The following is a 57,671-nucleotide window of genomic DNA, read 5'->3' on the forward strand; positions in this document are numbered from 1 at the left end:
TCGGTTATCACATCGCTTAAGCCGCGTTTGCAGCGCTTGGCGCGCAATACATACCACCGCTTGCCGTTGAATTCGCATATTAAAAATGCCTTGGCAGGTTGTATTTATCGCATTGCCGGTTCGATGTTTGAAGGCGTAGTACATTATGAAATGTGGCGTCGCAGCGGCAAGCCGAACTTACCTGCGGTTGCCATTCAGGGTGTTATTGCCCCCGATGACATGCAATCGGTACTAAATAGCTTGGTCTTGCCCGTATCATCGGCGCCCTTGGTGTCAGTGGTTATTCCTAGCTACGGCAACTTACCGGTGACGCTCACCTGTTTGGCATCTATTGCACGTCATAAACCGAAAGCAACAATTGAAGTGATTGTGATGGAGGATCATTCCCCCGATCACGAGATTCATTGTTTGCAGCAGGTGCAGGGGCTGCGTTACGAGGTCAATCCACACAACCTCGGGTTTATCCGTTCGTGCAATCGCTCAGTGTCGCTGGCCAAGGGTGAATATATTTATTTGCTGAATAACGATACTGAAGTGACCGAGGGATGGTTGGATAAATTGTTGGAAGTGTTTGCGAGTCATTCTGATTGCGGCATGGTGGGATCAAAGCTGGTGTATCCCGATGGGCGCTTGCAAGAAGCTGGTGGTATTTTATGGCGCGATGGTTCCGCGTGGAATTACGGCCGTATTCAAGATCCATCCCAACCACAATTTAATTATTTGAAAGAGGTGGACTATTCTTCTGGCGCCTCCCTGCTGATCAAGAAAAAGTTGTTTATCGAGTTGGGATTGTTTGATGAGCGCTATGTGCCCGCATATTGTGAAGATTCGGATTTGGCCTTCAAGGTGCGCGCCGCTGGATTAAAACTTTACTACCAGCCGGCATCAGTAATTGTCCATTACGAGGGAGTATCCAATGGCACCGATGTGCATGGTGGCGGCGTCAAGTCGTATCAATTGGAAAACCAGAAGAAATTTTTTGAAAAATGGCAAAGTGTATTGAGCCAACATCCCGAGAATGCCCAGCGGGTATTTGCTGCGCGCGATAAATCCCTGGCTAAGCCCTGCATTGTTATTGTCGATCACTATGTGCCGCGCCCGGATCGTGATGCAGGCTCGCGCACCATGGTGGCATTTATCCAAACCTTGCTAAACATGAATTGCAATGTGAAATTCTGGCCAGATAATTTGTGGTTTGATCCCGAATACACACCGCAATTGCAGCAGTTGGGTGTGGAGGTTATTTATGGCAGTGATTATGTCGGTAAGTTCGAAGACTGGATTCGTTCAGCAGAAGGGCAGGTGACTCAGGTACTGTTGAGTCGGCCGCATATCGCAATTAATTATTTGGATACGCTTAAAAAATTTCCCGAGATCCATGTTGCTTACTACGGTCATGATCTGCATTTTGCGCGTATGCAAAATGAAGCTCAGGTCACGGGTAATAATCGTTTATTAAAAGAAGCTGACGATTGTTTGCAAATGGAAAGTAAAATTTGGCACGCGGTGGATATGGTGTTGTACCCATCGGATGAGGAGACCGGTTTTATCCATGCCCAGTATCCCACTGTTACAGCGCAGACTATATCGCCTTATATTTATCCGCAGGCTTCCAATTATCTGCAGCGTGATCCTATCAACAACAATCGGATTATTTTTGTCGCCGGTTTCGGTCATCCACCCAATACGGATGCGGCAAAGTGGTTTGTGAAAGAAATTTTGCCCGAAATCAAAAGCCGTATTGAAGATGTCGAAGTATATCTGATTGGCTCCAATCCTTCTGATGAAGTCAAAGCCCTGGCATCGGATAGAGTGATTGTCACTGGCTATGTGACCGACGAACAATTACTGGCGCATTACTTGAGTGCGCGTGTCGCGGTTGTGCCCTTGCGTTATGGTGCCGGTATAAAAAATAAGGTGATTGAGGCTATGGCTTATGGTACCCCTCTAGTGACCACTGATATTGGGGCACAGGGATTGGAGGGATTGGCTGAGGTTACGCCGGTTGCATCAGGCGCTACAGAATTTGCCGCGCATGTGTGTGAAATCTTGAATAACGATATTCAGTGGCGTAGCAGCTCCAATAATGGCGCCCTGTTTGTAGAAAAACATTTTTCTGAGGCCGCGATGAGCAGTATGCTTCGACAATCGCTTAAAATTTCATTTCCCGGCGAAGGCAAACTCTAATGCGTTTAAATTTGGATAAACTTTATGGCAAAGTCAGGGCGCGTGCACCGCTGCGTCTGGGTCTCGCAGGTGGTGGTACCGATGTATCTCCTTATTCCGATGAATTTGGAGGGTATGTGCTCAATGCCACTATCGACAAATATGCTTACGCGACGCTCAGCTACAACGATAGTGGCGTGGAATTTGTTGCTGCAGATATCGAAGCGCGTTGGCAGGGGCCTGCCGTAGCCGCAATTGACGCGGGAAAAAAGCTGGAGCTGCATGCCGGGGTTTATAATCGCATTGTGCGTGAATTTCTCGATGGCAAAGCTATACCAGTGTCATTGGTTACTCACAGTGAAGCGCCACCCGGTTCTGGTCTTGGCTCGTCGTCTACCATGGTGGTAGCGATGGTGCAGGCGTTTGTTGAATACCTTGCCTTGCCACTGGGTGAATACGATATTGCCAAACTTGCTTATGAGATCGAACGTGTTGATTTAAATCTGGCAGGTGGCAAACAAGATCAATATGCCGCCGCATTTGGCGGATTTAATTTTATGGAGTTTTATCACGACCGTGTGATCGTCAATCCACTGCGGATTAAAACCGATCATCGCGCTGAGCTTGAATCATCACTGGTACTTTTTTATACCGGTGTATCGCGCGAGTCAGCCAATATTATTAAAGAGCAAACTAATAATGTAGTCGGCCGCAATGATCAAGCCATGGCAGCATTGCAAGCAGTAAAAGCTGAAGCGCAAAAAATGAAGGAGGCTATTTTGCAGGGGGATTTTGAAAACCTCGCTGCATCTTTGCGCTCCTCCTGGGAGGCCAAAAAGAAAATGGCCTCGACGATTAGCAACACTGATATCGATATTATTTATAACGCCGCCATCGCCTCGGGCGCGGTTGCCGGAAAAGTATCGGGAGCCGGTGGTGGTGGTTTTATGATGTTTTTAGTTGATCCTGCCAAACGTCCAAACGTTATCCGTGCCCTGAATGGTTTTAATGGACAAGTGATGACAGCGGTTTTTGTTGAACAGGGTGCACACTCTTGGAGAGTAATATGATTCATTTTATTGAAAAAGAATTATCAAAACTGGCAACGCTGATAGCTGATATTCAAGCGGATAAAGCGCTACTGAATCAGGTTGTTCAATCAGCCGAAGCTATTGTTGCTACATTGCGCAATGGCGGCAAGGTATTAATTGCGGGTAATGGTGGCTCAGCTGCTGATGCACAACATATCGCGGGCGAATTTGTTAGCCGCTTTCATTACGATCGTCCTGGTCTCGCCGCTATCGCATTAACAACTGATACGTCAATCCTCACTGCGATTGGTAACGATTATGGTTATGAGCGTCTGTTTTCCCGACAGGTGCAAGCACTAGGGCGTGAAGGCGATGTGTTTATTGGCATCTCTACGTCAGGTAATTCGGCAAATGTGATTGCCGCCTTTGAAGAAGCGCGCAAACTGCAGTTAACGACCATCGGATTCACGGGCGTAATGGGCGGAAAGATGGCTGAAATGTGTGATATCACTTTACGTATGCCATCAAAAGAAACGCCGAAAATTCAAGAGGGTCATATTGCTATTGGCCACATCATCTGCGGCTTGGTTGAAGCTGCTATGTTCCCGAGAAACGAATAACGTGTACGAAGCCATTATTCTTGCGGGTGGGTTTGGTACACGTTTACGCGAAGCTGTACCCGATTTGCCAAAGCCCATGGCACCGATTGCCGGTAAACCTTTTTTGGCTTGGCAGTTGGAGTATTTAATTCAAATAGGTGTTAATCGTTTTATTTTATCGGTCGGCTATAAGGCCGAAACAATTCGTGATTATTTTGGCGATGAATATCACGGTGCTGACATTGTTTACGCAGAAGAGACCGAGCCATTGGGTACCGGCGGGGCTATTCAATATGCATTGACCAAAGCAATTCAAGCGCGAGTGTTTGTGTTAAATGGCGATACCCTATGTGCGACTGATCTTGGTGCGCTGCGTGCGCTCACAGTTAACCATCCCGGTTCAGTGGGTATTGCAGTAAAACATGTCGATAATGCCGGTCGCTATGGCGCCATTGCCTTTGATGAAAAAACCCGATTGGTTACACGTTTTGGTGAAAAGTTATCAGCAGATCCCGGTTACATTAATGCAGGTATTTACGATGTCCCTGCCAATCTATTTGATACCATTGCGATAGCAACACCTTTTTCATTTGAGGTGAGTGTTATCCAACACCTGGTTGGTAACAACCTGTACGCGCAAGCATCGGGTGATTTTTTTATTGATATAGGCATTAAAGACGATTTCTTAAGTGCACAAACCTTAATCCCCTCTTTTATAAAGCAGTAACCCTGTTGGCTTGCGGTGCAGCATCATACACCTGCGCTTGCTGCCGATGTGAACAGGCGTAGCACGCCAAATGGATGAGCCGGGCCACCATAAATTCTGAACACTGTCGAGCAGCGCATACATGTTGTTAAACCAGGTACTCAATCCGAGAAATAATAATTTCGATTTGTTTCGTCTGATCGCCGCCTTGTTGGTGATCTATGGTCACGCGTCGGGGCTTGTGCATGTACCTAACGTGGTCAATAGCGATTTCGTAGCGAGTCTGTTGCGCTTTGATTATTCCGGTTCCCTCGCGGTAAAGTTTTTTTTCATGCTCAGTGGTTTACTGGTAACCGCGAGTTTTCTCTCCCGGCCACATGTGGGGGAATTTATTATAAAACGTGCGGCGCGGATTCTGCCGGGGTTGTTTGTTTGTTTGTGTATTTCGGTATTTATTATCGGCCCCTGGTTTACCACCCTGTCTTTGCCTGAATATGTTGCTAACAGTCAGACCTGGAATTATTTAATTAATAATACGCTCTTATACCAATTGGAGTGGCGTTTGCCTGGTGTTTTTGCGGACAGCAAATATGGTCTCAATGGATCGCTCTGGACTCTGCCTTTAGAAGTGGTTTGCTATTTATTTTTGGCCGCGGTCTATGGGTTAGGGATTTGGCGGATTCAGTGGCTGGCGAATTTGGTCTTGTTGGGTGTGGTATTTCTCTCTTTCTTTATGCCAGAGTTTTTGACTCCGGTTTTTGCTGGCAATAAAGAAGCGCATTTATTGCCAGGATGCTTTGCATTGGGGGCATTGTTTGCGACCAATCAAAACCTGATTGTGATTCATAGACAGGGTGCTCTGGCACTTGTTCTATTAACCGCGTTGCTCTGGGCCACTAGCTTGAAGCTGGTACTCTTTTATTTATGCTTTTTCTATTGTTGCCTCTATTTAGGTTCACGCAAAGCGGTAGTTGAAAAATTAAAAATTCCAGCTGATCCGTCCTACGGTGTTTATATATATGGTTTTTTGATCCAGCAATGTCTGGGTCATCTTTTTCCCCAACAAGGGGTGTTATTCAATCAAATAGTTGCCGCCATTATCGCACTTATCGCAGGCATACTTTCCTGGTACTACATTGAAAAGCCTTCGATGCGGTTGGTCAAAAATTTTCTCGCACAGGAAAAAGAGTCCGGCATATTGAAGTTGAAAACCGAAAACTGGTTAGCGCGATGCATCGAATCGATAACAGGTAAGGGCGCGCTCAGGTTGGTCGGCTTAATGGCTATTGCCTGGCTGGTGTATTTTGTTTCCTTGTATTTTATTTTCCCGGGTTATTTTGATCCGCTTTCATTTCATCACTCAGATTTTTATATACCCGCTGCGTTCGCCAATGCCCCTGGTGAGTATTACAGTTTTACCAGTCTTCTAAACTGGCCACGGCCATTACTGATGTGGGCGTTAAAATTTGGCGGATATTTTGGCCATGCGGGCAGCGTCGCTTGGTTGGTGGCTATGGTGTTCCTCAACTGTGCGCTGACTGCGTTACTGTTTAAACGTTTGTTAGCTTTAGTTATAGATTGGCGGTTTTATTTATTCTTTGCCCTCTATTGTTATTTGTTATTCACCCAGCCGTATTTTTATACCTTCTATTCGCAAGATATAGGTTCGCAGCTCTCATATCTCCTTCTGCTTATAGGTTTTATCGCACTGCTAGAGTTTATTGATCGCAGTAAGTTTGCTGCGTTTTCAGTGCTATTTGTGTTGACTACCGGCGCCATGTTGATGAAGGAGACTTATGCCTTATCAATTGGTTTTGTAACATTTTGCTGGTTTATTTATTACGTTAAGCAAAATTGGCTGAAGGCTGTTCTTCCCGGAGTCGCAGTATTTTGTGGCGGTATAGTCTCGGCACTAGTGAATTTTAAAACCAATTCGGTATTTGTTAACCTCAGTGCAGAACAGGGTTCGGCGTATCACATCGATATTAGTATTTTGAGCTTGGCAAAAGAAATGGCGCGCTATGCCCGCGAAGGAGTCACGCCTCTTCTTGTTATTGTTTTTGGTTTAATCCTGTTCCAAATTTATAAAACCTATAAAGATAAATTATGGGTACGAAGCTTTTTACTCTGTCTCGTGTTCGCGCTTCTAGCTTGGCTACCCAATGCGTTATTACCGTTCCACCACTATGAGGGTTACTCGTTTAACGGATTGTATGTGTGTTTTGCTGTGCTATTTTTTGCGGTAAAAATAGCTCAAGAATACGGCCATTCAAAAAAAATCTTCTGGGTCATAGTTATTTTTACATTGTTGAGCCCGCTTACCAGCATAAAAAAATATCAAGGCACACGGAATAGCTGGGTACTTGCGATGGAAAAAGTGCAGATGAATTTGCTCGCTGGTATTACCAAAGCGACCGCGCAGTTAGTTCCGCTGGATAAAAATATGACTGTTCTTGTTACTGGAATCAGCGCTCCTTTCCACCCCTTTGCATTCCCTGAATCTCTGCGCTCCTTTGCCGGTGGCAATAAAGCGGAATATTATTTTGTGGTGCCAAAAGACTTTCCTGATAAGGTTGGGATGAAAATTGATCTGGTAAATTATATTAAAGAATCTGATAAGGCTACTGTTGCCTACGATCAGGAGTGGCAATTTGACGACCAGGGTAATTTGGTAGCTATAAATTCAAAGAAAGAATAGGGCGGTGATTGGAGTGTTAAAGAATTATTGGGAAGTCTTATTTAAGGCTGCGCCCTTTGGGGCATTTTTAGTAGTAGCCGCCTGTTTGGCATTGAGTCCACACGATTTGAGTGGAACCTGGAGCGGTAGTGCATCAAGATATTTGCTAGGATATTTATGTATCAGTTTTGCAGTATTGGGTTTTATTCGCTGGTATTTTCCCCGCAAACAAAATCTTGCTCTGGTTTTCTGCTCGGGCATTTTTTTGTTTGTGGCAGCGGGTTTTATGCAGGTGTTATCCGTAATATTTGTGGTTACATCCTGTGGGTGCCTTGGGTTATTGATAAAACAATTGTTGAATTTTGATATTGAACAGCCGCATTTTATAGCTTCAACTATTATCGGTGCGACTATTTATATATTGTTATTTAATGCCCTGATATCGACCCCAGTACACTATCAGTTACTGTATGTCGTTATTTTTTCTTTACCTATTATTGCTGTGTTGCGTTCGTGTGCGCTTATGCAATTGTTATCCACTAGCGCGCAGTGGCAACTTGGTCGGATTAATAACGAACTGCAGCCTGCGGGACGAAAAAGTTTCTTCACTTTTATACTCGTCTTTACTTGCATTGCTGCATATATTCTATTCCCCACCGTAAATTCTGATGAGAATTCAGTCCATCTTGCTGTTTGGACTCAGTTTAATGCCAAAGCATTTTTTAATATTGCACCTGAAATACAAATATGGTCAGCAGCGCCGATTACGTTGGCGTTAGCTCACGGGATTTTATCCCTGCTATCTGGTGCTGATGCAAAAGGAGCATTAAATCTATTGCTATTATTGTTTCTGCTGGGTGCGATCTCTAAACTCTTAAGATTGCTGGATATTAACCGCACCGAAAAATTAGCCTTAGTCACACTGTTTTTATCAACTCCACTGCTTGCATTTGCCGTCGTTGGATTACAAACGGATCTCTTTCTTGCACTAATGTTATGCACTGGTTGTGCATTGTTGATCGATTTAATTGAAAGCTATCGCATCACGACAGCTATAGCAGTGATTTTTGTTGGTGCTTTAGCATTGTCTTCCAAGTTGCCTGCAGTGACTATCGCGGGGTGCCTGTTTATAGGGGTGATTTATGCAACATTGAAAAATGATGCATATAAAAATTGGAGCCACAGGGTGTGGATAGCGATAGTAGCTTGCTTGCTTGTTGGTGCTGCCGTTGCATTTTTACCTTATATTCGCGCATATATGATTACCGGCAACCCGGTGTTTCCCCTTTATAATGCAATATTCAAATCAGAGTTTGCCGACGCTACTAATTTCAAAGATTTGCGGTGGACCAAAGGCGCAACCTTGGCGTCATTTAAGGGATTATTTTTTGATTCTGAATCATTTGTAGAGGCTGATAATAATTTTGTAGGCGGCTTTCAATATTTTTTACTGGCGCCTATCGCTTTAGCTACTGTTATTTTATTGCGCATTAAACACATGGGTTTGCTCCTGCTATTGTCTTTGTGCTACCTCTTGCCTTTGTTTTTTTCTTTGCAATATTTACGATATTTTTTTGCTGCCATGCCATTGTTGTCGGTATTAATCGGTCTTTTATATTTGGTTGGAAAAAAGGATGGTGCTTATCGTAAGTGGTTAAGTGCCAGCCTCTACGCTACTACGCTCATCAATTTTATATTTCTTCCTGGTATCTGCTGGATCTTTTTTGTTTCCCCGTTTTCATTTTTAAGTGAGAAAAATCGTGAGCAGGCAGTTGAGATATTTATGCCAGAACAGCAGCTAAATAGGGAGATTAATAAGATGAAAGCTAATCCAACAGTACTTTTTGCAATTAATCGCGCTTGGGGTGCTACCTTATCAGGACAGCCTATTTATAACGCTTGGGGTGGAAAAGGGTATCGGCGCACATTACAAGAGTGGGGCTCAGTGGATGAATTACGAGATGCTTTGAAGAAATGGCATGTGGATTTCGTATATTGGGACCAAAAATCAAGTTATAAGATTAATGATTGGCGGAAAAATCTCATCCGCGATTTGCTATCCACTTATGGCAAGCCTGTTATTCAGAATGGCGCTGTTATTGCGTTTACGATTGCAGACTCGCCGATTAGCTATCATGAAATTTTTTCATACAACAATTTTCCTGCCTTGGATGATTTTAGAGTGGTGGGTGCGCCGCAAATAGAGGGGCAGTCCATTAAGATCGGCAAGCAGGATGTGCTCAGCAAATCGATTAATCTCAGTGCATTTAACTCTTTTAAATATTCAGTGGAATTCAGTTGCGAGGCAGTAACCGATTCATTCGTCGCACATATCGATTTTGGAAATGGTGATGTGTATTACAAACTACTTAACTGTCATGAAGGTGTTGTCTCCTATACAGAGACAGGATTAATCCCAGTTGGTACAAGAGAATCTGCTGTTGCTTTGTCGGTAAGCGCTGAGCAGCCAATAAGGGTCCACAAATTATCATTGGCTGGACATTAGTAGCATCCAGCTGCGCAATTGAAATCCACATTGCAAGGTAGCCATGCAAATGGCTACCTTTTTATTTTATTGATGGCTGCAAAAAACTCATTCATCTTGCCTTGGGGAACACAATTAAGATGATTGGCATATAAGTTTATAAAGGTAGGAGGAGTGGCGCACCTGACTGGATTCGAACCAGCGACCAACGGCTTCGGAAACCGCTACTCTATCCAACTGAGCTACAGGTGCGTAATAGGACTTAACACGATGATCAAGGGCGGCGATTCTACTGTCCTTGATCGCGCCCGTCTACGGCAAACTTGCCCTCTTATTTATGATTTAAATCGATTGCTAAATCGTGAATGCTCAGCTCTTTGGTGACCTGCGTTGAACCGATGCTTTGGCTCATGGTGCCAAATTGGAAATCGGCAATCATGCGCTCCAGGCGCGGCAGGCAGCGTTGCAGGTTTGTGTAGTGGCGGAAGTTGCTGAACCAACTGGCATTGGGGATGCGCGGTTGTTCCGGGTCTATTTCCCAAGGGTGGAGATAAAAAATTTGCGGTTTGGTTTGGTTGAGGCTCGCGCGTTCAAATAACCATTTTGATAATACATAGGGATATTGGCGAAAGTAACCGCCGCCTGCTGCGGGAATCGACTGGCCGAGTATTTTGGCGGTGGTCAATGGGAATTCCAGCAGGCTTGCACCGCTGTTGGTAATGATCCGATAAGGTTCTTCGGGGCTGCCGGGGATGCCGTAATTGTCGTGGCGTGTAGGGAAGATGCTTGAGTCCCAGGTGAAGCCCAGCTCAGCCAATATGTCCAACGCCCAGAGCGATTTGCGCGTTATTGAATAGCTGGCTGCGCGATAGCCGGTGATGGGTGTTTGCGCCAAGTCTTCCAGGATTGTTTTGGATTTTGCGGTTTCTGCGCGGAAGATATCCTGATTCTGTCTGTAAATCAGTTGATGGCTGTAACCGTGTGAGGCGATTTCATGGCCTTGCGCGCGGATGGTTTTTACCAATTCCGGATAATGGTCAGCGACCCAGCCCAAAACAAAAAAGGTAATTTTGATATTGGCATCGTCAAACAATTGCAGCAGGCGATGGGTGTTTGCCTCGACGCGCGATGGCCAATTTTTCCACTCGCTCGGTTTGATCACATTGGCGAAGGCAGCAACGTGATAATAATCTTCTACATCCACTGTCATGGCGTGAGTGACTTTGGCCTGCGCAGCAGTAGTGTGGAGGGATTGGATGTGCGACATGTGCTGTTTGCTCAGGATGTGTGGGATCAACGTATTGCGTAGTAAGCGCGATACCATTCGATGAAACGCGCTACACCTTCCTCAATGGAGGTTTGCGGTTTGTAGCCGACAGCGCTAACCAGTGAATCGACATTGGCGTAGGTATCAGGTACATCACCCGGTTGCATAGGGAGCAAATTTTTCACTGCAGTTTTGCCCAAACCCTGTTCCATCAACTCAATAAAGTGCAGCAGTTCTACGGGATTATTGGAGCCGATATTGAAGATGCGATAGGGCGCTGAGGAGCTGGCGGGGTCGGGGTGTTCGCCAGTCCAGTTGCTGTTGGGTTGGGCGGGATTGTCCAAGCTGTGAATAATGCCCGCGACTATGTCATCTATATAGGTGAAGTCGCGGCGATGTTTGCCGTAGTTAAAAACATCGATGGCTTCACCGCGCGCGATTTTATTGGCAAACAGGATCGGCGCCATATCCGGGCGACCCCAGGGGCCGTAGACAGTAAAAAAACGCAGGCCGGTAGTAGGGATCTGGAATAAATGGCTGTAGGTGTGCGCCATCAATTCATTGGATTTTTTGGTTGCCGCATAAAGGCTCACTGGGTGATCCACATTGTCGCACTCGGCAAAGGGCATGCGCGTATTTGCACCATAAACCGAGCTGCTGGAAGCATAGACCAGATGCTCGGTGCCGAAGTGGCGGCAAGCCTCCAAAATATTTAAAAAGCCGGTGATGTTGGAATCGACGTAGGCCTGCGGGTTGCTTAACGAATAGCGCACACCTGCTTGTGCGGCGAGATTGACTACACGTTGTGGTTGATAAGTTTTGAACGCCTGATCGATCGCATTTTTATCTTCCAAGCCGATGCGTAGCTCGGTAAAGTTTGGCTGTGAGGTTAATAAATCCAGCCGCGCCTGCTTGAGTTGCACATCGTAATAATCGTTGAGATTATCGATTCCAATAACCTCATCGCCGCGCGCCAATAGTTGTTGGGCGAGTGCGGCGCCGATAAATCCTGCTGTGCCGGTAACGAGAATTTTCATATCAGAGGCGCGCGTCTACGGCGTTTTTGGGCAGTATGTGTTTTACATCGAAGAGCACATGGTTGGGGGCACCCAGTGCTCGAATACCCTCGGCGCCCATTTCGCGAAACACATCGTGGGCTACGCAAATGATAATTGCCTGATAGCTGCCGGGAATGGGCTTGTCGATCAGATCCAAACCGTATTCGTGTTTGGCTTCGGCGGCATCGGCCCAGGGGTCGTAAATCTGCACATTAGTGTTGTAGTTGCGCATCTCTTCAATAATGTCGATGACACCGGTATTGCGCAGGTCGGGGCAATTTTCCTTAAAGGTCAAACCCATAATCAGAACATTGGAATCGACCACATGGGCCTTGCGTTTGGTCATCATTTTTACCACCGAGTCGGCCACGAAGGCACCCATGCGGTTATTGATGCGGCGCCCGGATAAAATCACTTCCGGGTAGTAGCCCACTTGTTGCGCTTTGTGGGTCAGGTAATAGGGGTCAACACTGATGCAGTGGCCGCCAACCAAGCCCGGGCGGAATGGAAGGAAGTTCCATTTGGTGCCCGCAGCCTCAAGCACTTCCAGCGTATCTATCCCGAGGCGATGGAAAATCAATGCCAGCTCATTTACCAAGGCGATATTGAGATCGCGCTGGGTGTTTTCGATCACCTTGGCCGCTTCAGCAACTTTGATGCTGCCGGCCTTATGGGTGCCAACTACCACAATTTTGCGGTAGAGCTCATCGACATAATCCGCGACTTCAGGCGTGGAGCCTGAGGTGATTTTGATAATATTGTGAACGCGGCGCTGTTTATCGCCGGGGTTAATCCGCTCGGGGCTATAGCCGGCAAAAAAGTCTTCATTGAAGCGCATGCCGGAGATCTGCTCGATAATCGGAATGCACACTTCTTCGGTGCAGCCGGGGTATACGGTCGATTCAAAAATAACAATGGAGTTCTTCTTGATAACGCGGCCGAGCAGCGCCGAGGCTTTTTCCAGAGGTGTCAGATCCGGTTGGTAACTGTTATTGATCGGGGTGGGCACGGTGACTATATAAATGTCGGCGCCTTTGATGTCCGCTTCCTGAGTGGTAAAGCTCAGCAGCTCTGTTGCTTGCAACTCCTCGGCGGTCAATTCCAATGTGTGATCTATGCCAGCGCGCAATGCATCGACGCGCGCCTGGTTGATGTCGAAACCGAGGGTGGTAATTTTTTTACCGAATTCGACAGCGAGTGGTAGGCCAACATAACCTAAACCTATGACACAGAGTGTTGGGTTGCTTGCAAACATGTTTATTCCTTAGCGGGGGGATGATCCACAGGTGGGCGACTAAAATACCATATTCGCCTTAAGATTAAAGACAATGAGGTTGTGAAATAGCGGTTTACCAAAGATGCAAGCGAGAGGTCTGGGTAGCCATGCGCGCAGGCAGGGAATAAATCGAAATATTGTCATAAATCTTGATATAATCCGCCGCTCTTTGTTTTTCTATCTTTACTACAGCAACGTCAAGGAACCGGGTTTGTCTTATATTCGCCTTAACAAGCATTATATCCATCTTCCATACCTCTATCTCGGGGTTGTGGATGCGCTTATCGTTGCGGGTGTTGCCTGGGGCATACAGTATTTGGGTGTGCAGGCCAGCGCTGATGAATTCGATAAAACAATTCGCTGGATGCCGATCATCATATTGTCTCTGGTCTTGAGTTGCTGCACCTTGTCGATGGGGGTTTACACTGCACTGATTCGCGAGGGCTACTCCAGTATGGTGCTGCGCACCATGGTCAGTTTTTTCCTGTTGGGTAGTTTGGCTCTTTATCTGATAAACCTGTTCTTCGACGGCAATTTTATTAATCAGTCGATGATTTTTTGGTGTGTATTGTTGTCCACTTTGCTGGTATGCATATCGCGCTGGATTTTTGTCAAAATTGTCGATGTCGGCCAACTCAAGCGTCGTGTTGTGATTTACGGTGCTGGTTCCCGTGCAGAAAAACTGTTGTCCGATCTTACGCCGGATGTGGATGTCCTAGGGGTCAAGATTGTCGGCTGTATTCCAAGCGGTAGCGAGCCAACCAAAGTCGATTCTGCCCTGTTAATTCCTGAACCTTCAGATTGGTTGGCCTTCACCAAACAATTCCAGATTTCCGAAATTGTTATTTCGCCCGACGAGCGCCGTCGTTCGGGTGGTGATGTTTTCCCGCTCAGCCAATTCCTTGATTGCAAACTTGCAGGCATCCCCTCTTGCGATGCATTGAGTTTTTGCGAGCGCGAACTGGGCAAGATTGATATATCGCTACTGCAACCAGGTTGGATGTTATTTTCAGATGGTTTCAAATATTCCAAACGGCGTATGCTTGCCAAGCGCCTGTTCGACCTGATTCTGGCATCGCTCTTTCTGGTTGTACTCTGGCCCTTCATGCTGCTTACTGCACTGGCGGTGAAACTGGAAAGCCCGGGGGCGGTGTTGTATCACCAGGTGCGGGTTGGCCTCAATGGGCGCAGTTTTCGCATCTACAAATTTCGCAGTATGCGTCAGGATGCTGAAAAAAATGGTGCCGTATGGGCGCAAAAAAATGATGCGCGGGTTACCCGTGTGGGTGCATTTATCCGCAATACCCGACTGGATGAATTGCCACAGCTGTATAATGTTTTTGCTGGTCATATGAGTTTTGTTGGGCCTCGCCCTGAACGCCCTGAGTTTGTAACCGATCTTGCGCAGCAAATTCCTTTTTATGAGATGCGCCATAAAGTAAAGCCTGGGTTGATGGGGTGGGCGCAGTTGAAATATCCCTACGGCGCTTCAGTGGAAGATGCTAAAAACAAATTGCAATACGATTTGTACTACACCAAAAATCACAGCTTTTTTATGGACATGTTGATCATGATCCAAACGGTAGAAATTATTTTATTAGGTAAGGGTGTTCACTAAGACTGGTGCAGTGTTGATTGGCTGGTCTCTTGGTTACTTATAGAGGGAGGCTCTATGAAAAAATGTATGGCAGCTATAGGCGTAATGCTGGCGGTATTTATTCTGTCCGCGTGTAGTAACAACAAAGCCGTGAGCAATCCAGAAGCGGCAGATGCCGCTGTTTTGGCCGAATACCGTATAGGTGTAGGCGACGCGTTATCAGTGAATGTATGGCGCAATCCGGAAATGTCACTCAATGTACCGGTTCGTCCCGATGGCAAAATTTCAATGCCGTTGATCGGCGATATCATGGCGGCTGACCTGACTACTGAACAGCTTTCACAAAATATCACCAAGAGTCTCACTACCTATATCCGCAGTCCGCAGGTAACAGTGATAGTCACCAATCCCAGCAGTTCCGATTTCCAACGCCGTGTGCGCATCACTGGTGCTGTTGCAAGCCCGCAATCTATTCCCTACCGCGAAGGTATGACTGTGCTCGATCTGGTGTTGCTGGCTGGTGGACCTAATCAGTTTGCATCTGCGAATAAAGCCAAGCTGTACCGCAAGGTAAATAACGAATTGAAAGTATATCCAATCAAACTGGATGATCTTATCAATGATGGCGATGTTGCAACTAACTACACCTTGCAGCCATCGGACATAGTTACTGTTCCAGAGCGCAATTTTTAAGTGATGGTTGAAATTGTTGGTTAACGAATTGAGATAGCACATGGATAAAGCATACCTGAAAGATTTATTGGCGGCGTTGCGTGCTGAGCTGATCCGCTTGCGGTTTTGGTGCGTGCTGTTGTTTTTGGTGGTCGCCTACATTTTTCTTGCTGTCGGGCTAGTGTGGCCAAAGAGCTTCACCACCAAGGTAGTCTTGTTTGCGGATGTAACCAACATTATTGAGCCGCTGCTTAAAGGGCGCGCAGAGATCACTAAGATCGACCGCTCCGAGCAGGCGAGTGAGGTGATTTATACGCGGCGGATTTTGTTGGAAACGGCTAAACAAGCCGGGTTGTTGAAAAACTCCTCCTCTGTTGATGAACAGGATGCGTTGGTCAAACGATTGCGCGAAGGGATAGTCATTGCACGTGAACGCAATGAGAACTATGTGCAGATCAGCTATACCGCAGGTAATCCAGATCGCTCCTTTGAAATCCTCAATGCGGTCGTTAACGTATTTATCGAAGATATTGCCAAGCGTAAGCGCGATGAAAGTGTGGGTGCCTATAACTTTATTGATGCGCAGGTGCAAACTTACAAGCGCCAACTGGAAGCTGCTGAAGAAAAGCTGAAGGAATTTAAATCAAAAAATACCGATGGCAGCGAAGAGTCCGTCAGTGCGCGCATAGGAGAGCTGCGTCAGGAACTGGAAAGCTTGAAGATAGCAATCGAAGAGACCCAGTCCCGTATTAACTCGATCGAGCAACAGCTCAACAATGAAGGTCAATATTTAAAAGCAAAAGGCCAAGTTGACGAGATGAATCAGCGTCGTCAAACCTTGAATGCGCAGTTGGAGCAAATGTTGCTGAGTTATCAGGAAAACTACCCCGATGTAGTCTCCCTGCGGGCGCAAATTGCGGAGTTGGATACCGCTATTAGCAAACTTCAATCGTCTGGCGATGTTTTTGGTAATAGCGATAAAGTTCAAAACCCGCTCTACGAAGAATTGCGTAAACAGGCAGCGGATGCCGAAGTTGAGCTGCGCGCACAGAAGCGACGCATGCAGTCCTTATTGGTGCTTCAGGAAGAGGAGTTTGCCCGTCAGCAGCGCATCGCCGCCAGCCAGGCCGAGCTGTCAGAGTTGACACGCGACTATGATGTAACCAAAAAAGTTTACGATGAAATGTTGCAACGTAAAGAGTCGGCAAGGGTTTCCATGACGTTGGATATTGAAGGCCAAGGTGTCTCCTATCGCATTCAAGAGCCCGCCAGTTTTCCGCTAAAGCCGTCTGGTTTGCACTTTATCCATTTTGCATTTGCTGGCCCCATTATTGGGCTCTTGGCCCCAATCGGTTTGCTGCTGCTGTTTGTGATGGTTGATCCTCATCTGCGCTCTGCACGGGTTTTGCAAAAACAGTTGCCGGCTGATATCGAAGTGATTGGTGTTATCCCCCATTACAAATCGCCAATAGGGGAGCGGTTATTGAAAAAAGATGTGCTGTTGATTTTCTCAATTGCGACTGTTGGCATGATTTGTTATCTGGCGATCGCAATTTATTGGCAATTGGTCAAGGGTTAATCTGGTGAATACTCAGGGCATGATGATGGATAAACGCAAAGAAAAAAACCTAAGCCAATTGATGGAAGATGTTGATGCATTGGTGGAGGATAGCGATCAGCTCGTAAAAAATGCAGTGCTGGAGCATCGCAAGCGCGAAAAGATAAAAAATATGGATATGCCTCTGCTCTGGATGCAAGAAGAGTTGTATGAGAAAAAAATCGTCTTTACGGGTATGCGCCAGCGTGAAGTACTGAACGCATTTCGTGAGGTGCGTATTCGGCTTTTGCAGCGTCATCACTCAGACAATATGGTTGTGCTGGTCTCATCAGTTGCAGCTGATGTAGCTTCCAGTTATTTCAGTTTTAATCTGGCCGCCACTTTCGCTCTTGATCAACACAAGACTGCACTCTACGTAGATTGCAACCCCTATAACTCGGACGTAGGGAAATATGTTACCTCTAATATTGAGTCAGGCCTTTCAAATTATTTAACTGACTACACAGTCCCGCTTAAAAATATTATTTATCCAACGGGCGTCGAGCGTTTGCGCGTTATTCCTTCTGGCGGATCAAGCGACTCTGCTGCCGAATTTTTCAACTCCAAACGGATGGAAGTGTTGGTAGCTGAAATAAAATCGCGTTATCCCGACCGTTTTATTGTATTGGATGCGCCCTCCATTCAGCAGTCAACTGAAGCGCGAATCCTGGCGCGTTATTGTGATCATGCATTACTTGTTGTGCCGTTTGGCAAAGTCGTTACTGATGAGGTGCTTTCTGCTGTGGACGCAGTAGGCAAAGAAAAGTTTGCGGGTGTCGTCTTCAATAACTGATTAGTGAGGCGGGTTATGAACATAATAAAATTACTTCCCGCCACCAGGCTTTCGTTAATGCTATTGGTGTTTAACCAAGTACACGCCAACCAGTTGTACGAAACACCTGTAAAAGAAAACCAATTTAGTGCCTCTATTTCGGCTGGCAGTTTGATGACAGACAACGCCGAAAAAACGTTGCTGGAGCCCATAGAGGAACGTCAGGATATTTATGGATTGGGGCTGGTGGCTGATTACAGCAATTGGCTGGTGGATGCTGATGTTGATTATCAGCTTCATGCACAAAAATTCTCCGAGCAATCACAGGCCGATGAAGAGTATGCCGATGGCAGCTCAGTTTTGGTTTTTGGTAAAGAGGCTGATCCTCTGGCATTGGAGCTTGAGCATTCCCGGCGCATGTTGCTCCGGTCACCTGAAGAGGTGACCTTGTTGGAAAACCAGCAAGAGCGTGAAATGATTTCAGCGCGGCCAATCATCCGCAAAAGGCTATCCGGCGCTGATCGAATTTTTCTGCAGGGGCAAGCGTCAAAAGTGCGCTTCATAGAAGCCGATGGCAGTCAGGATTCAAAACGCAATGGCGCTACGTTTGGGTGGGCTCATGTCACCTCCAAAACCAGTGCGATGATGTTAAGTTCACAACAAATGGATGTGAGTTTCGATCAGCAACCTGATGCTGATTATCGTATGGTGAATACAGCACTTTCTTACCAAGTGCAGCTGCGCAAACTGGATTACAGTGTACAAGTAGGTTACAACGAAATTTCTCCCGAGACCGGAGAAAAACAGAGTGCTCCCAGTTATAACTTTAGCTTGGGCTACGCCAGTGGATACCATCTTTTTACCGCGTCCGCGGATCGGCAGATAACAGATTCGTCGTTTGGTAATGGTAATTTGGGTAATGAAAATCCTATACCGGGTAGCGATGGCTTGTCCCAAAATTTGGGGAAAATAGACAGGCGCAATATGGCGCTGGATTTTAGTACAGATGCAATCTGTGATCGCTGTACATTTTCGGTTGGAGCATCTTTAGTTGACGATGAATATCTCGAGCGCGATGAGCAAGCGCGCAATAACTACCTTCGTTCGGCATTTGTCTATTCATTGTCGAGCGCTGCTAAATTAACGCTGCGAGTGGATCAATCAAAATACGATCAAGATGTTAATCAGGTTAATAGAGAATACACAACGGATTATTTATCCCTGGAATATGCCTACCGGTTTAATAATGGATTTGATATCCGATTATTTTCCCGCAAGGAAGAGCGAGATGGGGAAGGGGAAGTGAATAATTACCAAGAGAATATATATGGTGCCATATTGGAATATGAATTTTGATGGGTGCAATACAAAGCGTCGTAATTGGTGGTCAGACTGTGTTACTGGTGAAAACAAAATGGAAATACGGGTGGGGAAAATGAAGAGTTTTTTTAAAATAATATTGATTTCACTTTGCGCCGGTTTGATCGCGTGCAGTGATAAACAAGCAGAAAGCCAGGAGCAGGCGCAGCGGCATATAAATTCGGCCAAAGTATATATGGAGCAAGGTCAATATCGCGCGGCGATTATTGAAGCCAAAAATATTATTCAACTGACACCAGAATCGGCCGATGGTTATATTGCTTTGGCGCATATATATAATGAAATTGGCTCTTATGCCTCTGCGCAAAGTTTACTGGAGCAAGTGGTAAAGAAAAACCCTGCAGTGGCGACTGAATTGGCCTATGCCTATTTTCTTAATAAAAAATCCCTAACGGCAATCAATACCGTAAATACTTATCCGGCTGATGCCAGCAATCCTGAAGCCAAACAGCGTCAGGCGTGGATAAGTGCTATGTCAAACATTAGCTTGGGCAATAAAGATGGATATGAGTTGGCTCTGAAAGAGTTTAAAGCCCTGGGTGGTAGTGATGCAGAAGCAAAATACATCGAGGCGAGTTATTTGCTTTCAAAAGGCGAGCTTGAGAATGCTCAGTCTACCTTGACTGAAGTGTTGGCGGCCACTCCGGATAATATCGATGCCTTGACCATGATGGCTGGTGTAAATATTTTTCTGCGCAATTTGGATGGGGCTGAAAAGCACCTCACCAAAGCGTTGGGCTTGTTGAAAAACACCGACATATTGAGCCGTCGAAAAGGGCAAATTATCAGCTTGTTAACGGATACCTTGATCCAGCAAGGGCGCACCAGCGAAGCATACACTTACCAAAAATTATTGGCAGAGTCCAACCCGGAAGGTAATGCTGCGCAACAACGTTTTAGTGAAGCGATGGAGTATTACCAGCAGGGGAAATTTGCTGAAGCAGAAGCTATTTTGCGTGAATTGCGTGAGCAATATCCAAACGATAAAAACACTGCAACCCTGCTAGGTATGGTCGAATATCAACAAGGGTCCAATCAACAAGCAGCGGACCTGTTTGATGAATTTATTGACCCGGAAACTGCCACGCCGTCGGTTCTGCAAGCTGCTGCATTGGTTAAGTTTCGCAATAACCAAATGGATGAAGCGATTGAGTTGTTGAAGAAAGCGGCAGATAGCCAACCGAACAATCATATTGTGTTGGCCACATATGGTCTGGCTTTGCTCGATAAAGATCCACAAAGTGCAGAGGGCGCGACAGCACTGGAAAAAAGTTTGGCACTTGAGCCCAAACAACAGCGTATCCGCATTGCGTTGGCGAAGCGCCATTTGCTTTTAAAACAAACTGAGCAGGCAGTGGCGCAGTTGCAAAAAGCTTATCAGGAGCAGCCAGACGACTTCTATATCCAACAAGCGTATTTCAAAACATTGCTCAACGATAACCAAACCGAAAAGCTGGAAGAAGAAATAACGGCGTTTAAAAATAAAGACCCGCAAAACTCACGCGGTTACTTTTTTGCAGGCTGGTATCAGTTACAACAAAAAAACTTTTCGGCTGCTGAGCAAGAGTTTGAAAAAGCCATCGCAGTAAAAGATAGCAAAGAAAAACAATTTGCTTATGCCGGGCTAGCGCAGGTGTATGAAACGCAAGAGCTGGCACAAAAAGCAATTACTGCTTGGCAATTGGCTCTAGAAGAAGATCCGGGTATGGTTATCGGATATGCCCGCTGGTTTGCGCAAATGCGCAAACTAAAACGTGAGGACTCAGCGTTTTCGTTTGTGCGTGATCTGGAAGGGAAAACCAGTAAATGGGAGCCATCGGTTGTACTGGCACAATTGTATGTCGGAAAAAACCAATTTTCTGAAGCAATAAAACATATTGATATCGCATTGGAGCGTAGTAATAACGCAACCAACATCAAACAAATTGCGGCAAATCTCTACCGTTTACAGGGCGTACAGCTCCGGGGACAAAATAAACTGCCTGAAGCACGCGAAAGTTTAATGCAGGCAATCAAATTATTTCCTGAAAATGCCGATTATCTTGCAGTATTGATTGAAACAGAAATTGGTGCCAAGAATATTCAAGAGGCGCAAAAACTACTCGACCAATTTGTTAAAACTCCAGAGAACGAAGCTGAGCGTCTATTTTTGCAAGGTTTGATTCGTTTTGCAGAAGATAAAAAAGACGAAGGTTTTCAGCTGTACATGCAATCCTGGGCAGCCAAGCCGATGGAAATTGTTGCTGAGCAAATTTACGGTTTTCATCACAAAGGCGGCAATCAAGAAAAAGCTGAAGCTTTCCTTGCGGATTGGTATGAGAAATTACCTAAGAGCAACAGGGCGTCGTTGTTGCTGGCTGTGAGTGCTCAAGGTAAGAATGATCCCAAGCAAGCTATTGCCTGGTATGAGAAATCCGTTGAGTTAAATCCGCAAATGCCTGCGGCATTGAACAACCTCGCGTGGATGTATTATGAAAGCAAAGATCCGCGTGCACTTGAGTATGCTAAAAGGGCTTATGAGCTTGCCCCCAATGTAGCAGCCATTGTTGATACCTACGGCTGGATTTTGGTGGAACGAGGCGATTTACAAAAGGGTATTGAGCTGCTCACTAAAGCAGTAGCTTTGGAGCCTGATAATCAAGAGATGCAGTACCATCTCAAAGAAGCACAAAGCCGTCAGTAATTAATAAAAACTAGCGAGCAGTTTTACGACTGCTCGCTATTTTTTTGTCTATAGCGAATCCATGTCATGAGCGATTACTTTCCCGCAGCAAATTGTCCAGGGATTTTTTCTACTCGGGAATGGAGGGAGGCCTGGGAAAATGCATGGGCAGATCACAACGCTATTATAGCGGTTGGAGATCAGCATCCAGGGATCAATGACCAGCAGACATTTTATTGCTACCAACAAAAAAAGCCGTCGTTCCTTTCATTTCAAACACTTTTTCCTGCGGGTATGTCCACCAGTGTCAGCCCAAGTTTGCGCAGCGAGTATTTCATGCTGGTCAATCAGCAAGCGGAGACATTTATTGCCGCTGCCCTTGATCATCCGTGGAGTCAGTTATTTCTTCCCGACATTATGTCCGCCACACCAGAATATGCCGCGTTGGTCAACGCCGCAAAAGCCAAAGGTTTGCAAGTATTGGTGCGGGACGTCGCGACAAGTTACGCGGTGCGTTTACAGGAAAATAGTTTCGATAATTATCTAAAACATATCGGCAGTAACACGCGCTTGAAGTTATTTAACAAGCGTAAAAAGCTGTATGCCATCGGTGATATTAGCCAGCAAAATCTGTGGCCAGATTTGGATGGGTTTATTCGTATCCTCAATGAGTTTCATCTGCAGCGCTGGGATAAACCATGCTATCAAGGGCGCAACTTAAAACAAATCATCACATTTTTACAGCGCATTGCCGATGTGGGTGGAAAGCCGGATCTCTCAGTTATTTATTGCAACGGCAAGCCTGTCTCGGCGGTTTTGGATCTTTACTACCGGCAGCGGATATATAATATCCAGTCGGGATATGTTGAAAAATTTCAGGATGGAATATCGCTGGGCACCTTGCATCTGGGAATGCAAATAGAAAAGGCATTTACAACCGATGCCATTTATTATGATTTCATGGCGGGTAACGGCAAGAATTCCAATTACAAACAATCACTCGCCACTCACCACGCCCATTTTGCGAGTTTGATGTTAGTGAGAAACCCACTGCTAAAAAGTTTGTATTACATGAATGACTTTTTGCAACGAATGAAAGCGCCTAGGGAATCCCTTTAATAATTGTCGGGCCGATAATTTTTGTCAGCCATACCGGCAGCCATTTCCAAAGCATAATAAAAATTTTAAGTTTCGGGTTGTCGGGGTTAAGCTCAGGTTTTTGCGCGTTTTCTGGCAACAGGGTGTACCAATAATTCTGGCAAGGCTCTGCTCCCCATTGTTTTTTGAATTTGAATGTGCCGGCATCCAATGTTGAGCGGCCAAAATCAAAATAGTGACAGCCCTGGTTTATTGCGAACGAAAGTACCTTGCGATACATCCACATGTTGGCGTTGTACTTGTTCGCTGATTGAATGGTTGATGCCCAGGGAATTTCCATCAGCTTGCCATGATTGACCAAAAAAGCGCACGAAACGGGTTTTTGTTTGACATACACAATGAGTAGGGCTGCATTTAAACCCGGGTGTTGCAGAATATTTGCGAACCATTGTATGGCGTACACGGGTGTTCCCAGGTCGCGCATGTTGCGAGCGAATACGCGATAAAAATCTTCCAGCAATTCCATTTTTCCAATTTTATATTCCGGCAAAAATTCATCCGCTTTTTTATATTGGGCGCGCACTTTGCTGCCCAGCATTTTATCCAGCTCTGTGTCGTTTGCCGGTAATACCAAAATCATGGATGCTTTTTTGGTGGAAGGATTATCCCCGAGGTTGGGATAAATACTGCGTATCTCAATATGGCGTAATTCCAGCTCTGTGCGCAGTGCGCGTAATTTATCGATGAGTGCCAGACAGATATCAAAATACTCGCACACTATGCCGCCGTAATTCAGGTAGGGCATTGAAACCGCGAATTTGCCGAATAGTGGCGATGAAAACACCGTAACAGGAATGCCGCCCAATAATTTACCTTGTTTATCGCGCGCGCAGACCAGCAGTGAATGGTGCCCAAAACTTTGCTCGATTACCTCTGCCCAAGCGGGATTGTGGCTCGGTAGTGCATAAGCATGTTGCGCCACAAATACCGGCCAATCTGTTACAGCTGCAAAGTTATCAACGGATAGCGTAAATGGATTGTCCCAGCAGCGGTGCTGATTAAGCGTAGGAAATACTGGTGTGATTGACGCGGCGGGCGCTTGGCTGGTGGTAGTGGGTGCCTCTGCATCCTTTAACGCGCTTTCAAGCTGTTTGATGCGCAGGGATATGTCTTTCATCAACTCTAATTGCTGTGCGTATTCGACACTATCCTTGAGCAAGTGTTTAAATTTTCCGGAAATAATTCCTTTTTCAACTTTCAGCGATTTAAGCTCGCTGTGCAGTGCCGATGGCAAATTCATAACGCGGGTAAACCTGTTAAATTGAGCTGCGAATATATTCAAGCCAGGAAGAATACCTGACAAATTTATCAAAACTGTTTGGGAAGCTGTGGCGTTTAATATGCAGTGGCTTTTCCTTTATGTGCTGCAAGCGCATATTGCCTGGCATCGCAGTGAGTGCAGCCACAAATCCTGCCGCTTTTACCAATTCAGCTTGATGAGGTAAGTAATCTTGTGCTGTGCCGGATGGATAACAAAAAACCTGGGAGGGGTTATTTATTTCCTGTCCAAGTCGATGGTTGGCGCGCGCTAATTCCGCACTAATTTGCGCATCCGACAGCGCTGCAAAAACCTGATGGCTGCAAGCGTGTGAGCCTATGCGCAACCCTTGCAATTCTGCTGCACGTAAACTATCCCAAGAGGCAGGCGTATACGTTGAGGGTGCATTTGTTGGGAGCTCAACCGCAAGTGCCGCCACTGCATCCTGTACAAATTGCATCAAATCAGCAGAGCTAAGTGTTTTGCCAAAGCGAGTAAGTTGGCGGCGGCTGTGTGTACGTGCTACCGGATGGGTTAAATCGAGCTTGAAAGGCTTTTGCTGATAGTGAAATTCCACTTGGCTGAGTGCAGAACTCCATACAGCGTAATTTAATTTTGCATCCCATGGCCAATCGTGGCGATCAACCATATCAACAATCGTGTAGAGCGTTGGTTTGGCATCATGTTGTAATAACACTGGTACCAATTGATCTACTTGATCCTGATAGCCGTCATCAAGAGTAAAACAAATGGTCGGCCGCTCACGATTATTACCAGCCAAGGCATCGGCAACTAACTCATCAATAGAGGCAAACTCAAAACCGCTTTTTCGCGCATAATTAAGGCAGTCATCAAGCAGTCTTGGAGCGAGTCCTTCATAGGCGCCGTTGTCAGGTTGCGGGCGATGAATCATGTAGATGGTGACATAATGCCCCACCAAAAAATTCATCAGCCGTGTCAACCTTGGCGATGTTAATGTCGATTGCAGCAATCTACTCATCAACCATTAATTCCATGTAATAAAAAATTCAGTGAATCAATTACACCCAGCCTGACAAGCGGGCACCTAACAGGCGCGGTGTATTGCTCACTTGTTCGTGTACACCAATACGGCACAGTTGGTGTACGGGCGTGCGTGTAGCATTCACAATGCCGCGTTGTGTAGTAACGGCAGCTCGATACGTGGCCGTGACAGCATCCAATGCAGCTTGATTGTAATCGCCGTTGGGAAAGCAAAAAATATCTATCGCATCTGGTAACTGTGCTTGCAATAGCGCTTTACTGGCGACAATTTCGTGTGCAATTTCATCGCTGCTGAGCTGGGCATTCAACCGTTTGTGATTGCAAGTGTGCGAACCAATTTTGACGAGGCCGGATTGCGTCATGCTGCGCAGTTCATCCCAGGTCATCAAGCCGCGCGGCATACTAAACGTCAGTAGTGTTTGCCAATTGAGAGCGGTAAGCGCAGCAAAAATATCGGCATCGCTGGATTGTTTGAGCGCTTTAATAACGGTGGCAATAAATTCGCGATTTTTAGTATCGCCGACGGTGCCTGTTTGTGCCAGTGCGCGCGCAAATACCGGTTGTTGCTGCAGTGCGCTGAGTGCATTGCTGTGCAGCAGCGCGCTCACAATGTTGGGCCAAAACTGAAACTCAGTGCCAATTTTTTCCACCACCGCAAACAGGGTTACGGGGGTTGCTTCGGCATTAATAATCGGCAACGCGTATTCGTAGTTATCGTACCAGCCATCATCAAATGTCACCACGCACGCACGGCGCGGCAAACGCTCACCCGCTTCACGCAAACGCAGCCACTCGGAAAAATCCATCAGATCAAAATGCCGTTTTAATTCGCGCAGGTGCATGCTGAAGGTTTCGGGGGTGATAATCATGCCCGGTTCTTCAAGCTGGTAGCGGATATCCGTGTGCGGCAATATGCGGTGATACATCAGCACCCAAAGCTGTGGATCTTGCTGCAACCAATTCATCCGGTGGGAACCGAAATAGTTGGCGCCGCGCGTGGCGATCTGTTTGAGTAACTGTTTCATAGTGATTAAAGTTTAGTCGCCATTCATTTTTGTGTGGTAATTCTTTCCGGGCAAATACTATTGGCGCCCCAAAAGCTGGCGCACATAGGTTTTTATTTCGTACCACCCAGGCCCTAAGTCACCCCAGCGATTGGTTTCATGACGGGTTTTAAAAAATGCAGTGGGCGCAAAAAAAGCCAGCACCCGCTGCATTTTTTGCGCAAGCGGATAAGCACTTTTTAAATACAGATAAAGACTGTCCAGATCACCCAACAGCCAGCGCAAACGCTGCCCTTTGCGGTATTCCGTTGTCGAAGGCTCGCCTGCTATGCCCAATTCATGCTGTACCAGCAGGGCAGGAAAATTGACCCCCGCATCTATCGCCAATTGCAGCGAGCCCCAAAAGCGGGTGTTCACTTCCATTAAATAAGGTTGCCCATCTGGCGTTATGCGGAATTCAACCATCGCCACCCCGTGCCAATGCACATGGTCCAGCAGCTGCTGTGCGTATTGTTTCAGCGCGGGGTCAATAGCTACACTCTCACTCAGCACACTCACACCGCCTTGCGGTGGCTTTTCGCGCAGGCGTCGGTGAGCAAAAAAATGGGTTGCCTTGCCTTTGTTATACAAACAAAAAACACCCGCGCCGCTACCGGGAATAAATTCTTGCAGCATAAAAGGATACTGCTCCAGATAAGGTGCAGCAGTACGTGCGCGCTGCCAATCCTGTTCTGATTGCAGTACCTTGACGCTCGTGGCTATCCATCCTGCGGGTGTAAAGATTTTTGATAGACAAGGTTTGATGACGCACGGATAAGACCACCGGCTCGCATCAGCGCCAGCTGCATTTTCGAACAGGGTAAATTCAGGAACAGGCACGCCGCAGGCTTTTGCTTGCTCAAGCAAACGATATTTATCAGCAAGCGACATCACTGTATTGTAATCGGCAAACGCTAAACGCACATGGGGCAGGCGGCTGGAGTGCATCAGGAGCAACTGGCTGGTGATTTCGGTTACTGGAATCACCAGTGCAAACTGGCGGATGGTACAAATATTTTCCAGCCACTGGATATAGGACTCGGGTTCCGCTGAAGGGCAGGGCGACTGCAAATATTCCTGCGAATATTTCGATGCGGCGGCCAAGGCAAAGGTAGATGAATCCGACGTGACTATCTGGATGTTGTCGAGCTTTCCCAGTGAGCGGGTTACCGCCAAAGCGCTGCGCTGCGCTGCATCAAGAACAAGAATTAAGTGTGTCATGTCACTGCAACCAGCCTTAGTTAACCAGCATAAAATCATTGTGCAAACGGCATCAGATAAAAACAGCGCGCAGCGCGAATGATACGGATTGGCTAACAAATCCACAAGCGCGCAACCAGATGGTGATAGAATGCGTCCTCTTAAACTTTTGTTATCGTCGGAAGGAACTTGTCACTGAAAGATCATGGCTATGACCGATAAAAAACACACAATTATTCACGCGATTGACACTACCGGCCCCGGTGGTGCCGAAACTGTTTTTCTCGATATTGCCCAGCAATTGCAACTGGAAAATTATGACAATCTTGCCATTATCAAAGGGCCGGGTTGGGTTGAAGCGCAATTAAAACAGCGCGGCATCCGCTACCATATTCTCAAGCCCTACGGTTTTTTTGCCATTCCCTATTACTGGCAGTTATACAAGCTGCTAAAGCGCGAAAACGCGGCGCTGGTTCACGCTCATTTATTAGGCTCAACACTGACCTACTCCATTCTCTGCTTATTCATGCGCATCCCCTTGATTGCGACACTGCATGGGCGTGTAGATATCAACCCCAATGAACGTTTTGTGGCGATTAAACAAAAAATTATGCGCATGGGCGTGAGCCAGTTAATTGCCGTGAGCCGCGACCTTGCGCAATATATTCAAGCTCGTGGTCTGTTTTCTGCCAATGCAATTGCGGTTATCTACAACGGTGTAGAGCAGCAGCGCTACCACACCAAGATGACAGGAAGATTGCGCAGCGAGCTAAACATTCCTGCTGATGCGATATTGATTGGCAGCCTTGGCAATATTCGCCCCGCCAAAAATTACCAAGCCTTGATTGACGCCGTTGCAGAGTTAAAAAATCCAAAGTTACATTTTGTCATCGCCGGGCACCAAAAAAAGGATTTAATGGAACAACTCAATGAGCAAATGCACAGGCTTGGTGTCACAGCGCAAATGCACTTCATCGGCTTTTACGACAACACCCCTGAATTTCTTGCGCAGATGGATTTATTTGTCCTCTCTTCAAGTTCCGAAGGGTTTTCCATCGCCACTATTGAAGCAATGGCAAGTCATTTGCCTGTTATAGCAACCCGCTGTGGTGGGCCGGAAGAAATTCTTACGCACAACAGTACCGGTTATCTGGTTCCGGTGAACTCACCGGTGGAACTGGCAGCCGCGATCAAGTATTTATTAAGTAATCCTGGAGAGGCAGCGCGTCTTGCAAGGGCAGGTTACGAGCATATGTGTAATACGTTTTCACTCAGCGTAATGCTCAGCGCCTACAAAAAACATTACAGCAAATTACTGGGTATTAGCACTTAAGGTGTTATACCAAAACACGCATTAAAGAACAGGTTGGCCCGTGACACTATCAGAAAAAATTAAAAATCATTACGGCTCCAAGCGTGGCTTGTTGCGGTACATTCGCTTTGAATTTATGCGAATGCTGGGCGCCTATCGCGCTTTGAAAAAAATTGATTTTACAAAAGTGACACGATTGGTATTTGTCTGTCACGGCAACATCTGTCGCAGCCCTTTGGCTGAGGCGGTAGCACGCAAACACAATCTGCCGAGTATCTCCTTCGGGTTGGATACGCGCGGCAATGATCCGGCAGATCCACGTGCAGTCGCTTGGGCATCGTCACACGGTTATGAGCTAACCCAACACAAAACTATGCGAGTAGATCAATATCAACCGCAAGTGGGCGACTTGCTCATCGGTATGGAACCAAAACATATTTGGGCTTTAGAGCATCGTTTTGCGCAGGCGCCAGTACAAATAACTCTAGCGGGGCTGTGGTTGCCGCTGCCAATGGTCTATTTGCATGACCCCTATAATGCAAATGAACAGTATTTTGATCGGTGTGAGCGGTCAGTTGTGATGGCGGTTCTTCAACTGAAAGATAAAGTGAAAGGTTAATTGAAAACTCTTATTAAATGTTGCTGGGTGTAAGTTGGATAAGTGCTGATAGGAGTATTTTGTGGAAGCGCCTAAGACGATTGATGATTTTTATGTTTTTAAAGTGAAAAATATGTGGGCTTACTTTAAAGGCCAGCATTTTTCATTTTGGATGATTTGCCTCTATCTTTTTTTTGAATTTGTACGGCCACAAGCTCTTTTCCCGGCTATAGATATTATCCCTTGGGCGCAGCTGTTCATAATGGGCGCTCTGATCGGCGCTGTTGTTGATCCTACCGTAAAGCATGTCAAGTCGATTGCCAATATATATGTCATTACCTTTTCTATTTTAATTATCATTTCTGTTTTTACTGCATATTATCCTGAAGTATCCAAGAAAAAATTCATGGATTTTTTCAGTTGGGTTGTTATCTATTTTTTAATAACCAGAATTGTAAATACCAAGGAGCGGTTTTATATATTTTTGCTGATTTTTTTATTTGCAGCGGGAAAAATTGCTCTGGGTACTGCCAAGTCATGGGCATTCAGAGGATTTGGTTTTACGAGCTGGGGGCTTATGGGGCCCAAAGGCTTCTTTCAGAATTCAGGTGAGTTAAGTATTCTGATGGTAATGCTGTTTCCTTTGGCATTTTATTTATACCAGCATTTTAAAGCTAAAGCTGCTCTTTGGGAGCGCTTAATTTTAATGGCATTTTGGGTTTGCCCTATTTTAACTGTGCTTGGCGCAAGCAGTAGAGGGTCGCAGTTGGCGCTTGCAATTGTTATGGCAATTATGTTTCGCAAAAGTATATTCAGAATTAAATCGCTTATAGGTGTGCTCATTTTAATTGTCGGATTAGTGTATCTGCTGCCTGAAGAGCAAAAAGAGCGATTTAGAGCAACGGGTGATGACAAAACCTCGCAACAACGTTTGTTATATTGGGAAAATGGATGGGAGATGATGAGAGATCATCCATTAGATGGGGTGGGTTTTTTCAACTTTGTCCCTTACTTTGAGCGGTATTATTCAGAGGATATGTTATATAAAAAAGCGGAGCTTCCGCACAATATATTTATTCAAGTAGGTACAGATGCAGGATTTCCCGCGTTATTTTTATTTTTATTGTTAATCTTGTATTGCATATTCTCATCATTAAAGCTTACTAAGCTTTTGCCCTTGTCTGATTTAAGTCGCGTCATTGCGGCTGGTTTGGGGGTTGGAGTTTTAGGCTATGTCATTGCAGGGCAATTTGTTACCGTAGCGTATTATCCATTTATATGGATTCATCTTAGTTTAATTGTATCTATCGTATCAATCTCGAAATCAAGCATAAACAGCCAAGCGCGTAAGTGGAGTAATTAATGCCGCAAAGAAAAACAATATTATGGGTCTCTCATTTTTTACCGTTTCCGGCTAAAGGAGGTGCTCAAATAAGAAGTTTTAACCTTATTAAAGAGCTTTCTCAGTACCATGATGTCAGTCTTTTTTGCTTGGTGTATGAAGACGTCGTTACAAATTATTTCGATTCACTAGAGGCGGCAATCTCGGCGTCTGAATATGAATTTAAAAAATATTGTAAGGATCTAATTTTAATACCAATAAAGCGCAATCAGTCTAAAAAAATAGCATTTATAAAATCCCTATTATCCACAAAAAGCTATTCTGTAAGTCGTTTGAATGTTGGTTTTGTTAAGCATAAGCTAAAAGAGTTTATCGGTAGCAAACAATTCGATGCAATTCATCTTGATACTTTATCGCTGTGCTCTTTGATAGATATGTTCCCTGAGAAGAATGTTGTTCTGAATCATCACAATATAGAATCTCTGATGATGTACCGCCGGGCACAAGAACAAAGCAACATTTTAATGAAAGCTATTTGTTATCTGGATGCTTGGAAAATAAGCAATTTAGAGCGAAGTTCTTGTGCGGCAATCACCACACACATTGTGTGCTCTGATTTGGATGGAGTTCGGTTTAAAGATCTGTATCCCTCAATTAATACCATTACCATTCCTAATGGTATTGATTGCTCGTCTGTCATGGAAAAACGGAATTCTGATGGTAAGACCTTGCTGTTTATTGGGGGGCTTGATTGGTACCCAAATGCTGACGCTATTAGTTTTTTGTTGAGTAAAGTGTGGCCAATAATTAATGAGAGAAATGCAAATCTTACATTAGATATTATCGGAAAAAATCCTTCTTCAGCCATTAAAGAACTTGCTGGCCAATTTAATAATGTAAAGTTGCACGGTTTTGTTGATGATATTGCTCCTTATTATGAAAAGGCTTGGTTATATGTCTGCCCAATAAGAGATGGAGGGGGGACAAAATTAAAGGTATTGGATGCCTTGGCTCATGGCGTTCCTTTGGTTGCGCACCCCGTTGCAATGGAAGGTATTGATGCAATCTCGGGAGTTCACTATTTTCAAGCTTCGACAGCACAAGATTTTGTAAACTTAATTCTTGATTTGAATTCAAAATCCCCGGATGTTTTGCATGAGGTTGGGTTAAATGGAAAAGAATTAATATTTTCCAAATATGATTATTCTCGCATTGGAACAAAACTCGCGAAAATATACGAATAGCATTGGTTAGATTGTGTATTTAATTAATGCTTTATCGAAGATCGCTTTTAACAACGCGCATCTTTCCTGATTTTTCTCTATTTATTTCTAAGGTTTTAAAAAAAGTTAATTTAAACGAGCTGTCTATTTTTCCCTGGATTTCGCGTGTAATGAGCGATTCCATTGTGTCAGACCAGTTGTCACTAGGGATAATATAAACATCTAGTTTATCAAGCTCACGCTGAATAATTTGAAACTGGCTGAAAGTATGGTGTTGTTGTTGAAGCTCTTCAAAAACGTAAATTAAAGCTTCGGGGTGAACTGATTTTCCGCTTGGCGTTTTGATGATGTCATATGCTCGCCCATGAATACCTTTTAGAATGGGTAGTGTTCTTCCGCAAGGGCAATTGTCTTGGCTAAGTGTTGCAAAATCTCCCACTCTGTAGCGAATCATCGGGGTTGCATAATTAAAAAAATCGGTAATTACCACCTCGCCAGTTTCTGCGGAATTTCCTTCTTCGTCTATTATTTCAACTAGCATGTTGTCCGCAATAATATGCATATTGCCATGCTCGCATTCATGTGCAATTGAGCCTACTTCGCCGCAACCATATTCATTGAATACTTTTATTTGCCATACGTCTTCAATCACCTTTCTATCGCTGTCAGTAAGTACCTCGGATGTGGTAATTACTGATCTGATCGACTCGATTTTTGGCAAATTGTTATCCCTAATGTGCTCAGTAAACCGGCGAATAACACTCACATAGCCATACAGATACGATGGCTTGAACTTCACCATGGTTTGGTAATATTCGTTCAGTGACTCTTTGGTTAAGTTAAATGCTGAGACGCGTTTTCTATTGGAAATAAAATCGATGATTTTTGCTTTGAGTGCATTTTTTGCATTGTGGGGTACTCCCCAAAATCTGGCTTGTTTGTCGCCAATCCCAACTTTTGCCCATTGGTAGGAGCGCCATGTCGCCGCTCTTTCGCGCGCCAATGCATCTGCATCTTTATAGATGCGGACTGGCTCCCCCGTGGATCCGCCCGTAGTTTTTAGCGAAGCTCCTTTTGCTTTAGGCGTACAGATGTTGCTAAATTCTTTAATAAGTAGCTGCTTGGTTAAAAACGGTATTTTGGTGAAATCCTTTGCGTCATGAACATTGCCAAGTATCTCCTTATAATAAGGAGAGTGATGCTTTACATAGGTAATTAGATCATTTATTGCATTGTCTTGGTAAATTTTCGTTGTTTGAACTGGCTGTGTTTGAAAGGCATCGCCGGTTTTAAGATGACGTGAAATGTTTTCACCGTTTAAAAGAGTCACAGGATAATAAAAAAAATATTTAGCGAAAAAAGGGTTCATGTTATCTACCATTATTAAAAAATCTGTAGCTGGTCTAATGTGCCGGGCTAAATATAAGGCGAATTGACGTCATTGAGTGTTGAGTTATCTTTTGCCATTTTTCATCAAGAAATTTGTGTCTTGGATTCTAAGCAACAGTATATTGAGTATTGTTATAAAAATCATGACGGTCAGTGCGTTTGTTAGAATTATTATAATGAGTGCGCCAGGAAAGCGATGTGTTTTTGATTAATAGCGGCATTCAAAAGGCGCCGGGTCTTGGTGGCCAAAGCAATCGTTTATTCTTCTGGTTTCAGTACTGTATTTCACCAATCGTAGTGTTCCGCTGCTGCAGTGTTTGCCTGTCGAAATCAGGGTTAGTAGGTGCGAAGGAATTAAGGGCTTTTGTAAGTCCGCTTTAGCCGATTCTGGCTGCAGTTTGCGAAGGTTACTTGTTGTGACCTTATTTATCGATACGTCCTTAATAGGTTTCTGTAATAAGCGGCATCGTCCTTACAGCGGTGAATCAGTTGTAGCAGGCCCCTCTCCTGAGCTTTGATCAGTTTGATAACTTGCGGGAATGCCATCTAAAAAACGTTGATAGTATAAATTTTTTCCATATACGTTAAGTGTCAAATTTTGCAGCTGTCGCGACATTGCTAAATATATGGCGTGAGATATTGATATTTCTGTAGATGTACTTATGTGTTTCATGTGTGGTTGCTGGGAATTTTGATTGAAAATTGCAAATTCCAAGCAGAATAATGCGTTATAAATAGAGGCGATTTAGAAATTATTATCACTTTTCATGACAGTATTTGGTGGCTTTAGCGGCTTGCGGCGGGTTTTTTTGATATAGATGAGAATTGGTTGCTTGAATCTCGTTGCTATTGGAATCTTGTATCATGGCGATTTGTACACTTGTGCTAGACTTGAATAGTTAAATTTAAATGAAATATGACCCCTTCCACTGCCCGATGCAGGAAGGTGATTGCCCGCAGTTATTGCCCGTATTTCTCTTAATAACCCCATCATTTGTTAGTGGTAATCGTTATGAAAAATGCCATAAATATTTTTCTTATTTCTCTCTTGATGGCTGTGTCAGGCATTGTAAATGCAGCCATGCCCTTCCCTTTCCCGGCAGGGTATTTTGTGCCGGCCAAAATGCCGATGCATTTGGTCTACCCGCGCCCGGATACAGAAACTGCGGCTCATGCCCGCCATAGATGGGCGCACCCACAGATGGAGTATGCAATCCCGATCGGGGTTCAAGGTGGTGCTTGGCCGTTCAAGTATGAGCTGATCAGTGGGCCAAGTGGGGCAAAAATTGGCTCTCTATATGGTGACACCAATTATGGTTCCATCACGTGGACACCTACAGCAACCACGGGCACACAAGAGTTTAAGGTGCGCATTACTGACCAAGAGCTAAATACCGTCGAGGCGACCTGGAAGGTGACTATAGACCCGGGCATGTTTGTATTTGTTAAGAGTGGTGCAACAGGCACTAAAACAGGAGCAATCGACAATCCACTTGCCACTGCTGCCGAGTGGCATAAGTCAGCGACTGATTCTACCTATGCCAATAAAATTATTGTGTTCCGCGGTGGCATTTATAATTTGGTGGGCGATATCGCCAACAACAATAATGTGCGTTTGACGGCTAACCAAAAAACGCCAAGCCTGATTGGTTTTCCTGGCGAGGAACCTGTTATCGACTCCTCCACTGCAAAAATATTGACAGGCGATTTAACCGATATGTTTGTAGCGGGCATCACTTGGAAAAATGCGCGTAACGACGTAGCTGATGCACACTATTTTTGGCTGACGGGTGATGTGAGTCGAGCAACATTTTGGCGCAACCATTTTACTGACATGCAATTTGGCAAGGCGGGTACTGACAATACCGGGCCGGTATTTATTTCCAGTACAGTTAAGGCAAAAAACAATATTTTGTACAAAGAAAACCTCATTACCAATGTGAATAACGCGTCGGGAAATGGCCACTACATTGATGTCTACAGAGCCAGTTATGTTTTGGTGGAGCAGAATATAGCTAAAAATAGTAGCACTAGTTATGGCTTTTGGATGAAAGCGAGCATTTCGTATGTGACAGTAAGAGCTAATGAGGCTATAGAAAATGTAAGGGGGACACAGGTATCAGTTGGGTATGGAAGTGCTGTTGGAGAGCTTCCTCATAGTCATGAAGTGTGCTGGAATCGAATAGTTGTTCCTGTTGGACAAGAGGGGCCTGCATTGTTGTTTGCGATGAGTGACTCCTATACAGATCAAACGTATGACTCTTTTATTTATAGAAATACCATTCTTAATGGCTACAGTGTGGTGCGCTTTAAAGGAAAAACTCCGTATGAAACAGACGCCAACGTTATAGTTACCAAAAACCAAAAGCTGTGGGATCTTTCTATTATGAAAACCACCTTGGCTAATGTGGTCGCACTCCCGACGGATGGTATTGCTGCTGCCACAGATGGAAGATACATAGGAGATGCTTTTGGTAAGGTAGGCGCCGATGTTGCTACCTCCCCCGCGCCTGTTGCACCCTTAAATCCGAAATATCAATAATCCCGCTCGCGCCAATACCCTTCTATGAAGGGTATTGGATTCGTTATATCCTCAATTGTTTCGCAAATCTCACCTCATGGTTAATCAGGCTGTTTCAGCCTTTGAGCTTGACCAATGGGTTCCTCCTGCAGCTTTAATATCCTCAAAATAGCCCTCGTATTTGCATAACAGTATTGTCCTTAATCCAACCATTACTCGCCTTGACCAAAGCGGCTTCTTGTGGAGTTTGCGCAGTATTCTGACCTTAACCTCATTGGTGCTGTAGGTTTTGGCAGAATAGGTGATGCCCTCAGGCAAACCAGTGACTTCAGCTACGGCGCGGGCAAGTCCGCCTGGGCCGGTAATGTCATAAAGTAATGCGGGATTGTTTTGAATGAGCTGGTATTGTTCATCATCGAGTAATGTTGATTTGATATTGCTGAGCACTTTTTCCAAAACCGGATGCGCGGGTGCTGAGCACATAAATGCATTAAATAATTTTGTCTTATTTGCGTCATAAGCCACGATAAATTGATCTTTATCTTTTATCAGCTGCCTCATCGGAAGTTTGCATACGGTATCCATATCGGCATAAATCCCTCCAAAGCGATAGAGTGCGCAGTAGCGCCAAATATCGGCTCTGAACGCCCCTGGCGGGGTTCGCTCATAGCATTTAAATAATTCCGGATCAAAATCGGCAATCATTTTTGCGCAATCGGCATCAACTAAAAAACGATAATCGCAATCCGGATTTTTGCTGGACCATGATGTAGCTGCTTTATGCATCATGGCGGGAACCTGATCGGTGATAAAGGTTTGCCACACGATTCTGGATATTGGGCGAGCGCGGGCGGTGCGGGATGAGTGGATGGTTTTGGGTATTCTATGAGTCGGCATACATAATCACTTGGTAAACAGGCAAAAGCAGTCATGGACTGTTACAGGGAAATCTATTTTCGCTGCAACAGCCGGCAAATTCCGAGCGGCACATCAGGTAATTGGCGATTACTCTGCTACTGCGGATGATAATCAGGTGCAAGATTTGGTATTATCCCAGCCAATTTGATCAGCTGCGTATAGTAGCTCGCAACGCCAAAATCTATAAGGATGAATTTACATTATGTTTGTTTCTGATTCGCTAATCTTTGTTGAACTGCATAAAACGGCTGGCTCCCATATAGGCCGTTGCCTCAATAAAATTTTAACGGGCGAGCAGGTGGGTAAACACAATGTAGTTCCGCCTGAGCTGCAAGACCGTTTTATTCTTGGATCTATTCGCAACCCCTGGGATTGGTATGTGTCTTTATGGGGTTATGGTTGTGACCGGAAAGGCAGTGCCTTTAGTCAAACGACACGTCGCTACAGCGTTAATTATTATTGGCGCCAGCTGAATAAAGAAATGGGTAAAAATTGGCTGAGCCCGGCGCAGTATCTGCGTCAATTGCTTGCCGATACCGCCAAACCCGTTGCGCTCTGGAATGAAGTCTATGCCGATAGCAGCAACCCTGAATTATTTCGCAAATGGCTTCGGCTTATGCTGGATGCTGATCGCCGCTTCGATATTGGTGAGGGCTATGGCTTTTCCCCACTCTCTGCGCACAGTGGTGTGCTAACTTATCGTTACTTTAAATTGTTTACCAACCTGGGATCGGATTTGTATTCGCTGCCAGATTTGGCCGACTCGTCACGCTTGAATGAGTTGTGGGAGCAGCGCGCGATCACCGATTTTGTTGTGCGCAACGAACACCTTGAAGCAGATCTAATTGATGCATTGACCTGTGCCAATATTGCGTTAACCGATGAGCAGCGATTATTTATCCTGCAGGGGAAAAATGAAAAAACCAATACATCGTCGCGCAAAAGTATGGATTTTTATTATGACGCCGAATCGATAGAGCTGGTAAAAAACAAAGAGGCTTTTATTATTTCACGCTACGGTTATGAACCGCCGGCACTCTAGTAGCCAGCATTTCAATAAGTGGTCAGGGTATTAATTCCAGCAGTGCATTTTCCAGCTGCGCCGCAATGGCTTCTTGTGTAAAACTGTCCAGTACACGCGCAAATCCCGCATTGCCCATGCTCTCCCGCAGGAGGGCATTATTCAGTAGGTTTTTAATCCGATCCCGGCATTGGTCAATGTTATCCGGGTCTACCAGATAGCCATCTTTGCCATCATCAATCAACTCAATAGGCCCACCAATTGCTGTAGCAATAATGGGTTTTTTGGCTGCCCAGGCTTCAATAATACTTCTGCCAAACCCTTCAGGGCCTAAACTGAAATGCATAATTACATCTGCAGCTTTGATAAATGGCATAGGGTCAGCCTGAAAGCCGAGCATGACAACTTGCTGCTGAAGTTGATGATCCAGAATAAATTGTTTGATCTGCTGAAAATAATCAGGGCTCTCATCGGCATTATCGCCCATGATGGCAATTTTAAATTTTTCATTGGCGCGCAACAACGGTAGCGCACATTGAAGAAACTCAAGTTGCCCCTTGAATGCGATAACGCGCGCAGCGATTAAGTACACAACGTCGCCAGGGTCAGCGTTCATCGCTTGGCGGGCACACACCACTGCTGTCGCAGATATCTGATCAAAAATATGATGATCTACAGGATCATAGATAAGTGAAATTTTTTCCAAGGGGACAGAAAGCTTCCGGGAAAATTCCTCAGCTAAAAAATGGGTTATGGCGATATATTTTGCAGCAGCATGACATATTTCATCGGTGTAAGTATTGGCAGAGTCAGCGCCGCGAAAATGATAGACCAGAGGCAGCTGCATTATTTTTGCTACGCGCCAGGAGAGATTGGTGACACCATTATTACAATGAACCAAACGAACCTGATGCATGCGGCCGATGCGCGCAATTTTATGTGCTAGTAAAATCTCGCCAATTACACTGGCTAATGCATAGCCTTTGAAAAACAATTTTTTTAACAGCCGTGTCGGTATTCTGCTTTTACATACATCGGTAAAACTATTTCTTGCTTTGTAATTGAAGTGATCCGTTAATCTGACATGGCTAAAATTTTTTACCCAGGGTGCGGACGCTTCTACTGGCATAAATGTAATTAACAACGGATCAATTTTTTTAAAGCAAGCAATGGTTTGCGATAGGCTGATAATAGCCCCGCCAAAACTTTGACCTTGCTCAATAATAAGAATTGATGGCTTTTGTTGTTGGCTCATGGTGTTGTTATATATCTCTCACCGTATCTCTTCACCGGTTACCGGCTGGCGTCACTAATTGCTTGTCAACAAGCGCTGAATTTGTTGCACTATATTATTTTTATACGCAGCGACTGAAAATGTTGTCACGGCATGCTGCCTGCCTGCGTGCCCCATTTGTAAACGCAAGTCGGCGTTTTCACTCAGGCGTAGGAGTGCCTCTGCAAATGCTTCAGGTTGTGCACCTTGCACATGAATGCCATCAATCCCATTTTGTACAACTTCAGTCAGTGCACCTGCCGCAGCGACTATATTGGGTAGGCCACAAGCTGCTGCTTCTACTACTGACAAGCCAAAACCTTCCTCACTGGACGCTAATAGATGGATATCAGCCACCTGTTGCAAATAAAGCGAAATGTCCGGCACTTGCGCGATAAAGGTCACCGATGTGTTAATTCCCAGCTCGTTGCTAAGTTGTTCCAGTCGCTGCGCATCTGGCCCAGTGCCGATAATGACGGCGTGGAGCGGTAGTGAAGATTTGGTGCTGGCTATGGCCAGTGCACGCAAAAATAAATCGATACGCTTATGTGGTACCAGTGCCGCAATACTTGCAATAACAACAGCATTGTCGCTGATGCCGAGCGAATTGCGTAATTCAGGTGTGCGTTGCGCCGGGAAAAACGTTTTTTCAACATCTATACCATTGTAGACAACCTGGGCGGTAGCATTGCATTTTTTTTGAATTACTGCCTGCGTGTGTCGGCTGGGCGCAATAATCAAGTCAGCCCAGGGTAGCATCCAAAAATAAAAATAGCGTTTGGGTGCTGGATGATGCAAATGAACCAGGATGGGAATATTTAACCATTTGCTAATAGGCTTCCCCATTTGGCATGGAAGCCCACCGCTGCTCAACAACAATGCTGGCTGCTCGGCGGTTAAAAAAGTTTTGAGTTCGACAATTTTTTTCAGCCACTGCCACAGCGGAAACGAAAAACTTTCATCGAACATAATTTCGGGAAATGCGGATTGCAATACTTTATCGGGCAGCTGCTTTGTGCGGGATGCAATGACATCGGGATTATTGGCAATCAATAGCACCCGGTAGCCGGCTTCCTGTAACGCGTCAATTGTGTGGATAGCGCAGACTTCGGTACCGCGCAAGATCTTGCCACCAAAATGCATCAGGGCGATAGTTGTGCTTTGGGTTGTTTGCATAACTTGCCTGTTGCCTCTGCTTATTCGGCCAAGGTTTTCTGTAAGGCGGCTATCAGTGCTTTGTGGGTTGCTGCAAGAGAATATTTTTCAACGATCGCGCGTTTACCCTGGTTGCCAAGTGACTGTCGCAATTGGCCATCGCTCAAGAGCTGGGTCATTTTTTGGCAGGCATCTTGTAGATTCCCTTCCTGATATATCAAACCATCCTTTAGGTGCTGCGTCGCTTCACAGACGGACGGATTGCTGGAGACAAGTACTGGAAGCCCTGCGCGCATATATTCGAGAATGGCGAGAGAGTAACCCACTTCGCCCCTGCTTGGGTGAAACGCAATATCGCAGCTATTGAGGATCTGATCGATATTATTAACGCGCCCAAGAAAAGTGACGTGATTGCCGATGGCGAGTGAGTGTGCCATGGTTTTTAAAAATTCCAGATCGGGGCCATCACCACAATAAATAAAATGAAATCCATGGCATTTTTGTTGGTGAACCAATTGGGCAAAAACATCTAACGCAAAATCTACACCTTTATAAAGATTTGCTCTGCCGGTACTGACAATTAACAAAGTCTCAGCAGCTACACCTAATTGTGCGCGCAAATCCAGTGGCGGGTTTTGCGTTGCTTCTGTTATCGGAATGCCATTAGGTGCTGCGAAGCATTTTTTGGCGGGCAGGCAGCTGATATTGATCAACCGGTCTTTGACGTATTCTGTTGCGCCGATTGCGGCATCGACTGCCAACAAAGGAATTCGCGCGCGACAGGATTTAAGAAATTTACGCAGTCCAGTAGGACGCGTGCGAATTCCTGGTGTATGGTCGTGGACGATAATTTTTTTTACCCCTGCGAGCTTGAAAAACAAATAGCTCCAATGGCTGGTGGGGCGGTCACTGAAATAAATAGCAGTAACATTGTGCTGTTTTATAAAACGTAAATGTTGCGCGAGATTCGCTAATTTGTTTACGCCGAAATCAAAAGCAGTTGTGCGAATTTGTGCATCGTGAATTGCGGCGGGCAGTATTGAAATACTGGGGTAGGTAATCACCACTTCATAATCAGTAGAGAATTCAGCGTGAATTTTTACCCAGAAACTTTCCATCAACCACCAGGCATAGCCAACATTGGAGTCCCAATTTGCGACGCACAGTAAGGTGGGTTTGCTATTGGGCTCTGACAAATTGACCACCCGCGACTTTCATTCTGTTCACATCATCAAAGCTATAGCCAAAATTGGCAATGTCTTGTTTGTATAGCTCGGCCACTTTTTGGATTGCGGCGGGAGAGTAAACCTCTTTGTAGCCAGCGCGTTTAGACGCGTTGGTGTGTTTCAAATCGGTTTGTGGCAACTTCAAACGCGCACAAATCGCGTCAAAATCCTGCTGAATGGTTTCAAAATAGCCCAGATGGTCAATGATCGGATTACCATGCCTATCGCAAATAAAATCGCATTGTGGCCACAAATGTATGTGCGCATGCAAACGCTCGGGGGTGAGCCAATTCAGCACAAAATCATCGAACGAATGAATGTCTGCCAAATTTTGCTTCGCCCATTCGGCGTCCTTGGCATTCCAGCCGCCACCTTTTAAATAAGAGTAAGCGGAATAAAGTCTGTCCCAGGGATTGCGCACGAAAGTGAATTTAAAAAACTGGTTATAGTCGCGGCGGCCATAAATCACCCGGTATTCCTGCGCCGTGTAATGATAGGGTAATTCGCCGAACAGGCTGAGCGCCAGAGAGGTACCGGCGGCTTTGGTGATGTGCACAAAAACACATTTATTTTGATAGTAATGGCGCAGGGAAAAATCGCCCTTATCCGAAGGGAATATCGCTGTTTTTAATGATTCAAAGTCCCTTAGGTTACGCAACTTGTAAAACCAGAAGCGTGTTTCCTTGGGAATTAATTTTCCATATAAATTGCGCAGCAATTGCATTGTGATTCTCTGTCTTGGGCTTCGATAAGTTGTGAGCGGGGTGCCTTCTAAGCCAAATACTCTTTTACAAAACGATTAAAATCATTCGTTTTACCCAGTGCATGAAAAAATGGGTTGAGTAAATTTTCTTTAGTGTTGTAGCGCAGCGGAGTGAGATTATCGGCTTGATAAATTTCACCACCAGCACCCTGCAGGACCGCGTGTGCTGCTGCTGTGTCCCACTCTGAAGTTAGGCCAAGGCGTGGATATAAATCAGCACTGCCTTCGGCCACCATGCAGATTTTAAGTGAGCTGCCAAGATTGACAATATCGGGTTGGTCAAAACGTTTTACCAACTGTGCAAACTCATCGCTTTGGTGTGATTTGCTGCCAACAATTTTCCATCCCCGCGCCGATTCTGGCAGTAATTTTACATGGATTGCTGTTTTATCTTCTGCGCTTTCTTTTACGCTGCCTGCGTGCAGTTGACCACCGTAGTAGAGCAGTGCTTTGGCCGGTGCATAAACTACGCCCCAAACGGGTTGCTGTTCAACAATCAGTGCAATATTTACCGTGAATTCACCATTACGTTTAATAAACTCCTTGGTGCCGTCCAGCGGATCAATTAGCCAGTAGCTTTGCCATTGGCTGCGTTCCTGCCATGCAATGGTTGTGCTCTCTTCAGAGAGCACAGGAATGTGCGGTGTTATTTTTTTCAGGCCATCGACAATGCAATGATGTGATGCCAGATCTGCTTCCGTCAGCGGCGACTCATCGGCTTTCATATCCACTGAAAAATCCCTGTTATAAATTTCCATTATGGCGGCGCCGGCCTGTTTGGCGAGCTTGATAACATCATCAAAATTAATTGCATTAAGCATTGCTATTTCCTGTGCCCAGTGAGATTAGAGGCTGAGAATTTTAAAAATTTGGGTGGTGCATTCCTCGACACTATAACGGGAGGTATCGATAGTGAGCTCAGGCGATTGAGGCGCTTCGTAAGGATCGCTAACGCCAGTGAAGTTTTTCAAAATCCCCTGGCGCGCCTTTTTGTACAACCCTTTAGGGTCGCGCGATTCGCAGACATCGAGCGGTGTATCAACAAACACTTCAATAAAGTTGCCATGGCCGAAAATAGAGCGAACCATTTGACGGTCGCGGCGGTATGGGCTGATAAATGCGCAAACCACAATCAGACCTGCATCGACCAATAATTTGGCGACTTCACCGACGCGGCGAATATTTTCGGCGCGATCGCTTTCACTCATACCCAAATCTTTATTCAGTCCATGACGTAAATTGTCGCCATCCAGCAAAAAGGATTTTTTGCCTTGATTGTGTAGAAGTGCATCCAGCGCATTGGCGATTGTTGATTTGCCTGCACCGGACAATCCTGTCAACCAAATACAGCAGGGCTTTTGTTGCAAGAGTGCTGCACGTTGAGCCGGTGTAATTTTCATGTTGTGCCACACTGCTGCAGAAGCCAGTTCAGTGGATTTTATTTCGTAAGGACTTTTTTCATCGTTGTTCATAGCAATTATCCTTGATGATGTTGTTGATGTCGGGTGATGGTGTCGGCATATATTTTCATTAACCGTTTGCCAATCACATCAATATCAAAATGGGTTTCGACATACTGGCGGGCATTGTGTTGCCATTCATTCCACTGTTGTGGATTGTCAATTATCCATTGGATCTTGTCAGCCATTACTGTGGGATTGCGGTCTTCTACTAAAAATGCAGATTGACCGTCCTCAACACACTCAGGTATGCCTCCGGTTTTAGTGGCAATGACAATCAATCCGGAGGCTTGTGCTTCCTGAATCGCGACGCCTTGGGTTTCTTCATGAAATCCCGTTTTGTCGGTGAGGCTTGGGAAGACAAAAATATGCGCGCGGGAATAAATCTCTTTGAGCTTTTGTTCGCTGATGCTGGTGTAAAGCGTCACATGTTTTTGTAAGTTTAACGTAACAATCATTTTTTCCAGATTGTCACGCTCTGGGCCTGCACCCACCATGGTGTAATGCAGATTGTAGCCAAGCTCAATAAGCTTTGGCAGTGCTTGTAGAACATATTGCTGCCCCTTGTCCGTATGAAACCTGCCGACTGTAAGGAGTTCTACCGGAGCATTAGCGGGTTTTGGTTTAGCACTAAAAACAAACTCACTGGTTACTATTCCCTGCGGAATAATCGCAATCTTTTCGGCCGGTGCTCCCAAGCTCATATACTGCTTCTTGGCAAATTCAGTGTTGACCAAAATAATATCAGCGGCTTCGACGTACTCACTGCGCATCACCGCTGGAATCGTCGAGACCCCGGGTGGGGGCAGACCGTGAAAAGTAATTACAAAGGGTGCTTTTTGTGCTCTGATAACTGGCAGTAGTAGGTGTCCGGTGATTTCAAAATGCGAATGAATGATGTCTATATCGCGTTTGATGAAATGCGGGGCTAATACCAGTGCGCCAATAAAATTGCTGGCCAGTGATTTATGTTGTGAAAAATAATGCGGCGCAGAAAATAATCCGCGCAGGCTTTTTACTATATTAAATGGATTTAAAAAATTATTGGCGATGGCGAATAATTTGTTCTTGCCATCAAAGTTTAAATATTCTGTTGCTTGGGTTAAGTGGAATTCATCAACAACGGAAGAATAGTTTTGATCTCCCTGCGTCATCGAGAAGATGGTGACACTACCACCATGCTTTACAACCTGGGCAGTACTATTGGCCAGCCAGGGTTGGATGGTGTTGGGAAATTTGGTGGCTATAATCAGTGCGTGCATTTTTGATTCATTTAGTGTTTAAGCTTGTGACAGTTTCCGGGTAATAACTATTTGGTGAATAGTTCCTTAATATCGCTTTTAATCTCGGGCGTTCGGGATGTACGCTGCCTGGATATATCAGAAACGACTTTATCCACCATGCGATTGCCGACAATTTTTGATTTTCACTCCAGTACAAGTTCGCCATCACCATGGCGTTCCAAGCTCTTGATCTTTGGCGCAAGTTTTTTTCAGGTATTTGCGCACTGATCCACTCTCGGTCAGCATACTGTTTTTGTTTGTGTCTGTTGGGGCGCAGCCCTGAATGAATGCGCATTGATATGGTATTAAAGTTACAACTTTTTGTATTTCCCTGTTTTACTAGCCTGCGTAGAAAGTCACGATCCTCAGAATTCGATAGCGATGTAACAAATGGGCCCGCCGCAATTATCGCTGTACGCTTTGCAAATATATTGGATGTGGCGCCAGGGAATGCAGTAAAAATGCAAAGATCCTCATAAGTTACTAAGGTTCGTGCTGGAGTATCTGCAATACAGTTTTTTGAATGTTCATCGAAGTAGCTGCAGCCACCACCTACCAACACACAGTCGTCATCTGCCAGGGCGATGGCCACTTTCGCCTCTATACATTTGCTTTCATAAATATCATCTGAATCCAAAAAAGCAACATAATCGCCTTTGCTGAGTGTTATGCCGTGATTCCTTGCTGCCGATGCCCCGGCATTTTTCTGTTTGATATAGCGTACGCAAGAAGCATTAAGATTTGCTATGACATCTTGTGTGCTGTCGGTCGAGCCGTCATCAATAACTAGTACTTCGATATTTTTGTAAGTTTGCTGGAATACAGACTCCAATGCATCTCCAATCATATGCGCACGATTAAACGTAGGTATTATTACGCTAACCAGTGGCATTAATGATGGCTCACTCATTTTGCGAGCCTGTATTGATCGAACCTTTTTCAATCATATTGCGAAAGTAACTATTGCTCTCATAGAGAGCAGAGTAGCTATCATTTGCAATCAATTTCCCATCGGCAATAACGGTAATCTTATCCGATAATTTTATCGCGGCAGGGCGATGGGAAATAACAATAATCAGTCGGTCATGTTTTAATTCGTTTAGCAGCTGCATCAATTCGTGTTCTGAATCTATATCCAATGCGCTAGTGGGTTCATCCAGAACCAGAATTTTGTTATTCCGGTAAAGCGCGCGTGCAATGCCGATGCGCTGGCGCTGGCCGCCGCTGAGTAACTTTCCATCTTGCCCCAGATCATTTTCCAAACCCTTGGGAAGTTTTTCGACAAACTCCATGGCATTGGCCTGCTGCAAGGCAGTTTTAACTCGCGCAATATCGACGTCTTCACGATTTACACCAAAAGCGACATTGGTAATCACGTCACCATCGAGAATAAAAATATGTTGGGGTACGTAGCCGATCGTGCGTTGGTAAGCGATTAAATCTTTGCCAGCAGTTGGCTTGTGGTTAGTAAAGAGCTGGCCGCTAGCTGGTGGCAAGAGGCCGAGGATAATGTCGGCTAGTGTGGACTTTCCTGAGCCCGAAGGCCCGGCAATAGTGTTGAGCTGGCCTTTGGTAAATTTGACGGTGACATCATCCAGTGCAGGTTTATTGGCTTTGGGATAGTGATAACTGATGTTTTTCAGTTCAATCTCAGTCACATCGGCGATGGCGGGAACATCAGTTTTTTCGTCGTTTGGTGTATCAAAATCCAGTTGCTTACGCAAAAAAATGGCAACGCCACCATTTGCACTCATGCTGGAAACCGATTTGTAAATTTGCTGCATAGTGGGCAAGAGTTTGTATCCTGCAAGCGCATAAACACTCAAGAGCGATACGACGTTGGTACTTTCATTGCTCCCACTGAGAAGCCATACGGCAAATAAGAGTATGGCGCTGAATGAAACTGTTTCAATAGCAAAGCGTGGTAAGTCACCCGAGAGTGCAATGTAAGCGCTTGAGTCCAGCCCTTGTTTATTGGCGGCGAGATATTGTTGGGTGTATTTGGCTTCAAGCGCATTTAATTTGATGTCTTTGATTCCGATAAAGGATTCCGACATGATTGATTGAACCACTTTGTTGCGTTTGGTAATAATGTCGCCATGGGCACGCAGGGATGTTTTTATCAGCCAGTAGGTACATAAGTAAGCGCCACCTACCACCAGAGCCGAACCAACCGCGACTACAGGATCGAGAAATAACAGGCCTACCAGAATAATTAGCGCAATAAATAATTGGCTGCACATTAACAAATAAGGTTGTAGCACCATGTAGATAAAGCGCGGTGCATCGGCGGAAATTGTGGATATCAGCTTGTTGTAGTTCGTGGTTTTGTGAAATAAATAATCCCGTCGAATGGATTTTTCAAACAACTGGCATTGCAAATTGCTGCCGAGATAAATCGAAAATTTAAATTGCAGCCAGATGGTCAATGCGCTGACAAAATTGGAAATAAAAATCATCGCAATTGACAGTAAGGCAAAACCGGTAATGAATTCCTGGTTAGATTGGAAGCCGCCATACTCATAGAGCGCGGCAAGGGCGCGATTGGTTTGAATGGATTCCGGATTGGATATGATGCCAATAAAGGGGGCGATACTGGCGATGCCAACCACCTGCACGGCTGCAGAGAAAAGAAAGAAAAATTGCATCAATAGCATCCGCAGTTTTTGCTCTCTGCTGAGCACGGCGTAAATGCTGCGGATAATATTCAGGATATACATGTATCAAAAACCTTTTATCTCAACGTGGCGATAGATAACAAGCGCATCTACGGCGATGTTGTCTCTATCATTTCCCTGGCTGGTGGTAAATTGCTGGGTGCAGCGGTTTACCGGTGCGGAATTCTATCACACACCATGCTAAGAAATTGTTGCTGGCGACGCGTGGGCGCCATACATCCAGATACTTTTCAGTAGTGTAAAACTATCCGACATTAATGCTGTATCAATTTTTGGTAGAGCGCGAGAGTCGCAGCGGCATTGGTATGGCTGGTGTAAGCCTTTTTCAGCTGCACACGGGGCTTGGTGTGCATAACCTGCAATATTTTATTGCTATAACCTGCAGGGCTGTGGTCTGTTACGAGCAGATCCGGATAATCCGCCAGTATTTCAACCAGGCCGCCAACACTGTGCGCAATCAAGGGTTTGCCGAGTGCGAGTGTTTCCAATGCGGTCATGGGTGTGCCCTCGTGGTCAGAGCAGATGACTACCATATCGAGCGCCGCTATGACTTGTGCGGGGTCAGTGCGGTGGCCGTGAAAGCTCACTGATTGCCCCAGCGCGAGCTCGTGACCAAGCAACTGGAGTTCTGCGGCGAGTTTGCCATCGCCAATAACATGGAAGTGTATTGCTGCAGATGTTTGTTTGAGTAGGAGTTGTGCGGCTCGAAGAAAAATATCGACCCGTTTGACGGGTTCCAGGCGTCCAACAATGCCTATATGGATAGCATTGGGCTGTGCTGTGCGTATATCGGTGGCGGGAACCGCTTGTTGTAGTCTGTCTACATCTATTCCATTTTTAATAATATGGATTTTGCGCTTGGGAAATATATTGCACAATTTTGTTGCCAGATCGGCAGAGACTGAAATGATGGCATCTTGCAAATAGTTGCCACAGAAATGGTCTAGCCATACTTGTATTTTCTTGATGCCGGATGCGCTGTGCTCGGGGGCTCCATGAGTTGTTCGCACGGCGGCGCTGCGCTGCCAAAAATGCGGGCGTAAGCATCGGCTGGCAAGTGTATTGGCAAGCGATCCGAGGATATTTTCTTTTTGGCGATGGGTGTGAATGAGGTCTGGGTCAAAACGGCGGATGATTGCGCAAAGGCGGGTAAAAATTTTCAGGCTGCTGATCTGGCGCTCATCGATAATTTCTACGCTTATCCCTGCTTGTATCAATCGATCGGCCAGTTCACCGTGATTCATCAATACTGCCAATAATTCGCATTGATCCTTCATTGATGTGAGCAAGGTATAGGCTTGCACCTCTGCGCCTGCCCAGAGATCGCCAGAAATGATGTGCAAAACCCTCGGGTGAGAGGTTAAAATCGGCAATTGAGTCTCAAGGTTTGTGTCAGGGTTCGTCATAGGCAGGTGCATGATGTCGAATATTCACTGGAAAAGTTAAGGACAGGTCAAGGGGTTGGAATGTTAACATTTTTATTTTGGTTATTTGGTATTGCTGCTGTTTATAGTTATTTTATTTATCCCTTGGTGCTGCGAGTTTTGCTTGCCAAAAAGAGTATAAAAAGAGGCGGCACCTCAACGCAACAAATGGCAGCGGTAAACAGCGTGTCATTGATCGTGACTGCCTATAACGAAGAGCATCGAATTCGCGCAAAAATCGAAAACAGTCTGCAATTACTCGCTGGTGATTTTGCGTTTGAAATTATTATCGCGTCCGATTGTTCGGAAGATAAAACCGATGACATAGTGCGCGAATATGCTGAGCGCAAAGTGCGTTTGGTGCGCGCTCCTGAGCGGCTGGGTAAAGAGCATGCGCAACAGTGTGCAATTAATCTTGCTAATGGAGATATTGTGGTTTTTAGTGATGTCGCCACTGAAATACCTTCCGATGCCATTCAAAAATTAGTGGCCTATTTTACCGATCCACATGTGGGTGCTGTGTCGAGCGAGGACCGTTTCATTAGTCAGGATGGTTCGGTTGCCGGTGAGGGTGCCTATGTAAAATATGAAATGTGGTTGCGTCAGCAGGAATCAAAATTGGCTGGGCTGGTGGGTTTGAGCGGTTCTTTTTTTGCGGTGCGTAAATCCCTGTGCAATGAGTGGGATATTCATTCACCGAGCGATTTTAATACCGCACTCAACACCGCGAAAGCAGGATTGCGGGCCGTAACCGCGCCTGATGTGTTGGGTTTTTATCAGGATCTAAAAGATCCCTCTAAAGAGTATCAACGCAAAATTCGCACGGTAATTCGCGGTATGACCGGGCTTGCGCGCCACGCAGAAGTGCTGAATATTGGTAAGTTTGGTTTGTTTGCCTTTCAGGTGATTTCACATAAATTGATGCGCTGGCTAACCCCTTGGTTTTTATTGGCGGCCTTTTTATTAAATGCATTTATCGCTGATAACAGTGTGTTCTACTTTTTATTATTTTCCGCGCAACTAGCATTCTACGGCCTCGCTGTAGTGGCTCATTTTTTACCAAACCTGCGCACTATTGCTATCGTCAAGCTGGTGTACTTCTTTGTGCAAGTCAATGTTGCCCTGCTCGATGCAGCCATTAAATTTGTTGCTGGCCAGCGCATGACAACCTGGAAACCCTCCGCGCGATGATTATCCACGGCGACCTTCCTCCAGCAGGAAATAAAATTAGTTTGCGCAAGTATCAGGAAAATCCTGTGCAAGATTTTTTTACTATGCATTCTTATTGGGTTGATTCGGGTACCTCGGCACTGGCGTTGGCACTAATGGATGCAAGAGAGCAATTTCCTGGTGTGCAACAGCCGCGCGCCATTATTCCCGGTTATTGTTGCCCGGATTTGGTGGCTGCTTGTGTGTATGCGGGTATTGAGCCGGTTGCAATTGATATTAGCGTTAATGATCCCGCTTATGATTGCGAGCAATTGCGCGCGCATCTGGATGATCGAGTTGTGGCGATTATTGCGGTCAATTTTTTGGGTATTGCTGAGCGGCTTGCAGATCTGCGACAGTTAATTGAAGGTTTGGGCTTGCGTGCCCGTCTGATCGAGGATAATGCACAATGGTTCCCAGCACAAAAAAGCGAAGCCATTTTTGAATCGGATTATGTCGTATTTTCATTTGGGCGCGGTAAACCGCTCAGTTTGTTAGGTGGTGGTTTGTTGTTAGCGTCTACACCTTTGTCATCGCGTGTGAGTAAGCAGATTGAGCCATCGCATTCTGTGTCTGCGCTCCTGCCGTTAAAAATGCGCGCTTATAATTGGTTGTTAACACCACAATTGTATTTGCTGTTGAACCGTAATCCTTTGCTGCATTTGGGTCGGACAGTGTATATCGCTTTGGAAGAAATCCTGGCTTTGGATCATTTTCGTGCTTCGTTATTGAAAGAAAATTTTCATCGCTACAGTGAGCGATTTACAAATATAGGTGAGCATTACAGCTCGGCAGCTGCGGTTGGTGGGCTGCAGCAAATGATGCCGCTGGAAAGCGCGCGCGCGCGGCGTTTGCTGCGTTACCCTTTATTGTGTGCCAGTGTTGCACGCAGGGATAAATTGCTTGTGCGTCTGCAGCGGGAAGGGCTAGGTGCAACAGCGATGTATCAAACGGCAATCGATGCAATCAGTGGTGTGGATGGTCGTGTGACTGTGCCTGCGGCACTGGATAATGCGTGCGATTTTGCGCAGCGCTTCATTAGTCTGCCCATTCATGATGGGGTAACTGAATATCACCGTGAGAAAATAGTGGCGCTATTGCGCACGGCCTGAGACCGCACGTCAACTGCATCTGGAAAATAGTTCATCCTACGCAGTGGATGAGCTATTGTATTGCGGCAATTTTATCTAGCGCAGGTTGAATCCTGACAATTTCCTCGTTGCAATCGGCAGCACAATTCACCTGTACTACCAGTAATCCAAAATAATTATCGCCCGCTGCCTTGGCAAAAATTTGGATTAATTTGGCATAGAAATAGTTAGCCGTCTGGTAGCGGCCAACTACATATTGTCTGGCAACCAATATGCGTATTTGGCTCCCCACTCTCCGGAAAACTCTCGTATCAAACGATTGTCCTCCTGCAGTTGTCAGGTTCAGTTGCTGCTCATTATTCCACTGGGAACTGTTAATCAGCCTGCCGATGTAGGGCACTATTTCTTCTTTTTTGCTACTGGTGATATGGGTAAATAAATCGACCTGCAGTGAGGTGCCATCAATGCCAAATTGTTGTTGTACTTTGGTGCCAGGGAAATCTGTGCTCAGTCGCGCCCCTATAACGCTAGTTGCGGGTATTTGATAGTGGGCGAGGTGCTGTAGGCTGAGTGGCTGGGTACCTGTTTTTGGTTCGGGGCTAAAATGGAGCAATAGAGGCCCGATCAATAACGGCAACAGAGGCAACAATGATGGTCGAGGAATTGCGATAGTGACTGACTGCTGTTTCGCGATAGGGGCAAAGTAGATGCTGGGAATCAAAATCATCGCAAATACAACCCAACCAAATGTTTCGTGGTCGCGCATCAAGCTGCTTTGCATTTCAGTAACGTAACCGATCAATACCAGTAAATAAATGCGCAACCAATTGGCAAATAGCCCGAGTAATAGCGCTAACAATATGGTGGTTAGCGCTTGCGGCACCCGGTAATTATTGACTAACGCGAGAATGTATCCAATTAACAGGGCAACTGTCAGATAGCGCAATCCGGAGCAGCCATCTGCAATAAAAATAGTTCCGCTTGGGAGGAAAATATTGCTGCCGTCGATAAGTGCAGTCATGCGACTGAGCTTAACTGCCTCGCCAACCATAAGACTACTGAGTTCTACTAATGTGCGATTGAGTTCTCCCCAAATGGGGATAGTAAAAATTAGCAATCCTAAATAGGGAAGTACTGCGCGCAATACCTGAAATGAAAGGCTTGCACTGATGGTCAATGCTATCAGTGCAATGATAAGGGCGTAAGCAGGTAAACTTATGCTGAGGCTTTCAAATAGATACCAGAGCAACGAACAGCTGCCGATGGCGATTAATTGCAACCAGTACCATGGGGTTTTTGCAATGTGGATGCCGGTTTGCTGATAATTGCGATAGATGAGGAGTGTAAACATCACTGCAAGGGTTGGCAGTGCGTGTGCTAAATCCTGGTCCCACAACACCCATTTTTTCCAAAGGGTAGTCAAACTTGGCAAATAGCATAAGGCCACCGACAGAATCGCTACAAAAATAGGCATGGCCGTGCGAAGCCGGAGGAGTTTATTGCTTAAATCCATAGTAAGGCGCGCTATTGAGTCCGATAAAGTGTGAGGCAGTTCATAATAGCGCGACCAAACAAAAAAAGCCTAGCTCTATATTGGTGTACTAACGCGTGATTTTAATGTAACGGCTGTACAAACCCGTTGTATCAAACACTGCAATTTCAAACTCCAGATCCCGCACCGGGCCAGTAAATACATACTCCGTTGTGCGATTACCGTTCAAGTTAATGTAGGTGTAGCGTGCGCCTGTAGGTTTACGATAGCGAATTTCGTAACCGCCTATGTCTTCGAGCTCCAGATAAGAGCCATCCTCCCGTTGGTTTGGATGTCCCCAGGTGATGGTGATAGTTTCTATTGCAGCACTGCTGGCTGTTGAGGAAGCGCTGCTTGATTTGGAACTCGCATTGGAGAATGCGCTGCTGGATTGTGAGCTCGCACTTGAGTTTGGCCTACTGCTGCTAGACATGCTCGTGCTGGACTTTGAGCTTGAGCTTGAGCTTGAACGCAGGGAGCTGCTACTGGATTTTAAGCTCGAGTGCAGGGAGCTGCTGGATTTTGCACTTGCGCTTGAATTAGTGCTGGCGGTGCTGCTATTTGCCAAAGCGAGTGTGCGTATGCTGAATGCCATAGAATCACCTGAATCATTACCCGCTGTGTCAAAAGCGGCAATAGCGTAGGTGTAATCGGTGGCGGGTAGCAGGTTTTGGTCGGCGAACATTTGTGCAGGATAATCAACAATCGCGATGAGTTTATTATCGCGTTTAATGGTGTAGTGGCTGATTCCCACATTATCCACGGCGTCATCCCATGTCAGGGTAATGCTCCGCTCTGACAGTCGGTAGAGGTGCAGCTCTGTTACAGTCGGTGGAGTGGTATCGGATCCATTGCTTTGCGATGAGACAGATGCGCTACTTGACCGCGGTATACGTGAGTAAACAGAGCTGGACGATTGACTGATGCTTGAAATAGAAGTGGGTTCAGCATTGGAAGACTGGCTTGAAGATGAACTCTGTTCCATGATGCTGCTGGCAGCAATTGAACTGATCGTTGGTTTATTTATTGTGCTGGTAGTGCTGTCTCCATCACCGGATGCAGCGCCACCACAGGCGGTAAGGGTAGCGGCAAGCCACACTAAAGGAAGGATACATAACAATTTATTAGCGCACTTGCACATCTATTTACACCTGCGATGTTTAAATTAGCTCTTCAATGATTCAAATTTGCAACAAACCAGTATTAGCACTTATGAATTGGTCGGTTGCCAGTTCCATCTTTTTTTTTAGATTTCGCGATTAAGTATCCAGTTTTTGTGACAAACAATGCGCGATTAAAGGTGATTGTATATATCGATTGTTTCTGAGCGCGATACCAACAATGCAACACTCTGTCCGGAGACTGATGGAGACCTTGCCAGGCTAGCGTTGGTTAATCTTCCTTATCTGCATTGCCCGAGTCGCCGTTGTTAACCAGATAATCCTGATTCATATCGTATTTTTTGATCAAGTCATAAAACGTTGGCCGCGTTACACCGAGCAATTTGGCTGCGGCTGAAATATTGTTATCGGTCATGCTGAGTGCGCGTAAAATGGCACCTCGTTCTGCTTCCTGACGTACATGACGTAAGTTAAGCGACAACTCTCCGGCTTCGGCCAAGCCCAAATCTTCACGCGTGATGTGCTTGCCATCGGCCATAATCACAGCGCGTTTTATTTTGTTTTCCATCTCGCGAATGTTGCCTGGCCAGGAATAATTTTCTATTGCGGCTATGGCGTCGGGGGTAAAGCCGGTGACATTCTGGCCGTGTTCCTTGGCAAATTTAAGTTTGAAATGGCGCGCGAGTAAAACCTTGTCACCGAGGCGATTGCGCAGCGGCGGAATCATTACTGTCATTTCACAAATACGATAGAACAAGTCTTCGCGAAAGCTGCCGGCTTTGACCATCTCTTCAAGGTTTTTGTTGGTGGCGCAGATCACGCGCACATCGACAGGAATTTCGGAGCGTCCGCCGACGCGTTCAATAACCCGTTCTTGCAAAAAGCGCAAAAGCTTTGCTTGCAAATTGAGAGGCATGTCACCAATTTCATCGAGAAACAGGGTTCCCTCATTGGCTGTTTCTACTTTGCCGATGGTAGTTTTGTTGGCACCAGTAAATGCGCCTTTTTCGTAACCGAAAAGTTCGCTCTCGATCAGGTTCTCGGGCACCGCCGCGCAGTTAATGGCGACAAAGCGTTTGGCTTTGCGTGGGCTTAGTTGATGGATGGCGCGTGCCATCACTTCTTTGCCGGTGCCACTTTCCCCGAGCAGGGTGCAGGTGACGGTAGTAGGCGAGATTTTTTCGAGCTGACGGCAAATTTTCAGCAGTTGCGGATCATTGGTAATTAGGCCTTCCAGCGGCTCCTGCTGCGACAAACTGATGCGGCGGTTGTAGTCTTCCAGTTCGTGGATATGAAAGGCGCGCTGCACAATTAAATCGAGCGTATTGGGATCAACCGGTTTTTGGTAGAAATCGTAGGCGCCCATAGCCACTGCGCGCAGGGCGTTGTCGCGGTCGGTTTTGCCGGTCATCACGATAACTTTGCTGTTAGGTGAGATGCGCAAAATATCCTGGATGCATTTAAAGCCTTCATCGACGCCGTCCTCATCGGGCGGCAGCCCCAAATCCTGGATAATTACAGCGGCTTCATGTAGGCGCAGGGCGGCAATGGCGTCCTGGCGGTTGTCGGCGACGACGGTTTCGTATTGGTCAAAATGCCAGCGCAATTGGCTTTGCAAGCCAGTGTCATCTTCGACAATTAATAAGATAGGTTTGGAAACGGTCGATTTACTCATGCGTTTGCGCTAATCCTTGTTCAGCGGGAGGGTAATGGTAATAGTGGTGCCTTCGCCCGGCTCGCTGGCGACATTCAATGTGCCGCTCAGCTCGCTAATATATTCGCGCGACAGGTAGACGCCAATGCCCATGCCTTTGCCGGATTTGGTGGTCTCAAAGGGTTTGAATAAGCGGTTGTGGATGAAATCCCAATCCATACCCGAGCCGGTATCTGCAATGATGATGACGGCCGAGTTGTTATTGATTTGCAGTGTAACATGAACTTTTCCGCTGTCAGGCGTGGCTTCCTGCGCATTTTTGATGAAGTTGGTGATGGTCATCACTAATCGCACTTGATCGGCATTAATGGTGCGATAGTTGGGTTGTATCTCCGCCGTGAGTGTTGGGCTGCTGCGCTGGCATTCGTTGATGGCCTGCTGCACTACCTCGGTAATCGACAGACGTTTCACCAGATCCGAGTCATCGCGGCGCAGCTTTCTGAGCAGGTTGTTCATGCGATCCACTGAGTTGCTGATGGTTTTTATCGCATCTTCAAAGAAGGCTGGATTACCTTTGTGTTTTTCGGCGTTGCGCACGACCAGTGCCTGCTGCGCAATCAAATTGTTTAGGTCGTGGATAATAAACGCGACCAGCTTGTTGTAAGTATCAAACTGGCGGCCTTCCACCAATTGCTCCGCCTGTTGATGGCGCTTGAGGTAGCTCGCGATCTGGCGCCCCATGGTTTTGAGCAAGTCCAGATCTTCCCAGGTGAGGGTTTCATCGCCGCCGGGTTTGGTCAGTGCCATAAAACCCACCAGCTCCTCACCGACAATCAAGGGGAACATCAGCCAGAGGTCGGGAATATTGTGCGCCCAGTGGGGTAGCAATTCATTGTGCTGGCTGAGCGCTTCGTTGTCGCCGCTATCGGGGATGAACACCCACTCGGATTCAATAAAAGCGCGGCAGAAGGGGCTATCAACCGGCTCTTCCTGCAGATCGACAAAATTGGGTAGATTGGCACGATAGACCGGCTCATAAAATCCCTGTTTGCGCAGCCAGATGGCTCCACTAGGAGCCTTGGTAGTAGAGGCAACGGCAAAAAAGGCACGTTGGTTGACCTCACTAGTCTCAGCCGGTTGGGCAAGATAGTTGATCAGGCGCAACCATTCGTTGCGATAATCGTATTTATAGCGGAACAGGTGTTTATTGATCAGGACCGATAACTTCATACGTATACGGCTGGAAATGAACACAGTCGCAATCAGCAATACAGCGCCGACCAATAACAGGCTATAAAAGACGGTGCCCCAGTTGCCGCCGTAAAGGCGCACGTAGTAACCGCCGAGCGAAAGTACGGTAATTAATACGCCCACGCCGACCAGTGAGGTAGTGTAAAAGGCGATCGGGCGCGAGAGGTTGAAGTTCGCTGGGCGGTCATTGCGCTGCAATAACAGCATGCCGCCCAGCGCCATAAACAGGCAGGTGGCGATGGAGACCGCAGCGCGCGACTGCCAGAGCATGGGGTCGAGCCCTTTGAAGATGAGTGCGTGGGTAAATAGATAGATGTCGTAGAGGAAAATCGCCGCCAGGTTCATACACAGCAATTTGATCTGGCGATCATTCTCGGCAGCGTAGCGATAGAGTTGCTCAACGCTGACCAGTGCGATAACCGCCAATCCCAGCGCGAACCACACGGATAATCCCGCCTGGTTCATATTGGGAATGAATAGCATTGCAATCGCCAGCGCGGTAATCGGCCAGCCACCGCTAAACAGCAATTGCAGGCTGGCGGGTAGTTGTCTGCGTTGGGTATTGTGTTTGAGGCTCAGCCCAATGCAGAAAACCCAGGCA

The 57,671-nt window shown here is 45.8% G+C and carries 44 protein-coding genes, 1 tRNA gene and 1 pseudogene (2 of these 46 running past the window's edge); 22 read left to right on the forward strand and 24 right to left on the reverse strand.

Annotated elements, in window-relative coordinates; all coding sequences use genetic code 11:
* The 7 genes and pseudogenes from B4E62_RS09990 to B4E62_RS10015 all read left to right on the forward strand — a co-directional run.
* Positions 1-2,187 carry the 3' portion of a glycosyltransferase gene (locus tag B4E62_RS09990; protein ID WP_331351953.1) on the forward strand. The gene continues 1,563 nt to the left of window position 1, outside the view, so only the last 2,187 of its 3,750 coding nucleotides appear in the window; its start codon lies beyond the left edge, outside the window; it ends in the stop codon at positions 2,185-2,187.
* Complete coding sequence (locus tag B4E62_RS09995) at positions 2,187-3,236, forward strand: hypothetical protein (RefSeq protein WP_331351954.1); 1,050 nt, start codon at positions 2,187-2,189, stop codon at positions 3,234-3,236. Before B4E62_RS09990 ends, B4E62_RS09995 begins: the two co-directional genes overlap by 1 nt.
* Positions 3,233-3,817: a D-sedoheptulose 7-phosphate isomerase gene (gmhA, locus tag B4E62_RS10000; RefSeq protein ID WP_331351955.1), complete on the forward strand. Its 585-nt coding sequence runs from the start codon at positions 3,233-3,235 to the stop codon at positions 3,815-3,817. The genes B4E62_RS09995 and gmhA overlap by 4 nt, the downstream gene beginning before the upstream one ends.
* A gap of 1 nt (position 3,818) precedes the next feature.
* Positions 3,819-4,523 (forward strand): nucleotidyltransferase family protein, encoded by a 705-nt coding sequence (locus B4E62_RS10005; RefSeq protein ID WP_331351956.1) that lies wholly within the window; start codon positions 3,819-3,821, stop codon positions 4,521-4,523.
* Between the two features lie 121 nt (positions 4,524-4,644).
* A pseudogene (locus B4E62_RS21400) lies at positions 4,645-5,628 on the forward strand (acyltransferase family protein); the annotation flags it as partial.
* A gap of 78 nt (positions 5,629-5,706) precedes the next feature.
* On the forward strand, positions 5,707-7,200 hold the full coding sequence (locus B4E62_RS10010; RefSeq protein WP_331351957.1) for a hypothetical protein: 1,494 nt from the start codon (positions 5,707-5,709) through the stop codon (positions 7,198-7,200).
* Positions 7,201-7,213: 13 nt separating this feature from the next.
* Entirely contained in the window at positions 7,214-9,685 is a 2,472-nt protein-coding gene (locus tag B4E62_RS10015; protein WP_331351958.1) for a hypothetical protein, read from the forward strand.
* A 154-nt stretch (positions 9,686-9,839) separates the two neighbouring features.
* Here the strand turns inward: B4E62_RS10015 and B4E62_RS10020 are convergent.
* From B4E62_RS10020 to tviB, 4 genes are all read right to left on the reverse strand, one after another.
* Positions 9,840-9,916: transfer RNA gene (locus tag B4E62_RS10020), tRNA-Arg, on the reverse strand.
* A 79-nt stretch (positions 9,917-9,995) separates the two neighbouring features.
* Positions 9,996-10,931: an XrtA system polysaccharide deacetylase gene (locus B4E62_RS10025; RefSeq protein WP_310068620.1), complete on the reverse strand. Its 936-nt coding sequence runs from the start codon at positions 10,929-10,931 to the stop codon at positions 9,996-9,998.
* A gap of 26 nt (positions 10,932-10,957) precedes the next feature.
* The gene (locus B4E62_RS10030; RefSeq protein WP_331351959.1) at positions 10,958-11,968 is read right to left on the reverse strand and encodes an NAD-dependent epimerase; all 1,011 of its coding nucleotides are present in this window, start codon (positions 11,966-11,968) and stop codon (positions 10,958-10,960) included.
* A 1-nt stretch (position 11,969) separates the two neighbouring features.
* Complete coding sequence (gene tviB / locus B4E62_RS10035) at positions 11,970-13,244, reverse strand: Vi polysaccharide biosynthesis UDP-N-acetylglucosamine C-6 dehydrogenase TviB (protein WP_310068618.1); 1,275 nt, start codon at positions 13,242-13,244, stop codon at positions 11,970-11,972.
* 232 nt (positions 13,245-13,476) lie between these two features.
* On the opposite strand from tviB, the gene B4E62_RS10040 reads away from it, so the two are divergent.
* The 7 genes from B4E62_RS10040 to B4E62_RS10070 all read left to right on the forward strand — a co-directional run bounded on the left by B4E62_RS10040 (position 13,477) and on the right by B4E62_RS10070 (position 23,064).
* Entirely contained in the window at positions 13,477-14,883 is a 1,407-nt protein-coding gene (locus B4E62_RS10040; protein WP_310068616.1) for a TIGR03013 family XrtA/PEP-CTERM system glycosyltransferase, read from the forward strand.
* A gap of 54 nt (positions 14,884-14,937) precedes the next feature.
* Positions 14,938-15,555 carry an XrtA/PEP-CTERM system exopolysaccharide export protein gene (locus B4E62_RS10045; protein WP_310068614.1) on the forward strand — a complete coding sequence of 206 codons (618 nt, stop codon included), beginning with the start codon at positions 14,938-14,940 and terminating at the stop codon, positions 15,553-15,555.
* A 40-nt stretch (positions 15,556-15,595) separates the two neighbouring features.
* The gene (locus B4E62_RS10050; RefSeq protein ID WP_331351960.1) at positions 15,596-17,113 is read left to right on the forward strand and encodes an XrtA system polysaccharide chain length determinant; all 1,518 of its coding nucleotides are present in this window, start codon (positions 15,596-15,598) and stop codon (positions 17,111-17,113) included.
* 4 nt (positions 17,114-17,117) lie between these two features.
* Positions 17,118-17,924 carry a CpsD/CapB family tyrosine-protein kinase gene (locus B4E62_RS10055; RefSeq protein WP_310068611.1) on the forward strand — a complete coding sequence of 269 codons (807 nt, stop codon included), beginning with the start codon at positions 17,118-17,120 and terminating at the stop codon, positions 17,922-17,924.
* Between the two features lie 15 nt (positions 17,925-17,939).
* Positions 17,940-19,259, forward strand: coding sequence for a hypothetical protein (locus tag B4E62_RS10060; RefSeq protein WP_310068607.1), 1,320 nt, complete (start codon positions 17,940-17,942; stop codon positions 19,257-19,259).
* Between the two features lie 79 nt (positions 19,260-19,338).
* On the forward strand, positions 19,339-21,966 hold the full coding sequence (locus tag B4E62_RS10065) for a tetratricopeptide repeat protein (RefSeq protein WP_310068605.1): 2,628 nt from the start codon (positions 19,339-19,341) through the stop codon (positions 21,964-21,966).
* A gap of 273 nt (positions 21,967-22,239) precedes the next feature.
* The gene (locus tag B4E62_RS10070; protein ID WP_331351961.1) at positions 22,240-23,064 is read left to right on the forward strand and encodes a GNAT family N-acetyltransferase; all 825 of its coding nucleotides are present in this window, start codon (positions 22,240-22,242) and stop codon (positions 23,062-23,064) included.
* Here the strand turns inward: B4E62_RS10070 and B4E62_RS10075 are convergent.
* Genes B4E62_RS10075 through B4E62_RS10090 form a run of 4 tightly spaced genes read right to left on the reverse strand, consistent with a single transcriptional unit; the run spans position 23,048 to position 27,648 of the window.
* Positions 23,048-24,343: a FemAB family XrtA/PEP-CTERM system-associated protein gene (locus B4E62_RS10075; protein ID WP_331351962.1), complete on the reverse strand. Its 1,296-nt coding sequence runs from the start codon at positions 24,341-24,343 to the stop codon at positions 23,048-23,050. The genes B4E62_RS10070 and B4E62_RS10075 overlap by 17 nt on opposite strands.
* Before the next feature lie 16 nt (positions 24,344-24,359).
* The gene (locus B4E62_RS10080; RefSeq protein WP_331351963.1) at positions 24,360-25,361 is read right to left on the reverse strand and encodes a polysaccharide deacetylase family protein; all 1,002 of its coding nucleotides are present in this window, start codon (positions 25,359-25,361) and stop codon (positions 24,360-24,362) included.
* A gap of 40 nt (positions 25,362-25,401) precedes the next feature.
* Entirely contained in the window at positions 25,402-26,409 is a 1,008-nt protein-coding gene (locus B4E62_RS10085; protein ID WP_331351964.1) for a polysaccharide deacetylase family protein, read from the reverse strand.
* A gap of 57 nt (positions 26,410-26,466) precedes the next feature.
* Positions 26,467-27,648: an ATP-grasp domain-containing protein gene (locus tag B4E62_RS10090; protein ID WP_331351965.1), complete on the reverse strand. Its 1,182-nt coding sequence runs from the start codon at positions 27,646-27,648 to the stop codon at positions 26,467-26,469.
* Between the two features lie 190 nt (positions 27,649-27,838).
* Here B4E62_RS10090 and B4E62_RS10095 point away from each other — a divergent pair, with 190 nt between their 5' ends.
* The 4 genes from B4E62_RS10095 to B4E62_RS10110 all read left to right on the forward strand — a co-directional run bounded on the left by B4E62_RS10095 (position 27,839) and on the right by B4E62_RS10110 (position 32,123).
* On the forward strand, positions 27,839-28,960 hold the full coding sequence (locus B4E62_RS10095; RefSeq protein WP_331351966.1) for a glycosyltransferase family 4 protein: 1,122 nt from the start codon (positions 27,839-27,841) through the stop codon (positions 28,958-28,960).
* Positions 28,961-29,000: 40 nt separating this feature from the next.
* The gene (locus B4E62_RS10100) at positions 29,001-29,558 is read left to right on the forward strand and encodes a hypothetical protein (RefSeq protein WP_331351967.1); all 558 of its coding nucleotides are present in this window, start codon (positions 29,001-29,003) and stop codon (positions 29,556-29,558) included.
* Between the two features lie 61 nt (positions 29,559-29,619).
* Entirely contained in the window at positions 29,620-30,900 is a 1,281-nt protein-coding gene (locus B4E62_RS10105) for an O-antigen ligase family protein (protein ID WP_331351968.1), read from the forward strand.
* Positions 30,900-32,123 carry a glycosyltransferase gene (locus tag B4E62_RS10110; RefSeq protein ID WP_331351969.1) on the forward strand — a complete coding sequence of 408 codons (1,224 nt, stop codon included), beginning with the start codon at positions 30,900-30,902 and terminating at the stop codon, positions 32,121-32,123. The genes B4E62_RS10105 and B4E62_RS10110 overlap by 1 nt, the downstream gene beginning before the upstream one ends.
* A 31-nt stretch (positions 32,124-32,154) precedes the next feature.
* Here the strand turns inward: B4E62_RS10110 and B4E62_RS10115 are convergent, their stop codons facing one another.
* Entirely contained in the window at positions 32,155-33,471 is a 1,317-nt protein-coding gene (locus B4E62_RS10115) for a hypothetical protein (protein ID WP_331351970.1), read from the reverse strand.
* A gap of 1,032 nt (positions 33,472-34,503) precedes the next feature.
* Between B4E62_RS10115 and B4E62_RS10120 the strand changes: the two genes are divergently transcribed.
* Positions 34,504-36,033 (forward strand): hypothetical protein, encoded by a 1,530-nt coding sequence (locus B4E62_RS10120; RefSeq protein ID WP_331351971.1) that lies wholly within the window; start codon positions 34,504-34,506, stop codon positions 36,031-36,033.
* A gap of 84 nt (positions 36,034-36,117) precedes the next feature.
* Here the strand turns inward: B4E62_RS10120 and B4E62_RS10125 are convergent, their stop codons facing one another.
* A complete protein-coding gene (locus B4E62_RS10125; protein ID WP_331351972.1) occupies positions 36,118-36,909 on the reverse strand; it encodes a glycosyltransferase family 32 protein in 792 nt (263 codons plus the stop codon).
* A gap of 223 nt (positions 36,910-37,132) precedes the next feature.
* On the opposite strand from B4E62_RS10125, the gene B4E62_RS10130 reads away from it, so the two are divergent.
* Entirely contained in the window at positions 37,133-37,972 is an 840-nt protein-coding gene (locus B4E62_RS10130) for a hypothetical protein (RefSeq protein WP_331351973.1), read from the forward strand.
* Positions 37,973-37,994: 22 nt separating this feature from the next.
* On the opposite strand, the gene B4E62_RS10135 is transcribed toward B4E62_RS10130, so the two are convergent.
* The 10 genes from B4E62_RS10135 to B4E62_RS10180 form a co-directional block, all read right to left on the reverse strand.
* Complete coding sequence (locus B4E62_RS10135; protein ID WP_331351974.1) at positions 37,995-39,206, reverse strand: glycosyltransferase family 4 protein; 1,212 nt, start codon at positions 39,204-39,206, stop codon at positions 37,995-37,997.
* Between the two features lie 54 nt (positions 39,207-39,260).
* On the reverse strand, positions 39,261-40,400 hold the full coding sequence (locus tag B4E62_RS10140) for a glycosyltransferase family 4 protein (RefSeq protein ID WP_331351975.1): 1,140 nt from the start codon (positions 40,398-40,400) through the stop codon (positions 39,261-39,263).
* 20 nt (positions 40,401-40,420) lie between these two features.
* A complete protein-coding gene (locus B4E62_RS10145; protein ID WP_310068565.1) occupies positions 40,421-41,575 on the reverse strand; it encodes a glycosyltransferase family 4 protein in 1,155 nt (384 codons plus the stop codon).
* Positions 41,559-42,329 carry a sulfotransferase family 2 domain-containing protein gene (locus tag B4E62_RS10150; RefSeq protein ID WP_310068563.1) on the reverse strand — a complete coding sequence of 257 codons (771 nt, stop codon included), beginning with the start codon at positions 42,327-42,329 and terminating at the stop codon, positions 41,559-41,561. The genes B4E62_RS10145 and B4E62_RS10150 overlap by 17 nt, the downstream gene beginning before the upstream one ends.
* 47 nt (positions 42,330-42,376) lie before the next feature.
* Positions 42,377-43,189, reverse strand: a complete 813-nt coding sequence (gene cysQ / locus B4E62_RS10155) for a 3'(2'),5'-bisphosphate nucleotidase CysQ (RefSeq protein WP_331351976.1) — start codon at positions 43,187-43,189, stop codon at positions 42,377-42,379.
* A gap of 24 nt (positions 43,190-43,213) precedes the next feature.
* A complete protein-coding gene (cysC, locus tag B4E62_RS10160; protein WP_310068557.1) occupies positions 43,214-43,840 on the reverse strand; it encodes an adenylyl-sulfate kinase in 627 nt (208 codons plus the stop codon).
* Positions 43,841-43,845: 5 nt separating this feature from the next.
* Entirely contained in the window at positions 43,846-45,090 is a 1,245-nt protein-coding gene (locus B4E62_RS10165) for a glycosyltransferase family 4 protein (protein ID WP_331351977.1), read from the reverse strand.
* A gap of 7 nt (positions 45,091-45,097) precedes the next feature.
* Positions 45,098-46,021: a glycosyltransferase family A protein gene (locus B4E62_RS10170; protein WP_310068554.1), complete on the reverse strand. Its 924-nt coding sequence runs from the start codon at positions 46,019-46,021 to the stop codon at positions 45,098-45,100.
* Positions 46,014-47,831 carry an ABC transporter ATP-binding protein gene (locus B4E62_RS10175; RefSeq protein ID WP_331351978.1) on the reverse strand — a complete coding sequence of 606 codons (1,818 nt, stop codon included), beginning with the start codon at positions 47,829-47,831 and terminating at the stop codon, positions 46,014-46,016. The genes B4E62_RS10170 and B4E62_RS10175 overlap by 8 nt, the downstream gene beginning before the upstream one ends.
* 212 nt (positions 47,832-48,043) lie before the next feature.
* Positions 48,044-49,195 carry a glycosyltransferase gene (locus tag B4E62_RS10180; RefSeq protein ID WP_331351979.1) on the reverse strand — a complete coding sequence of 384 codons (1,152 nt, stop codon included), beginning with the start codon at positions 49,193-49,195 and terminating at the stop codon, positions 48,044-48,046.
* A gap of 60 nt (positions 49,196-49,255) precedes the next feature.
* On the opposite strand from B4E62_RS10180, the gene B4E62_RS10185 reads away from it, so the two are divergent.
* Together B4E62_RS10185 and B4E62_RS10190 are read left to right on the forward strand one after the other, a co-directional pair.
* Positions 49,256-50,404: a glycosyltransferase family 2 protein gene (locus tag B4E62_RS10185; protein WP_310068547.1), complete on the forward strand. Its 1,149-nt coding sequence runs from the start codon at positions 49,256-49,258 to the stop codon at positions 50,402-50,404.
* 65 nt (positions 50,405-50,469) lie between these two features.
* Positions 50,470-51,534: a DegT/DnrJ/EryC1/StrS family aminotransferase gene (locus B4E62_RS10190; protein WP_331351980.1), complete on the forward strand. Its 1,065-nt coding sequence runs from the start codon at positions 50,470-50,472 to the stop codon at positions 51,532-51,534.
* A 52-nt stretch (positions 51,535-51,586) separates the two neighbouring features.
* Here the strand turns inward: B4E62_RS10190 and B4E62_RS10195 are convergent, their stop codons facing one another.
* From B4E62_RS10195 to prsK, 4 genes are all read right to left on the reverse strand, one after another.
* Positions 51,587-52,987, reverse strand: a complete 1,401-nt coding sequence (locus tag B4E62_RS10195) for an exosortase/archaeosortase family protein (RefSeq protein WP_331351981.1) — start codon at positions 52,985-52,987, stop codon at positions 51,587-51,589.
* Between the two features lie 127 nt (positions 52,988-53,114).
* Positions 53,115-54,185 carry a fibronectin type III domain-containing protein gene (locus B4E62_RS10200; RefSeq protein WP_331351982.1) on the reverse strand — a complete coding sequence of 357 codons (1,071 nt, stop codon included), beginning with the start codon at positions 54,183-54,185 and terminating at the stop codon, positions 53,115-53,117.
* A gap of 251 nt (positions 54,186-54,436) precedes the next feature.
* Positions 54,437-55,840 (reverse strand): PEP-CTERM-box response regulator transcription factor, encoded by a 1,404-nt coding sequence (gene prsR / locus B4E62_RS10205; protein WP_331351983.1) that lies wholly within the window; start codon positions 55,838-55,840, stop codon positions 54,437-54,439.
* A 9-nt stretch (positions 55,841-55,849) separates the two neighbouring features.
* Positions 55,850-57,671: the 3' portion of an XrtA/PEP-CTERM system histidine kinase PrsK gene (prsK, locus tag B4E62_RS10210; protein WP_331351984.1), read on the reverse strand. 224 nt of this gene lie beyond the right edge of the window; the window shows 1,822 of its 2,046 coding nt (coding positions 225-2,046); the start codon falls outside the window, past its right edge; its stop codon occupies positions 55,850-55,852.

The sequence above is a fragment of the Cellvibrio sp. UBA7671 genome (genome assembly GCA_002483145.1).
Classification (GTDB): Bacteria; Pseudomonadota; Gammaproteobacteria; order Pseudomonadales; family Cellvibrionaceae; genus Cellvibrio; species Cellvibrio fibrivorans.

Excerpts from the sequence above, each read along its gene's own strand:
- B4E62_RS09995 (WP_331351954.1), top strand. The coding sequence starts at position 2,187 with ATGCGTTTAAATTTGGATAAACTTTATGGCAAAGTCAGGGCGCGTGCA.
- gmhA (WP_331351955.1), top strand. The coding sequence starts at position 3,233 with ATGATTCATTTTATTGAAAAAGAATTATCAAAACTGGCAACGCTGATA.
- B4E62_RS10025 (WP_310068620.1), bottom strand. The coding sequence starts at position 10,931 with ATGTCGCACATCCAATCCCTCCACACTACTGCTGCGCAGGCCAAAGTC.
- B4E62_RS10030 (WP_331351959.1), bottom strand. The coding sequence starts at position 11,968 with ATGAAAATTCTCGTTACCGGCACAGCAGGATTTATCGGCGCCGCACTC.
- tviB (WP_310068618.1), bottom strand. The coding sequence starts at position 13,244 with ATGTTTGCAAGCAACCCAACACTCTGTGTCATAGGTTTAGGTTATGTT.
- B4E62_RS10045 (WP_310068614.1), top strand. The coding sequence starts at position 14,938 with ATGAAAAAATGTATGGCAGCTATAGGCGTAATGCTGGCGGTATTTATT.
- B4E62_RS10050 (WP_331351960.1), top strand. The coding sequence starts at position 15,596 with ATGGATAAAGCATACCTGAAAGATTTATTGGCGGCGTTGCGTGCTGAG.
- B4E62_RS10060 (WP_310068607.1), top strand. The coding sequence starts at position 17,940 with ATGAACATAATAAAATTACTTCCCGCCACCAGGCTTTCGTTAATGCTA.
- B4E62_RS10065 (WP_310068605.1), top strand. The coding sequence starts at position 19,339 with ATGAAGAGTTTTTTTAAAATAATATTGATTTCACTTTGCGCCGGTTTG.
- B4E62_RS10070 (WP_331351961.1), top strand. The coding sequence starts at position 22,240 with ATGTCCACCAGTGTCAGCCCAAGTTTGCGCAGCGAGTATTTCATGCTG.
- B4E62_RS10075 (WP_331351962.1), bottom strand. The coding sequence starts at position 24,343 with ATGAATTTGCCATCGGCACTGCACAGCGAGCTTAAATCGCTGAAAGTT.
- B4E62_RS10080 (WP_331351963.1), bottom strand. The coding sequence starts at position 25,361 with ATGAGTAGATTGCTGCAATCGACATTAACATCGCCAAGGTTGACACGG.
- B4E62_RS10085 (WP_331351964.1), bottom strand. The coding sequence starts at position 26,409 with ATGAAACAGTTACTCAAACAGATCGCCACGCGCGGCGCCAACTATTTC.
- B4E62_RS10090 (WP_331351965.1), bottom strand. The coding sequence starts at position 27,648 with ATGACACACTTAATTCTTGTTCTTGATGCAGCGCAGCGCAGCGCTTTG.
- B4E62_RS10095 (WP_331351966.1), top strand. The coding sequence starts at position 27,839 with ATGACCGATAAAAAACACACAATTATTCACGCGATTGACACTACCGGC.
- B4E62_RS10110 (WP_331351969.1), top strand. The coding sequence starts at position 30,900 with ATGCCGCAAAGAAAAACAATATTATGGGTCTCTCATTTTTTACCGTTT.
- B4E62_RS10115 (WP_331351970.1), bottom strand. The coding sequence starts at position 33,471 with ATGAACCCTTTTTTCGCTAAATATTTTTTTTATTATCCTGTGACTCTT.
- B4E62_RS10120 (WP_331351971.1), top strand. The coding sequence starts at position 34,504 with ATGAAAAATGCCATAAATATTTTTCTTATTTCTCTCTTGATGGCTGTG.
- B4E62_RS10125 (WP_331351972.1), bottom strand. The coding sequence starts at position 36,909 with ATGCCGACTCATAGAATACCCAAAACCATCCACTCATCCCGCACCGCC.
- B4E62_RS10130 (WP_331351973.1), top strand. The coding sequence starts at position 37,133 with ATGTTTGTTTCTGATTCGCTAATCTTTGTTGAACTGCATAAAACGGCT.
- B4E62_RS10135 (WP_331351974.1), bottom strand. The coding sequence starts at position 39,206 with ATGAGCCAACAACAAAAGCCATCAATTCTTATTATTGAGCAAGGTCAA.
- B4E62_RS10140 (WP_331351975.1), bottom strand. The coding sequence starts at position 40,400 with ATGCAAACAACCCAAAGCACAACTATCGCCCTGATGCATTTTGGTGGC.
- B4E62_RS10150 (WP_310068563.1), bottom strand. The coding sequence starts at position 42,329 with ATGCAATTGCTGCGCAATTTATATGGAAAATTAATTCCCAAGGAAACA.
- cysQ (WP_331351976.1), bottom strand. The coding sequence starts at position 43,189 with ATGCTTAATGCAATTAATTTTGATGATGTTATCAAGCTCGCCAAACAG.
- cysC (WP_310068557.1), bottom strand. The coding sequence starts at position 43,840 with ATGAACAACGATGAAAAAAGTCCTTACGAAATAAAATCCACTGAACTG.
- B4E62_RS10165 (WP_331351977.1), bottom strand. The coding sequence starts at position 45,090 with ATGCACGCACTGATTATAGCCACCAAATTTCCCAACACCATCCAACCC.
- B4E62_RS10170 (WP_310068554.1), bottom strand. The coding sequence starts at position 46,021 with ATGAGTGAGCCATCATTAATGCCACTGGTTAGCGTAATAATACCTACG.
- B4E62_RS10175 (WP_331351978.1), bottom strand. The coding sequence starts at position 47,831 with ATGTATATCCTGAATATTATCCGCAGCATTTACGCCGTGCTCAGCAGA.
- B4E62_RS10180 (WP_331351979.1), bottom strand. The coding sequence starts at position 49,195 with ATGACGAACCCTGACACAAACCTTGAGACTCAATTGCCGATTTTAACC.
- B4E62_RS10185 (WP_310068547.1), top strand. The coding sequence starts at position 49,256 with ATGTTAACATTTTTATTTTGGTTATTTGGTATTGCTGCTGTTTATAGT.
- B4E62_RS10195 (WP_331351981.1), bottom strand. The coding sequence starts at position 52,987 with ATGCCTATTTTTGTAGCGATTCTGTCGGTGGCCTTATGCTATTTGCCA.
- B4E62_RS10200 (WP_331351982.1), bottom strand. The coding sequence starts at position 54,185 with ATGTGCAAGTGCGCTAATAAATTGTTATGTATCCTTCCTTTAGTGTGG.
- prsR (WP_331351983.1), bottom strand. The coding sequence starts at position 55,840 with ATGAGTAAATCGACCGTTTCCAAACCTATCTTATTAATTGTCGAAGAT.